This window comes from Vibrio sp. DNB22_10_4, assembly GCF_052879755.1.
This window is the reverse complement of record NZ_JBNNXW010000002.1, coordinates 517,481-575,151: the sequence shown is the minus strand read 5'-3', so window position 1 is coordinate 575,151 and position 57,671 is coordinate 517,481. Positions and strand designations below refer to the sequence as shown.

The following is a 57,671-nucleotide window of genomic DNA, read 5'->3' as shown; positions in this document are numbered from 1 at the left end:
CTGGTAGCAATCACAGCAGACCCACTGTCACCATCACCAGTTTACTCTGTAGCAATCGGTGCAGTAGGTGGCGCGCTAGTCGTATTCAGCATCATCGGTCTAGACAAGCTTAAGATTGACGATCCAGTAGGTGCTATCTCAGTTCACGGTGTGTGTGGTTTCTTCGGCCTAATGGTTGTTCCACTAAGCAACGGTGATGCAACGTTCGGTGCACAGCTTCTAGGTGCGGCAGTTATCTTCGGTTGGGTATTCGCAGCGAGCCTAGCGGTATGGGCGGTACTGAAAGCAACCATCGGTATCCGTGTAACGGAAGAAGAAGAGCTAGAAGGTATGGACATGCATGACTGTGGTGTAGGTGCTTACCCAGAGTTTGTTAGCATGAAGTAACGTTTAGTTACACTTTTATTAAAAACCTGCCATATTTGGCAGGTTTTTTTATATCAGATCATTGTTTTCCAAATCATTATGAATATAATAACGCAACTGATAAACGTTCTCATTATGAATTAAAGGAACTAAACAATGAAAAAACTGCTAACTCTTTCTGCAATCGCAGCAAGCTTTGCCGCTCCAGCGATGGCTGCGGAAGAAGTCAACGTTTACTCTTACCGTCAACCTTTCCTTGTTGAACCAATGTTCAATGAATTCACTAAAGAGACGGGCATCAAGGTAAACGTGAAGTTTGCTAAGAAAGGTTTGGCAGAGAAGCTTGCGCAAGAAGGCGAATACAGCCCTGCTGACGTTGTGCTAACAACGGACATCAGCCGCCTTGCAGAGCTGACTGATAAGGACGTTGTTCAAGCGGTAGATAGCGACGTGATTAACGCGAACGTTCCTGCTCAGTACCGTGATAAAGAGAATGAGTGGTTTGCACTGACTCTGCGTACTCGTAACGTTTACTCATCACGTGACCGTGTTGGTAAGCTAGGTGCAGAGTTCAACTATGCAGACCTTGCTAACCCAGAATACAAAGGCAAAATCTGTACTCGTAGCGGTAAGCACCCTTACAATGTATCTTTGGTTTCATCTATGATTGCTCACCACGGTGAAGCAGAAACGAAAGAGTGGCTAGAAGGCGTAAAAGCGAACCTAGCTCGTAAGCCACAAGGCAACGACCGCGCTCAAGTTAAAGCGATCAAAGAAGGTCTTTGTGATGTTTCTCTAGGTAACAGCTACTACCTAGGCAAAATGGTTAATGATAAAGAGCAAAAAGCGTGGGCTGATGCGGTTTACATCAACTTCCCTAATCAAGAAACCACTGGCACACACGTTAACGTGAGTGGCATGGCAATGGCGAAATATTCGCCAAACAAAGAAAATGCACTGAAGCTAATGGAGTTTCTAACAGGCGAAAAATCTCAGCAAATGTACGCAGAAGTGAACTACGAGTACCCAGTGAAAGAAGGCGTTAAGCGCTCTGAGCTTGTGGAATCTTGGGGTGACTTCAAAGCAGATACTATCTCGCTAGACGACATTGCTGGTTACCACAGCGCTGCGATCAAATTGTTAGATGAAGTTAAGTTCGACCTATAATCGAAAAAAGGGGGTATAATGCCCCCTTATTCAATCTGGTTTATGACTTCTCGACTTCGCGTCGCCTGATGTATGTTTAGGCAATGAAAGAAAAAAATGTTGTTTGGAAAACCAGTAGTGGAGTGCTTACTCTGCTACTGGTTTTGCCTATTTTAGCGATCTTCTATACCGCACTTGGTGAATCAAGTGATCTTTTCGCACACCTGATGTCGACGGTGATGCCCACCTATATCCTCAATACCATCAAACTGGTGGTTGGCGTTCTACTGCTTTCGCTTATTTTTGGTGTGCCAAGTGCTTGGCTGATGGCTATGTGCCGCCTGCCGACGGAGCGAGTATTGCAATGGGCGCTGGTGCTGCCTTTGGCGATGCCGGGCTATATTATTGGTTATATCTTCACCGATTGGTTTGATTTTGCCGGCCCTATTCAAGTGTGGCTGCGTGATGTGTTTGCCTGGCAAGCGGGCGATTACTGGTTCCCGGATATTCGCACGGTTGGTGGCGCCACGGTTGTGCTGTCTTTGGTGCTTTATCCTTACGTCTATCTGCTGTGCCGCGCGGCATTTATGGAGCAAAATGTCTCTTTACTGCAATCGGCAAGGCTGCTTAAGTGCTCGCCGTTGGAAAGCTTTTGGCGTATCTCATTGCCACTCGCTCGCCCATCAATTGCAGTGGGTTTGTCGCTGGTGGCGATGGAAACCATTGGTGACTTTGGTACGGTAAGCTACTTTGCAGTCAGCACCTTAACCACGGCGGTTTACGACACTTGGCTTGGCTATTCCAACTTGAGTGCGGCAGCCAAAATTTCCGCCATGATGATGGTGGTGATTGTACTCCTGCTAGGTGCAGAGCGTTACAGTCGCCGCAAGCAGAAACTGTTTCAAAGTCAGTACAATAGCCATGAAGATTTTCGTTATGAGTTACGTGGCTGGAAGAAGTGGGCGGCATTAACTTGGTGTTGGGGATTGGTATCGGCAGCGTTTATCTTCCCGCTTGGTCAGTTAGTGATTTATGCCTACAAATACTTTGAACAAAGCTGGACAGAAGAGTTCCAGACTTATGCTATCAACAGCTTGCAGGTCTCTATCATTGCCGCCATCATCGGTGTGATCGTTGCTTTGGTGGTTAACTTCTATCGCCGTTTGGATCCAAGTCGCAAAGGTATTGTTTTCATGCGTGCCTCGTCACTGGGTTATGCCGTACCCGGAACGGTATTGGCGATTGGTGTGATGGTTACCGTCCTGTTTATGGATCATTCGGTGAATGATTTCGCCAAAGCGATGGAGTGGCAGCGTCCTGGCCTGATTTTCTCTGGCTCCATGTTTGCGCTGATTTTTGCCATGGTGGTACGTTTTTCTGCGGTAGCGATTGGCAGTATTGAAACCAGTCTGAGTAAGGTTTCCCCTTCGCTTGATATGGCCTCGCGCACAATGGGCTGTAAAAAGAACCAGATGTTGGTTCGCGTGCATTTGCCACTGATTAAGCGTGGTGTTTTGATTGCTGGCTTGTTGGTCTTTATTGAGTCGATGAAAGAGCTCAATGCTGCGCTGCTGCTGCGTCCATTCAACTTTGAAACCTTGGCCACCTACGTATTTAACTTTGCCTCAGATGAGCATTTGGAGCTTGCAGCGATGCCGGCCGTCTTGTTGGTACTTGTTGGATTATTACCGCTCATTATTGTTAACCGTTCATTGGAGCAAAATCACTGATGACCACTGCACTGTCGATTGAAAATTTATCTTGTCAGTATGACGAGCAAACGATACTTGAGAACTTGTCTCTAGAGGTTAATCAAGGTGAAATTGTTTGTTTGCTGGGCGCTAGTGGCTGCGGTAAAACCACCTTGCTGAAGGCGATCGCCGGTCTATTGCCGCTCTCAGCAGGTAAGATGACGCTGGGTGAGCGTGAGATTGATAATGGTGAAACTTGGATGCCGCCAGAGCAGCGCAACATCGGTATGATCTTCCAAGACTACGCGCTGTTTCCTCACCTAACGGTGGCGCAGAACGTCGCATTTGGCCTCAAGGGCACTCCGAAGTCAGAGCAAGATGCCATCGTAATGGAAATGCTGTCACTGGTACACCTTGAGCAGTTCATTGACCGTTACCCGCATCAGCTATCGGGTGGTCAGCAGCAGCGCGTGGCGATTGCGCGCAGTTTGGCCTACAAGCCCGATCTACTGCTACTTGATGAACCGTTTTCCAACATTGATACCCAAGTACGTCATGAGCTGATCCGCGAGATCCGCAAAATCTTCAAAAAACAGGGTGTGACAGCGATTTTCGTGACTCACAGCCGAGAAGAAGCGTTCGCGTTTGCCGACAAAATGGCGGTGATGAACCAAGGTGTAATCGAGCAATATGGCTCGGCGTCGGAACTCTATTTCTGTCCATCGAGCAAGTTTGTTGCGGACTTCTTAGGTGGCGGCAGCTATTTGCAAGCTAAGCATGTTAATGACAAGACCTTTGAGACGGCTATCGGCCAGGTTGAAGCCCAATCCTGCGCTTTGATTGAACACGGTGCTGATTGTCAGCTCTTGGTGCGTCCACAGCACATTCAATTGACCCAGTCTGATAAGAGCACTATTACGGTCATCGAGCAGCAATTTATGGGTGATCATTGCCGCTATGTGGTGGATATTGAAGGTACTCGCGTATTGGCAACCTCATTACAAGCGCTTGATGTTGGCCAAAGTGTCGCGGTGAGTGTCGATGCCCAAGGCATCGTTGCTTTTGCTTAATGCGTGCTCTGGAAACTAGAGCTCGATGCGCTGACCATTATTAAGATAGGTGGTGCAGGCCACACGAAGCAGAGAGGTGAAGTTACCGATTTCGCCTCGCTTTTCGACTACTTCCCGATAAATCCGTGATAGAAACTCCGCCAGTGATATCCCAGCGTCCTCTGCAATCTCTTCAATGATCTTCCAAAACACCGCTTCCAGTCGAATGCTGGTGACGACTCCGTCAATGCGCACGCTACGCGACTTCAATTCAAACAAGTTGGTTTCGGCGCCAGAGTAGATTTCACACATTTGTGATAGCTCCAATTAACAGTGGGTTTGAATAGCATAGCGGCTACTGAGCGATTGTCAGTTGTGCTTTAGTCTTAGTTGAGTAGCTTGTTGAATTGAGCCAACCAAGCAGGGTGTGCAGGCCACGCTGGTGCGGTGACAAACTGACCATCAGTAACGGCCTCCGTGACCTCAATATCAGCGTAGCTGGCACCGGCGAGTTTTACCTCTGGGGCGCAGGCTGGATAGGCTGAGATAGTGCGCCCTTCAATGACGTTTGCAGCTGCAAGTAGTTGTGCGCCATGGCAAATTGCGGCAATCGGTTTTTGCGTTGCTGCGAACGCTTGTACCAATTCAATCACCTCTGGGTTCAGTCTTAAGTATTCTGGTGCACGTCCACCCGGGATAAGCAGGGCATCAAAGTCAGCGGCATCGATGCTGCTGAAGTCTGCATTGAGGGTAAACAGGTGTCCCGGCTTTTCGGTGTAGGTTTGGTCGCCTTCAAAATCATGAATAGCGGTTTTGATAGTGTCTCCTGCCTTTTTCTCAGGGCAGACTACCGAGACGTGGTGTTCCACCATCAGTAGTGCTTGGAAGGGCACCATAAGTTCATAATCTTCCACAAAATCGCCTGCAATAATAAGTACCTTAGCCATCGTGTTCTCTCCATGTTGCTTGTCTTTGTTGGGAAATGAATCGCCGAATTCTGACGTTAACAAATTTTTTACAATGCTTGGTAGTAGTGGATTACTACAAAAAAGCCCGGAGACAGTCGTTCCGGGCAAAGATGTTCTCCACCTATAGGGAGCTTTTTGCTAATGGGCGGTCAAGAAGGTGACTCGAGACCGCTTAGGGCAAAAAGAAAAGGAAACAGTGACTACAAAGACAAAAAGTCTTTCATCTGTTGAAGAACATATTCCGCTTGTTCCTTGTCTTCCATTTCACAGAAGATGCGCAGTAGTGGCTCGGTTCCGGAGAAGCGAGCAATTACCCAGCCGCCATTTTTAAAATACACTTTGGCGCCATCTGCATAACTGACTTTTTCAACGTCGTACTCAAACTCAGGGAGCAGTTTTTCGACATAGAGTTTGTGGTATAAGCTGTCTCTTTGTGATGGTTTAAAGGTGCAATCGCCTTCGGCGGTATAGGCGTAGCCATACTTGCCGTAGATCTCTGATAGCAGTTCCGAGAGCGTCTTCTGAGTAACACTGAGCATTTCGACCAGCAGGCTAGAGGCGAATACGCCATCCTTACCTTTGATGTGGCCGCGAATGGTTAAACCACCTGAACTCTCTCCGCCAATCAGTGAGTCGTCGGCTTCCATTTGGCTACTGATGTGCTTAAAGCCTACGGGAACCTCAAAGCTCTTTTCACCGTAGTCGGCTGCAACTTTATCCAGTAGGTGCGTGGTAGCGATATTGCGAACCACCGAGCCTTTCCAGCCTTTGTACTCAAGTAGGTAGTAGTAGAGCAGTAGTAAGACTTCATTAGGGTGAATGAAATTACCTTGCTCATCAATGATGCCAAGACGGTCAGCATCGCCATCGGTACCAATACCGATATCGTAGCCCTCTGCCGCCACTAGATGCTTAAGACGATATAGGGTTGCCGCACTTGGTGAAGGCATTAAGCCACCAAAGTCTGGGTTTTTGCCATCGTTGATGACGTCCACATCACAGCGTCCGTTGATAAGTACCGTTTGCAGTGCGTTTTTCGCCACCCCAAACATCGGGTCGATGAGCACTTTAAGATTGGCTTGTTTGATGGCATCGATATCGATAAGGTCGATGATCGAATCAACAAACTCGTTCATTGGGTTAATAACGGTGATAGCGCCGCGCTCGACGCACAGCTCGAAATCGCCAGAAATGACTTCTTGATGAGTCAGGGTAGCTATTTGTGCTTCGATTTTCTCGGTGATCACCTCATCAGCGTCACGACCACCTTCAATAAACACCTTGATGCCGTTGTAATCTGCCGGGTTATGAGACGCGGTGATGCACGCAGAATACGCACAGCCCATGCTTTTCGCCTTGTACATAACAATCGGGGTAGGTACGAACTTATCGATAAAGCTCACTGGGATACTGTTGGCAGCCAATACTTCTGCAAACCAACATCCCGCTTTGTCGGATAAAAAACGGCGGTCATAGCCAATCACGAACCCGCGATCGGCAACATTTTCAGCTTTAATAATGTTGGCGAGCGCCTGAGCGACGAGCTTCACGTTGTCCTTAGTGAACTCTTCGCCAATAAAGGCGCGCCAGCCGCCTGTTCCAAATTTGATCATCTCTCTCTCCTAAGAGGTTATCTGCTCATGCAGTGTGACCAATGATGAGCTCACACAAGAGCTCATCATTGCCGAGCGAATTAGCCCAATACCACATGAACTTGGTTCACGCTGCCTTCCGCTTGCGGTGGAATAGCACCCTCAATCGCTTCGCCGTTTAGGGTGATAGATTTCACGCCTTTGCTGACGTTGTTTGGGTTGTCGACTTTGATTTGATACGTCGCACCGCGCCATTGGCGAGTCACTTCAAATCCCGGCCACTCTGTTGGAATACATGGGTCAACCACGAGGCCATCAAAGCTCAGTCTCACACCGAGAATGTAGTTGGTCGCGGCGAAGTAAGCCCAGCCCGAGGTTCCCGTTAGCCAAGGGTGGTTAGCACGGCCATGGTCTTGGTGGTCACGACCCATGATGAACTGCACATATGAGTATGGTTCTGTAATGCGCGTTTCGATCATGTCGTTTTGGTTATACGGGTTGAGCGCGTCATAGTACTTCATCGCTTGATCGCCGCGCCCCAGTTTCGCTTCAGCGACCCATGCCCATGGGTTTGGATGCGAGAAGATCGCGCCGTTTTCTTTTACGCCCTGATAAACACGAGTGACAAAGCCGATATCATCGTTTGGTGTCGCGAATGATGGCGCATTAAGGTGTAGGCCGTAGTCTGAGTAGAGGTACTCATCAACCGCATCCATGGCTTTCTTGCCGCGCTCATCGCTCACTGCGCCAGACACCACCGCCCAGGTGTTGGACTCAAGGTGAACCTTACCTTCGGTTTGTTTACTGGTACCGACCTTGTCGCCGTTTTTGGTGATACCGCGGATATACCAGCCACCGTCTTCATCCCAAAGATGCGTTTCACAGGCGTCTTGAACTTTTTGCGCCATTTGTTGGTAGTAGGCGACATCATCAAGCTCACCACGGTTGCGTGCGAGGTCAACAAAGTCTTGCAGTGCCCAGTAATGCAGGAACGCCACCATGGATGACTCACCGCCGCCTAGGTTTAGACAGTCATTCCAGTCCGCGCGCAGACCTTTGGCGATACCTGTGGCACCCACGTGCTCATCGGTAAAGTTAAGTGCCGCTTTCATGTGCTCGTAAACGGTCGCATTGCCGCCGTCAGCGTAAGGGATCACCTCATCAAAGAAGTCTGTTTCGCCTGTTTCCATCACGTAGCGACAAATCGTTGGTACTAACCATAAATGGTCATCGGAACAGGTATCGGCAATGCCGTGGATCTTATCTTCATCACTTGGGGTTGGAACAACCGTTGGTGATTTAGAGGGCTCTACATCGGCTTTTTCAGGATCGAACCAATCTGGATCGAATAGGTGCAAACCATAACCCGCTTTCACCTGACCACGCAGTAGATCAACGATGCGTTTACGTGTCATTTCCGGTGCTGAGTGAGGGACAGCCATCGCATCTTGCGCGGTATCGCGATAACCCAAACCAGTACGACCGCCGACCTCAATGAAAGATGCAAAGCGTGACCAAACTACACAGGTTTCCGCTTGGTACAGCGTCCATGTGTTAAGCATGGCGTCCAGACCCTCGTTAGGCGACGTCACTTGGAACTTAGCACAGCGCTCATCCCAGTGTGCTTTAATCGCATCAAAGGCCGCATCGACTTCAGACAAGTCTTGGTACTTGGCACGCAGACGCTCGCCGTTGCCTTTACCAATACCCAGTACGTATGCGAAACGCACTTCTTCACCTGGGGCAATAGTAAATTGCTTATGCAAAGAGCCACAATGGTTGTAACAGGTTTGGGTATGGTTCGAGCATTGACCTTTTTCAACGGCAATCGGGTTTGATTCATCGCGGTACAAGCCAAGGAAGTTATCACGCTGACCATCGTAGCTGTCCGGAGTGAACGTAGACGCTAGGTAGTAGTAACCTTCAAAGTCATTGGTGTTGTAAAACAGATCGTACTCAATCACGCCATCTTGGTAGCTGGTGCCCGCAGAATAGAGCGACATCTGATGGTTTTGGTTGTCTGAGGCAATGTGGCTAAATGAGAACTCAACAAATGAGAACGCGCTGATAGTGCGCGGCTTGTCACCCGTGTTGCGGATAACCACATCCCATACTTCCGCATCTTCACCTTTTGGCACGAATAGCGTTTTGGTAGCTTCGATGTCGGAGTATTGGCATTTGAACTTAGAGTAAGATAGGCCGTGACGCACTTCGTAATCGGCTTCATCTAGGCTTTTTGCCACAGGCTGCCAAGAGATTGACCAGTAGTCGCCCGTCTCATCATCACGTAGGTACACATAGTGTCCAGGACGGTCAAACGTCGCGTTAGGACGGAATTTCGTCACGCGATTGTATTCTGGGGAGTTGTAGAACGAGTAACCGCCCGCGTTGTGCGAAATGACGGTACAGAATTTTTCTGTCCCTAGGTAGTTAGTCCAAGGAGCAGGGGCATCGGGACGGGTGATAACATATTCTCGGTTCTCGTTATCGAAGTAGCCGTATTGCATGATGATATCCTTATTGGGGAAATTAAAACCGGTTGTTTTGTTATTGGCGTTGCGTTTGGTATTGCGCGCCTTGTAATCCTTGCCCTGTTGGCCAAGGGTGTTTGTATTTCACGCGCTGCCTGTCGAGTAAACTAAGATGGCGTTTAAGCCGTGACAGAAAGGCGCGATAATCTTTGTGGTTACTGGTACTCCACGCTGTTTCTGCTAATGCAGTGAGGCGCGGAAACATCATATAGTCGAGTGTGTCTGGTGAGGTGATCCGCTCTGTCCAGACTGCCGCTTGCATACCCAAAATGCGTTTCTTTACGGGGTCATCTGGATGCAGCTGAGCCAGCGGCTCATAGTGATAGGCTTTCTCTAGCGTAATGGCGTTCGCGCTATGCACGCCGAGTTCGGTGATGTTGTCGTCTTGCGCCATGTCGAGATAGGTGCTTTGACCTGGCTGTAGAATGACGTCGTAGCCGAGCTTGGCGGAGTTAATCGCCGCTTCTTCGCTTAGCCAAGAGTAAACAATGGTGTCTTTACTGACTTTGTTGACTAGGTTGCCTTCTTCCCAACCCAACATACGCTTGCCGAGTGATTTCAGCTTATCTTCAACATGACGCAGTAGATGGCCTTGGAGATCTTTTGGATTGTGATAACCATGCTCTGCCATCAATGTATGGCAGCTTGGACTGTCACTCCATACTCCAACCGGAACTTGGTCGGCGCCAATATGAATGAAAGGTGAAGGAAACAGAGCCGCCACTTCTTCAAATACAGTATCAAGAAACTGATAGGTGCCTGGTAAGCCGGGAGAAAGCACGTTATCGCAGTAGTTCTGGGCACTGCGATAGCTAGAGCTGTCTTCTTTGTCGACAAGCAGATGTGGCAACGATTTGATCGCGGCACGGCTGTGACCCGGGACGTCAATTTCAGGTATGACTTGGATGTTGCGCGCTGCGGCGTACTCAATAATCTCAGCCACCTCTTGCTGGGTATAGTAACCACCATAGTCGCGCTGGATACTGTGCAGTTGAGGCTCTAAAACGCGCTCAGCACCGCGCCACGCACCCACATCAGTTAGTTCAGGAAAGGCGTGAATTTCTAGGCGCCACGCTTCATCGTCGGTAAGGTGCCAATGAAAGGTATTGATTTTGTAGTGAGCAAGAAGATTTAAAAGACGCTTGATTTCACTGACTGGCTGAAAGCTGCGAGCACTGTCGAGCATGACGCCGCGATAGCGAAAACGCGGAGCATCGTGAATTGAAACGTGAGGAACATACAAGGTGTGACGGTCTTTATCGAAGTCCATCAATTGCATCAGTGTTGCGCAGCCATAGACAAAACCGGCGTTGCCATTGGATTCAATTTCAATTCCGGTGTGATCAACACGCAGTTTATAGGCTTCATTATCCAGCACTGGTGAGTGTCGAAAACGAATATCTTGCTGACCGATGGACTTGGTCGTTATCGCGAACAAACGATCGATCTCATCTTTTAGCCAATTGGCGACCGATTGCATCGCTTGATCTTCGACGCAGATCTGGCTGTAACGCGTTAGCTCATACACGCTGTCGCCAAGTTCGATGGATTGTGGCTCTGGGATCAGAGCGTGTCTGCCTTCAAAGACATCGCCAATTGGATTAGATTTGTCTTCTCCTGAACCAAGTACAATAGGGGATGTGGTCACCGGATACTGGGTTAAGCTATCAGTATTGAGGTAGGCCTCTTGAATGCCATCATTGAGTGATTTTAAAGGTGCTGTGGCAATACAAAATTCTACGTATACATGGTTGTTAGCGTATAGAGGCGTCCCTTCAATGTTGAGGCTACAGAAGGTGCCGACCTGCGTAAGGTTGCCTTGAGATAAGCTGTCTGGCGTAATAAAACGCTCGAAAACAAAATGCAGCTGCCAATTGGTATGGCTTTTCTCAGACAAGTTATGCAAGGTTAAACCAAAGCGGCAGCCTTTTGGCAAGCGTTCTACAATGGCTAAATCGACACGAAAATCCATATCCGCCCCTTACTCGTACAGGTTGTGTTTCTCAGTGCCAGCCATCATCAAGGCACCATCCATCGCATCTCCTTGTGGAGCGACGATCCAGCGCTGTGCGGCAGGCGATAACCAATCGAAGATGCGTTCAGCGATGCTGCCCATCAGGCAGATCTTGTCAGCACCGCGCTGGTTTAGTGCGCAAAGGAACATTTCAATATCGTCTGCGGTCTGTTGTAGCAGCGATTTGGCTAAGCTGTCGTTGAGGTAGGCGTATTCAAAAATTGCCGGTGAAAACTGCCCGTAATCGCGCGGTAGTGCGCTCTTAGACCACTCAACAATTGCATCAATATCGTGGTTGAAATGGGTCATAACAATCTCAGCGAGAGGGGAAGGCGGCTTGATGCCATCTTGAATGAGTAGCACTTGCTGAATCAGTCTTAGTCCCATTACTGCGCCGCCGCCCTGGTCGGAAATTGGGAATTCTCGGCCACCAACGACATGCTGCGTATTACCTTGAATGCAAAGGCCAACAGAGCCGGTGCCAGCAATCATAATTGCGCCATCTTCGCCTTGGTGGGCACCTAAACAAGCGCCATAGCCATCAGTATTGAGCGTGACACTGGCAAACGGGTGTGTGGTATTCATAAAGGTGTGGTAACTGGCTTTGTGTTCGGCACCGGCAAGCGCAAGGCCAACGTCCATTTGTGAAAACGATGACGCGTCTAAGCCGCCTTGCGTTGCTGCTTGCTCGATGGAATCGATGATAGATTGCATCGCCAGTTCTGCGCCTAGCATGATGTTGGCACTGCCGCTTTTGGCTTCGCCAACGAGTTGGTTATTGTCATCGATAATTCGAGCGCGGCAGGAGGTTCCCCCACCGTCGATACCTACTTTATACCGAGCCATGATGATTCCCTTTATTTTTTATAGTGTTGTTGCCACAGCGCTAGAGCCAGCAGAAGCCAGCCTGCGTGAGGGATCCATTGCTCTCCCCAGCGCCAGTTCTGTAGCATGTCGTCTTTGTGTTTTTCGGGTTTGAAGGCGATATCGGATTCATCTTCAAATCCAGATGTGATGCCATTACACACCCCTCCTAAGGCGTTAAAAAAGCCAATCTCAGGTAGGTAATCTGGATTGTTATGACCATGCCCATCGAGCATGCACATGTCGTATGGGTTAGCGCCGAGGACCCAGTTGATACAGTCATTGGCGTAGTGTTCGAGCTGAGCTTTAAGCTCATCATTAACAAGATGTGGCTGAGCTAGTAGCGCCATGGATGCAAGGGAAGCGATGCGAGCATTTTCACCTTGCCACCAGTAACCAGATTCGTTGTTGTGGGGGACGAAAAATGCATTGTGTTTGTCTCCGTCTACCGCTTTTACATACTGTCTTGGATAACCAAATGGGTTGTAAACATCATCAGTGATGGACACTTCAAACTGGCAGGCTTGAGTCAGCAGTGATTGAACTTGCAATGCACGCTGGCGATCTGGCTCGATGGCGAGATATTCGGTCAGTGCTATCACGGGTAGCCCCGCCTCGGCGGCGTGGAAATAAGGGCGGCTACCATCTGAGTTCGCTGACCAGTAGAAGCTGTGCTGCTGGTCACTTTGAGCGCGTTGATTTAGTGCCTCTACCCAGTCGCGAACTTCGCTCAAGTATTGCTGCTCGCCGCTGGCTTGGAATAGGGCGATGCTGGCCATGAGTGCGCAGTATTCGTCGATAATGTTAGCTGTTTGGTCGTTCAAATAACGGTTGTTGTGCTCTTTGAGGTGCCAGTAGCCTTTTTTTGCTGCTTCCAAATAATCGTGTGATTGTTCGCGAGTCAGGCTCGCGACCTGACTGGTTTTCGCGAGCGCTGCGATGCTCATGCCGCCGCCTTGACGAAAGCCTGCCTCATAGTCATTTCTCTTATGACCAAGCTGTGTTTCGTAGGCACAGATTTCTCGCTGCGCGGTATCTTTGCTCCACTTATCAAATACGGTCATGTAGAAGAAGCCACTAGGGTGCTGCATGCGTTTAAGGAACTCTGCGCCATGCAACGCTTCTTCAAGTAGTCGTGAGGTGACGAAATTAGGTTCTGCTTCTTTGCCTATCAAGTCGTGGGCTTTGAGCATATTCCAAACCACCATAGGAATTTGCTGGGGGTTTAGGTAGTTGGCATAGGACAGGTGACTTAAGTACTTGCTCACATCACCAGACGCGTCATACCAGCCGCCGTGCACATCAACGCGTTGTGAGCTCCCCACAATGGGAGCGCTCTTGTCTGCGATATCAAATTCACCGCCACAGCGCTGCGATTTGAAGTAGTGAATAATGTCGGAGAAACTGCGGTTGTGGAGCGAGGTGTCGCCCACTTCAAACGTCTGTGATTTGATGTTTTGGTAACGTAAATAGTAGCGGCCTTGCTCTGTCCACTGACTAAAGTCGATGGTGAAGAAAACACCCATGTGCCAATTATCCACTTTGGAACCACCGATAGGATTAAGCTCAAGCACAATCTCATCACTTTGCGCATCGATTAAGAATGCGCTTGCGACTTCGTGTTGAGCGAGTGATGCCATCAAAATGGCACGCTTCTCGCTGTTCGCATGGTAGCCAATGTGGTTGGTCAGCAGCTGCATGTTTTCTTCCATTACTTCTCTCTCGGTATGGATGGGCTCCCAAAACGGGAGCCAAAAAGTTTAGTTTTCGTATAAATAACAACGGACAAAGTGGTTGTCAGACAGTTTAGTGACACCAGGCAGTGCTTCACGACATTTGCTGGTAGCGTGTGTACAGCGACCTGCGAATGGGCAGCCGACAGATTCTGGCGTCCAAAGCGGGATCTCACCTTTGTTACCAGCCAGTTTTTCATGAATAGACTTCGCTGGATCAGGTACCGCTGAAACCAAAAGCTGGGTATACGGGTGTTGTGGGTTAGCAATGACCTCATCGGTATCGCCCCATTCCACCATATGGCCGACGTACATCACCGAAATGTCTTCTGCGATGTAGCGAGCGGTTGCAATGTCGTGGGTGATGTAGAGCAGCGACATTTGCTTCTCAAACTTCATCTCCTCCATCAGATTGAGAACACCGGCACGAATCGATACGTCGAGCATCGATGTTGGCTCATCTGCTAGCACGACTTCCGCACCTACAGCGATGTTGCGGGCTAGGTTAACGCGCTGTCTCTGACCGCCAGAGAGTTGGTGCGGGTATTTCGCTGCGGTCTCTTTTGGCGGGATCAAGCCCACTTGTTCTAAAAGACTGTATACACGCTCTTCGAGTTCTTTTTTGTTGCCTTTGCTGACTTTGTTGTGGATCAGCAGCGGACGCGCGATGTGGTGGAAAATGGTATGGGTTGGGTTTAGCGAGCCAAACGGGTCTTGCCAAACCATTTGCACGCCTTCACGGTATTGCATCAGATCGCGGTTTGATTTGATCTCTTGAATGTCACGGCCGCGATATTTGATTTCGCCGCCGCTTGGAGCATACATCTTAGCGATCATCTTAGCGGTCGTTGATTTACCCGAGCCCGACTCACCAACCACGGCAAGGCCGCGGCTCTTGTACATTTTGAACGAGACATCGTTAATGGCTCGCATCATAGGTTGAGATAGGGCATTACTGTTGATAGGGAAGTCCTTAACAACATTGTTGCCTTCTATCAGTAGTTCACCAAAGTTGCTCATAATGGTTCTCCAGAAATCCTTGTTAGTACTTACTTATTTCGCTGGTGGTCGTTATGACAACTCTTGCGCAACGGCAATAGGTTCACCGTACAAGTGGCAGTTAGAAAAACGGTTGTGCTCGATTTGACGCAGCTTAGTGGGTACTCGCGTACACGCTTCGTGGACACGTTCGCAGCGAGCTTGGAATCGGCACCCTTGTGGTATTTCCAGAAGGTTCAGTGGGTTACCTGGAATACCCGCCAGCTTGGTTTTTGGGCCCGTCAAAGGTGGGAATGAGCTACCCAGACCTTTGGTGTAAGGGTGGTATGGTGACTCAAGGATCTGTTTTGACGGTGCCACTTCGATCAGCTCACCGGAATACATGATGCCAATGCGATCGGAGAACTCGACCATCAAAGAGATGTCGTGGGTTATGAACAAGATAGAGAAACCAAACTCTTCTTTCAGTGCGTAGATCTTTTGTAAGATCTCGCGCTGCACGACCACGTCGAGTGCTGTGGTTGGCTCATCCATGATGATCATCTTTGGATTCAGCGCTAAAGCAATCGCGATAACCAATCTCTGGCGCATACCACCAGAGAATTGGTGTGGGTAGTCGTTCAAACGACTTGGGTGAATATCGACGATTTCTAACAGACCTTGTGCGCGTTTTACCGCTTGCTGACGAGTTAAGTTAGTGTGACGCATAATCACATCGCAGAATTGCTCTTCCATGGTGAGTACTGGGTTTAGTGCGTTCATCGCACTTTGGAACACCATCGACATTTCACTCCAGCGGAACGACTGCATGCGTTCGTCACTGTATTGAAGAATGTCTTCACCATTGAACAGTACCTGACCACCGCTGATGTATGCAGGCGGCTTATGTAGGCGCATTAATGAGAAAGCAACGGTGGATTTACCACAGCCCGACTCACCAGCTAGGCCAAATACTTCGCCCTTGCCGATATCAAAGCTGACGTTGTTACAGGCACGGACATCGCCGGCATCAGTAATATAGTCAACACAAAGGTTACGGATTGAAATTAGTGGGTCTGACATGATTAACGATCTCCGCTCCATAGTGCATTTTGTGGCGCGACTTCAACCTCGCGTTCTTTTTTGTCTTGTGCTTGGATTTTCTTCCAGCGCTTCATGCCTTTGTGTGAACGAAGCTGAGGGTTAGCGATTTCGTCGACGGCAAAGTTAAGCAGTGCTAGGCCCGTTACCAAGAAGGTCAGTGCCAAACACGGTGCGATGACTTCCCACCAAGCGCCAATTAGCATTGCTGATGAGGTTTGCACGTTGTAGAGCATGATGCCCCAGCTGATAGTGTTTGGATCGCCCATACCTAGGAATGAGATAGTCGCTTCCATCAAGATGGCGTACATCACCGAACCGATGAAGCTCGCACCAACGATAGAGATAAGGTTTGGTAGTAGCTCTACAAAGATGATGCGAAGACGTGACTCACCCAGTACTTCAGCGGCTTTTACAAACTCTTTTTCACGTAATGAAAGGGTTTGTGCTCGGATAACCCTCGCGCCCCAGGCCCATGACATACAGCCAATCACCAGAGCGATGGTCAGGGGCCCTGCTTCACCAATGAAGGCTGCCACAACGAAGAGGAGTGGGAATGGCGGAATGACCAACATGATGTTCATCGCTGCGGTAAGTACTTCATCCACTCGGCCGCCAAAGTAACCCGCAGAGATGCCGATAACCGTTGCTAGAAAACACACCGTAAGACCTGCACCAAAGCCAACCATTAATGAAACACGTGCGCCATAAGCGACTTGTGACCAAACATCACGACCCATACGGGTTGTGCCCAGTGTGTGGTCGGCTTTTTTCGACATCAGTAGAGTGCGGCGATCATCGGCGAGATTGGTGGCAACCCAACCGTCAGGGTTAGACTGAGCCATTTTCACGATGACACTTGGGTACTCATGAGAATTACCAGTACGTTTATCTGGGGCATGTTTGGTAATCAGCGGTGCTGCAACCGCCACAAAGACGAACAAACCAATGATTGAGAGTCCAAGTCTGGCCGTTCCATTGCGCCATACTAGCTGTAAGAAACCTTTCATGGTTATTTGCCTCCCTTACGTAGACGAGGATCAAGCACGACATAAAGCATGTCTGCCGCTAAGTTAAAGAAGAGCATAAACAGAGTCATAATGAGTAGCTGCCCCTGAAGTACTTGGTAATCACGTGCGTGAATTGCGTTGAGTAGCACTGAGCCAAGGCCTGGGTAGTTAAAGATGATTTCGATAATCAATTGACCACCGATAGCCACGCCAAGAGACATAGAAAGCGCCGTGACACTTGGCAGTAGTGCGTTACGAGCGGCGTAGTTAAAGACCACGCGGTTTTCGCTCAGGCCTTTGCCTTTGGCCATGGTGATGTAGTCTTCGTTGAGCAGGTTAATCATGTTGTTACGCATGTTTACTAAGAAGCCGCCGATTTGAATCACGGTTGCACAGATAAGCGGTAGTACTGCGTGATACAACACATCTTTGATGAACTCCCAACTTGTCCAGTCAGGGATCTGGCCTGCAGTGTAGGCGTAGCCTGTTGGGAACCACTTTAGGCCAATCGCGAAGATGAACATGGCCATCATTGCGATAACCACTTGCGGCATCGCTTGAATAATCAGCATACCTGGAGTGATGAACGTATCGAACTTAGAACCACGTTTCCAAGCGGCGAAGATGCCAAGTACCGAACCAATAGAGAAAGAAAGAATAACCGCGGTACCGGCCAAGAATAGTGACCAGCCAAACGCGCTGCCTAGTAGGCTGTTTACGGATAGTGGGAAGTACTTAATAGACGTACCGAGCTCCCAGCTAAGAATATTCTTCATGTAGTGAAGATATTGAACGAAGTAGTTACCATCGACAAAACCAAGCAGCTCTTTCATGGCTGCAATACGCTCTGGGGTAACCTGTACTGTTGCGTTAGCGAACATCATCGTGACCGGATCGCCCGGCATTGCACGAGGAATAATAAAGTTGATGGTGGCTGCTACAATAAGTGCCACTAAATAAAAGGACAAACGTCTTAAAAAATAACCCATAACTCACACCTTAATTACCCAGCTTTTTCCTTGTGGCTGGTAGCCTCATCTCAAAATTTGAAACGAGTAACCCCCTGACGACGAGCGCCACGTATCTATAAATCACGTTTGGGGGAGGAAAGCGGTACGGACGTACCGCTTTTAGTTTGTGTTTACTTACTTAACTGGTTTTAGGTCCAGTACGTGAAGTAGACGCTCTGGGTAACCAGCCCAGATGTTTGGACGACCCTTAGGATTTTGCTCGTTCCACCAGCCCGCAAAGCGAGTTGTGTTGTATTGGTAGAACTCAGCACCTGACATTACAGGAATCGTTACCTGATCTTGAGCGATGATCTTCTGGATGCCGTGAGCAATTTCTAGCTGCTCGCCTTTATCCGCTGTTTTGTAGAAGCTGTTTAGAAGCTTGTCTAGCTCTGCATTTTGGTAGAAGTGCATTGCGAAACGTGGCATACCGTCACCAGACTGAAGTGCAGAGTTATAACCTGAGTTCCAGTATTTGTGTGGATCTGAACCGTGGAAGTAGTTGGTGTATGCTACGTCATAGTTTGCTTCAAGCATCGCTTGGTTGTACACAGAGAAGTCTGGCGTGCGCGCTTTCGCTTTGATACCGGCTTCGTTTAACTGCTCTACCGCTAGTTGAACTGTGTTATTAAAGTCAGTCCAGCCGTTCGGCGATTGAATCAACAGCTCAAAAGATTTACCAGATGGCGTGTCAACAAAGCCGTCGCCATCTACATCTTTAAAGCCTGCTGTAGCAAGTAGCTTCTTAGCGCCTTCAACGTCGTACGTGTTAAAGCCTTTGTACTTGTTGTGCGTTGCTTCGTCAGACCATGCTGAAAATGCATAACCTAGACCTGATGCGAAGTCATTGACTGTACCGCCACCGTAGAATGCGATGTCGATGATAGTTTGACGGTCAAGTGCCATAGAGAATGCGCGGCGGAAGTCGACATTGCTTAGCGCTTCAGCTTTTGCTGCATCTTTATGTTTGAAATTCACTACGAATCCAGCAGTACCTGCCGCAGGATACCAATACTGGTGACTTGGTGAAGCTGCTGCGTAAGTGCGGTCAATGTCTGGAATGAATGATGATGTCCAGTCCATTTCAGAGTTAACCACTTTACCAAGGAACTGGTCATTGTTCGCGATTTGTGGAACGCGCAGACAGTCAACTTCGAGATTATCGGCATCCCAGTAATTCGGGTTACGACACTGAACGTAAAGCTGAGGAGTAAATGTATCGATAACCGTGAATGGGCCAGAGCCTACTGGGTTCTCGTTCAGGAAAGTTGTTGGGTCCTTAACGTCTTTCCATACGTGCTCAGGAACAATTGGCACCTTAACGATTTCATATGGAATGTTTGAGTTCGCTTCTGTTGCGTAGAACTTCACTTGGTAGTCGTTGATTTTCTCAACTTTAGATACCCAAGAGTTAATACCGCTTTGGTCAAGTGCAGAGTTTTCTTGAACAAGGTTGAATGAGAAAACCACGTCGTCTGCACTAAATGTTTCACCGTCAGACCACTTCACGCCTTTACGAATATCAAACGTTACTGACATTAGATCATCAGCGATAGTGAAGTTTTCTGCCAAACGGAATACAGGCTTGTTGCCGTGCATTTCATTGAAGACAACAAGCGGCTCGTATAGGAAGTCGGTTGTTGTGTGCAAGTAGGTTGCACCCAAGTATGGGTTAAAGTTACGTACAAAGGTGTTGAACTCTTTAGGGTGGATAGTGAGTTCGCTGCGTTCTGCGGCTGTCGCTACAGAGCTAAAACCTGTAACTGCGGTTGCAATAATTGCTGTCGCTAGTGCTGTTTTTTTAATATGCGCAAGCATAGCTATTCCTTACTATTTGCTTTTGTTTCACAGAGAGACCAGTTGCTTCCCTCTCACATGGTTGCTAAAGCCTACCTCTTCAATCATTCCTAAAGAGTGGCCTGTAGGCCTTAGGCGTTACTAAGAAAACACCTTAAAGCACAATTTATCAATTACGCTCTCCGTTAAAAACGTCAAAATAATAACGAGCACTGTCAAAAACGTTAAAAACAGTGGCTTTTGACGGGTTTTTAATCAATTTAGGACGGTGACCTACGTCACTTTCTGAGCTTAACTTATTAGTGTGTGTAAGTGTTTACTATCAATGTGTTCCTTTTTTATTAATGGTTTTGGAGTTCTGTCGACAAATGTTGACAAGGATCACTTACCAGTTTGACTCGTTAATTTACTTTGAAAACTAGGATGGTCGATTTGTTGTGATGACTATCGCAAACTGGTGAAGTTTCATCGTAGATGGTACGTATATAGTAATAAATGATGATGTATTTTCTGCCATTACTTAACAATAGAAAGCTTATTTTACGCCGCTAAATTTTACGGTGAGGTATCGCTGTGCGCGTTTGTTTTCTCTTTTATGAAGGTGAGGAAAGGTGCGAGCAAAACGTCAATTGCCGTGGTTGCAAGTGAGTATATGAGAAAGCCAATGCAACCCGCACAATGTCGTTTGGAGCGTATAAAAAAGCCTGAGGTACTAAATGTACTCAGGCTTTGTCGTGATTTGTAGAGCCGTTACTTAGTGTGGAAAATCTGCTCAGTTTCCAGTGAAGTGAAGGCGCGGATTTGGCGCCATACATAGTAGAAAATACCCATCATCATAAGCATGCTAGGAATCGCGATAGCCGGATAGCTGTATAAGGTCAGCTTACCCAATTCTTCGTTAAATGCCGCTGTACCTGCTGGGCTAGTAACTATCCAGGTTGCAAGGAAGTAGTTCATCGCCGATGAAAATGCGAACGTGCTGGCGAATAAGTAGTTGGACGACATTAGACAGCGCTCAAATGCTTGCGTTTTACCGCTTTGCTCTAGGCGCTCATTGATCAGTGCCAGGTTGAGTACAGTATCGTTGAGAAGCAGTTTCTGCATCATTGGATAGCGCGTGAATGTAGAGGCCAGCACAGCTAGACCAATCAAACCCGGAATTAGCGCTTCTTTTAGTGCTAACCAGCGAGTATCTAACTCCAAAAGACCAATACCACCGGTTAAAAGCACGCTGACAAAGCCTAGAGCGGCAATAAAGTTAAACTTCTTATTACGGATCAGATCCATTGCGCCGTAGAGCACAGGAAACAGCAGAGCGACAACCAGTGCCATCGCAGTACCTAGATGCTCATCACCACTAAACTTCATCAGAATAAAAGAGGGGATAAATACGTTGAATAGGATCTCAAATAGGGGATTCGACTTTTTCGCCGTTGTGGTACTCATAATAGTGTGCTGACTCTAAGTTGTTACTGTTTTGTTTTCTACAGCGCAGTGTTCATCGCTTGATAACAGAAGTAAAGCATTAAACGCGTAAGATGTGTAACGACGTATAAAATGAGACATGGTTAATGCCGCAAGAACACGTGTTATTACGTTAGAGATGTAAAAAAGGCGCATAGATTACTCCATGCGCCTTTCTAGAATTTGGTGGCCCCTCGCAGACTTGAACTGCGGACCAATCGATTATGAGTCGACTGCTCTAACCACTGAGCTAAGGGGCCGATAGGTGGATGATTATAGGGGAAGGCTGCGCGGGTGTCTAGATGCAGTGTAGGGTAATTGCGCTTGCTTTTTAGTCACTTAAACCTTGCAGATACAAAAAAGGTGAGCTAGTGCTCACCTTTTTGTTAAAGCTTGATGCGATTACTCGTCAAGGAAGCTGCGCAGTGTTTCTGAGCGGCTTGGATGACGCAGCTTACGCAGTGCTTTTGCTTCGATCTGACGGATACGCTCACGCGTTACGTCGAACTGCTTACCAACCTCTTCTAGAGTGTGGTCAGTGTTCATATCGATACCAAAGCGCATGCGCAGTACTTTCGCTTCACGAGGTGTTAGGCCGGCTAGAACGTCTTTCGTTGCGACGCGTAGACTTGTCATTGTTGCTGAGTCTACAGGCAGTTCTAGCGTGGTATCCTCGATGAAATCACCTAGGTGCGAATCTTCGTCGTCACCGATTGGTGTCTCCATAGAGATTGGCTCTTTAGCGATTTTCAGTACCTTACGGATCTTATCTTCAGGCATTTGCATACGCTCTGCCAACTCTTCAGGAAGTGGCTCACGGCCCATTTCTTGAAGCATTTGACGAGAGATACGGTTTAGCTTGTTGATCGTCTCGATCATGTGCACAGGGATACGGATCGTACGAGCTTGGTCAGCGATTGAACGCGTGATAGCCTGACGGATCCACCATGTTGCGTAGGTCGAGAACTTGTAACCGCGACGGTATTCAAACTTATCTACCGCTTTCATCAGACCGATGTTACCTTCCTGGATCAGATCCAAGAACTGTAGACCACGGTTGGTGTACTTCTTCGCGATTGAGATTACCAGACGTAAGTTTGCTTCAACCATCTCTTTTTTCGCGCGGCGAGCTTTTGCTTCACCGATAGACATACGACGGCTGATGTCCTTGATGTTTTGAACCGAAAGCGACGTTTCTTCTTCGATGATGTCCAGCTTCTGGATAGAGCGGCGGATGTCATTTTCGTAGCGCTTGATCTTTTCTGCGTATGGCTTGTCTGATGCCAATACTTCGTCAAGCCATGCTTCGCTTGATTCGTTGCCCGTAAATAGGGCAATGAATGATTTCTTCGGCATTTTGCCGTACTCAACCGCTTGACGCATGATCAGGCGCTCTTGAGTACGTACGCGATCCATCGACGTGCGCAATTCGTTCACTAGGTAATCGAACTGTTTCGGCGTTAGACGGAACTCGCGGAATACTTCTTGAACAAGCTCATGAGACTTCGCTACTTGAGGACTATCGTAACCAAACTCGTTTACCGCAAGTTGCAGATCTTGGTAAGTATTGCGAAGCGCAGTGAATTTCTCTAGAGCAAGCTCAGGGTCGATACCTGTATCTTCTTCTTCCTCATCATCTGAGTCGTCATCACTTTCTGCATCTTCTTCGTCTTCGTCTTCAAGGTCGGATTCAGACAGTTCAGAACCGATGTGCGTAGCCGTAGGCGCCGCTGTTTCATCTTCGTTTGGATCTACGAAGCCATTGATAACGTCAGTTAGGCGAAGTTCTTCCGCTTGTACTTTGTCAAACTGTTCGAGAATATAAGGGATAGTACCCGGATACTCTGCCACTGAGCTTTGAACTTGGTTGATACCATCTTCAATGCGTTTTGCGATGTCAATCTCGCCTTCGCGAGTCAATAGCTCAACGGTACCCATTTCACGCATGTACATGCGGACGGGGTCAGTAGTACGACCGATTTCACTCTCAACGCTGGAAAGTGCAGCTGCAGCGGCTTCGGCTGCATCTTCATCAGTAATGTTGTTGTCATCATTCAGTGCAAGGTCATCAGCATCAGGAGCAGTCTCTACTACCTTAATACCCATGTCATTAATCATCTGAATAATATCTTCTACCTGTTCGGAATCGACGATTTCCTCAGGTAGGTGGTCATTTACTTCTGCGTAGGTCAGATAGCCTTGTTCCTTGCCCTTAATGACAAGTAGCTTCAGCTGTGACTGCGGATTTTGGTCCATAGACGATATCCAACTTAAGATCTGGTGAAGGAATTTTAGTATGCGAAATGCAAACCACTAATATTAACAAATTTATTCGTTGCTGACTAACTGAATTGGGTTACGCTTTTAAGTCTAGCATTAAGGCTAGCAGCTCCCGTTTTTCTTCGACTGATAAGCCGACACTTCTTTCTTTGGCCTGCAGGTTTTCAATTTGCTTTTCAATGCATTGAGACAGTATTTTGTCCAATGAATCGATAAATACGTCTTCTTGGTTGTCATCGTCAAGTGGAATTACCCAACTTGCGAGACGAGACAGAAGTGCCTCATTACTACTTCCACGCCATTGTTCTAATAGCTGGCCTGTAGTCATATGGGGATGTGCTTGACATTTATCAACCACTTCCACAAATAAATTAAGTCCAGGCAGTGATAAGTCTCTCACTGTGGACAAATCAGGTACCATTTCAGCATAGCTCGGATTTTGCAAAAGTAGAGCGATGACTTCACGCATTGGTGTGCGTTTGATTTCTTTATGAGGCTGAGCTCGCGTTTCTTGCCGACCTTGCTTGTCAATAAGCTGTTGAAGCTGCCTTTCATCAACCAAGCCCAACTTACGGCCGAGCAGCTCTCTCAAGTATAGTCGCAATGTACCACCAGGCACTTTGTCGATAAGTGGCACCGCTAACGTGCTGAGCTTTGCCATGCCCTCTTTGGTTCGGGTATCCACCTGCTGCATCAGTGAGGTGAACATAAACTCTGACAGAGGCATCGAGTTTTGCACTGCTGTTTCAAACGCGTCTTTGCCATGTTGGCGAATGAATGAGTCAGGATCCTCCCCATCCGGTAGGAACATGAACTTCAATTGCCTACCATCATTGAGGTAGGGCAATGCATTTTCCATTGCACGCCAAGCGGCATCACGACCCGCTCGGTCACCATCGTAACAACACACTACGGTGCTGGTTTGGCGAAACAGAACTTGAAGGTGATCGCCTGTGGTCGATGTACCGAGTGAGGCGACAGAATAATCAACGCCATACTGGGCTAGAGCGACTACATCCATATAGCCTTCGACAACTAAAACCTGAGGCGGCTCGCGATATGCTTGCAGTACCTCATAGAGTCCATAAAGCTCTTTGCCTTTATAAAAGATCGGTGTTTCTGGTGAGTTGAGGTACTTTGGTGTGCCGTCACCTAAAACGCGCCCACCAAATCCAATCACTCGTCCGCGTCGGTCACGGATTGGGAACATAATACGACCGCGAAAACGGTCATAACGATTCCCCTTGTCGTTTTCAATCAGCATGCCGCCGGACACTAGCATGTCTTGCGTCGCTTTTTGCTGACCAAAGTTTTTACGTACACTGTCCCATTCGTCAGCGACGTAGCCGATACCAAACTTTTGGACAATTTCTCCAGAGAGCCCGCGGCCTTTCAGATACTCTATAGCGACTTTGTTGGTGGAAACTTTAAGTTGATCGCGATAGTACTGACCGATCGTTCCCATTAGATCATACAAAGATCGTTTTTGTTCGCTATTGGCGGTAGGCCCTTTGGAGAAGTTGCCGGGTTGTCCACTTTGCTGCTCTCTTGGAACATCCAAACCCAACGATGATGCCAGCTCTTCAATAGCTTCAACGAACTCGAGACGTTCGTACTCCATGAGAAAGTCGATGGCGTTGCCATGCACACCACAGCCAAAGCAATGGTAGAACTGTTTCTCTTGGCTGACGCTGAAAGAAGGGGTCTTTTCGTTGTGGAAAGGACAGCAAGCACCGTAGTTCTTGCCTTGTTTTTTTAGTTTTACGCGCGTGTCAATGACGTCGACAATATCAAGTCGAGCGAGAAGGTCATCAATGAAGCTACGAGGGATTTTTCCTGCCATAAAACCTTTTTACAAGAGAGAGATACAAACAAGCCGTGCGTTCCAAAGGATAGCACGGCTTGCTGCAATTTGGTTGGGCGGTTAAGCGAGTTTAGCGCGAACTAGACCACTTACCTTACCCATATCTGCACGGCCTTGAATTTGAGGCTTAAGCACGCCCATTACCTTACCCATGTCTTGCATGCCCGCTGCACCAGATTCGGTAATGGCACTATCGATTAGTGCTGCAACTTCATCATCGGTCAGTGGTTGAGGCATAAAATCCTCAAGTACGGCAATTTCAGCTTGCTCAGCATCAGCAAGATCCTGACGACCTGCTGCTTCAAATTGCGTGACAGAATCGCGACGCTGTTTAACCATTTTAGTCAGCACAGCAAGAATGTCATCGTCGCCCAGAGTAATCTGTTCGTCGACTTCACGCTGCTTGACGGCTGCTAAGGCTAAACGAATAGTACCAAGGCGCAATTTGTCCTTGGCTTTCATCGCTAATTTTTGCTCGTCTTTGAGTTTATCAATCAGAGCCATAACTAAAATCCTATTGGGACCTAGTTATTAGTACAGGCGAACGCGACGAGCGTTTTCGCGAGCTAGCTTCTTAGCGTGACGCTTTTGAGCTGCTGCTTTAGCGCGTTTGCGAACTGTAGTTGGTTTTTCATAGTGCTCACGACGACGCACTTCAGAAAGGATACCTGCTTTTTCGCAAGAGCGCTTGAAACGACGTAGTGCAACGTCGAACGGTTCGTTTTCACGTACTTTAACTACTGGCATATGCCTTTCACCTCAGGGGTTAACTGTTCATTAATGCTGGCGCTTTTTGGTTAGTACTAAGAGTTCATGCTTGAGCCCTTTGTTCTAAGCGTAAAACCAGCTAGATCAAAAATGGTGCGGAATTTTAATCCGATCGCTAGGGCTTTGTAAAGTACTTTGTCGCCTATCTCTTGTACAAAATTTGTTTGCGAGCCCATGACGCGGTAATATTGCGCCAATTTCGAAATAAGTCGAGAACAATATGCGCATTCTAGGTATTGAAACCTCTTGTGATGAAACTGGCATCGCAATCTATGACGATGAGAAGGGACTGCTATCTCATCAACTTTACAGCCAGGTAAAACTGCACGCGGATTACGGCGGTGTGGTTCCTGAATTAGCATCACGCGATCACGTGAAAAAAACGATCCCGTTGATCAAAAAAGCACTTGCGGACGCGGATCTTACTCCTAAAGACATCGATGGCGTGGCGTATACCGCAGGTCCGGGTTTGGTTGGAGCATTATTAGTGGGTACGACAATCGGCCGCAGCATCGCTTACGCTTGGGGTGTGCCTGCTGTACCGGTTCACCATATGGAAGGCCACCTTTTAGCCCCTATGCTAGAAGACAATCCACCGCCATTCCCATTTGTAGCTCTATTAGTGTCTGGTGGTCACAGCATGATCGTTGAAGTGAAAGGCATCGGTGAGTATCAGATCCTTGGTGAGTCTATTGATGATGCGGCAGGTGAAGCGTTTGATAAAACGGCAAAACTGATGGGGCTGGATTACCCAGGAGGTCCGCTGCTGTCTAAGCTTGCGGACAAAGGCACACCTGGCCGATTTAAGTTCCCGCGCCCGATGACGGATCGTCCCGGCCTAGACATGAGCTTCTCCGGTCTTAAGACGTTTGCCGCAAATACCATTGCTGCCAACGATGATAGCGAGCAAACTCGTGCTGATATCGCTTATGCGTTCCAAGAAGCGGTATGTGAGACGTTAGCGATCAAGTGTAAGCGCGCACTTAAGCAAACCGGTATGAAACGCATCGTGATTGCTGGTGGCGTGAGTGCTAACCGTTTCTTGCGTAAAGAGCTAGAAGCGTTAGCCAACAAGATGGGCGGTGAAGTCTACTACCCACGTACCGAGTTTTGTACTGACAATGGCGCAATGATTGCCTATGCGGGTATGCAGCGTTTGAAAAATGGTGAAGCCGCTGAGCTTTCGGTAGAGGCGACACCACGCTGGCCGATTGATCAGCTAAGCCCGATCAAAGGCTAACCATAAAGGTCACGTAAGTGGCCTTTTTTAATGACATTTTTTCACAAAACTCCTAAAGTCTGTGACTGACAGACCGTGCTAGAGTCTGGGTTAGCAACGTATTGGTTATTATTGATTAGGGAATAGAGCGACATGAAGCAATTTACGATTGATGGACAAGTTATGGCGTATCAGGATGTCGGCGAAGGCCCGGTTATTCTGTTTGGTCACAGTTATTTGTGGGACAGCCAGATGTGGCAGCCGCAAATTGACGCGCTTAGCCAGCACTATCGCTGTATTGTTCCTGACCTGTGGGCACATGGACAATCTGAGGCTGCGCCGGTTTCAATGGCTAACCTTGCGGATTATGCTAAGCACTTACTGGCTTTGATGGATGAACTTGGCATTGAAACATTTTCAATTGTTGGCCTATCGGTTGGTGGTATGTGGGGCTCAGAGCTCACAACATTAGCACCGGCACGAGTCAAAAGTTTGGTGCTGATGGATACGTTTGTTGGTCTAGAGCCAGAAGTAGCGCACGCCAAATACTTCTCAATGCTGGCCACGATTGCTGAGCTTAAAATGGTACCCGCTCCAATTGTAGAGGCGGTCGTTCCTCTGTTCTTCGCCAGTAATGCTACGCAGGATAATCCGGAACTTGTCGCGAGCTTTGAAGCTAAGCTGGCAGCTCTGTCTGGTGAGCAGGCAGAACAAGTGGCACGAATCGGTCGCATGGTATTCGGTCGCCGCGATTTGTGTGATGACATTGAAAAGTTCGCACTACCGACATTGATCGCAGTAGGCGCTGAGGATAAACCTCGTCCAGTGCTTGAGTCATACTTGATGAATGATCTGATCACAGGCAGTTCGATCAACGTGATTCCGTCAGCAGGGCACATCAGTAATCTAGAGCAATCAGAATACGTGACAGCTATGTTGAGTGAGTTTTTATCGCAACATGCCTAGTGGCTATCTACGAAAACTAAAAGAGCAGCCACTGGCTGCTCTTTTTTTGGAAAATGAAACGCTATGAGGTTTTCTTCTTACCCAGTTTAGGCTCTGTGCCTTCAACCAACCTGCGAATATTCTGATGGTGCCTGAGCAGAATAAGACAACTCAACATCGCAACAGGTAGAGTAAATAAAGGGCGTGCCATCCAAGTGTAAACTGGCGCCATAAGTACCGTTACGATGGCCGCGAGAGAGGAGTAGCGAAATAAAACCGCAACCAACAGCCAGGTTCCGGTAATTAGGCCGGTGAGATCCCAACCTATCGGAGCAATAGCGCCAAGTGCTGTCGCTACCCCTTTGCCACCTTTGAAGTGGAAAAACAGTGGGTACATATGCCCAAGACAAGCGGCAATGGCAATCACGCCAAGTACTACTGCATCGATTCCTAAGTAGTAACCTGCCCAAACAGGAATGGTGCCTTTGAGCATGTCACACAGCAAAACGGAGAGTGCTGCGCCTTTGCCGCCGGTGCGCAGGACATTGGTCGCGCCCGGGTTATTAGAACCGACCGTTCTTGGATCAGGAAGGCGCAGTAGACGACAGATCAACACGGCGCTCGACACAGAGCCGAGTAAGTATGCTGTGATGATCATAGCAAGTGCTATTAGTGTCATGGGTGTCCTTTTCGCAAGAAATTATCCATAGGGACTGATATCATAACGAAAATAGTACGTTTTTTCCCGACAAATGGGTATCCGACCTCTAATCAAAGGACAAATCATGGCATTGGATAAAGTATTCATTGAGCAGCTCGAAGTGATCACTACCATTGGGGTGTATGACTGGGAACAAGAGATTAAACAAAAGCTTATTCTTGATATTGAGATGGCACACGACAATGCGCCAGCAGGCAAAAGCGATGACGTTGCCGATGCTTTAGATTACTCCAAAGTGAGCGAAGCGGTGTTGAATCACATTGAAAATGGCCGCTTTTTGCTGGTTGAGCGTGTAGCGGAAGAAGTCGCTGCCATTATCCAAAAGCAATTCAATGTGCCATGGGTCAAAATCCGCTTGGCGAAACCTGGTGCAGTGCCACAAGCGAAAAGCGTTGGCGTAGTGATTGAACGAGGTCAGGCATGATCACTACCTACATTGGCATTGGCACCAATGTGGAGCGCGAGAAACACATCAAAGCGGCATACCAAGAGTTAAATACTATTGGCGTTAACTTAGCGTTGTCGCCTGTGTACGCGTGTGAGTCGTTTGGTTTTGAGGGCAATGAGTTTTTCAATATGGTCGCGAGGCTCGATACCGAGCTTGCCCTTGATGAATTGTCTTCAGCGCTAAAAGATATTGAAGTGAAGTGGGGGCGCGCTGCTGATGCGGCAAAGTTTCAAGATCGAACGCTCGATCTGGATATATTGTTGTATGGAAAAGAAATCTCACAAAAAAAACCGCTGTTACCTCGCGAAGACATATTTAAATATTCCTTTGTCACACAGCCGCTGTATGATCTCGACCCGCAGTTGGTGATTCCTCAAGACGGACGAACCATAAAACAGATCTTAGAGACCATGTCTGATGTGGACTCGCTGAAAAGAATCGATTTTCAATTTTAGTTGGTAGTAGTTAAACATGAGTTATTTTGAAGCCTTTATTTTGGCACTGGTGCAAGGGTTTACCGAATTCTTGCCTATCTCTAGCTCGGCTCACTTGATTTTGCCTTCCGCCATTTTGGGCTGGGAAGATCAAGGGTTAGCCTTTGATGTCGCCGTACACGTGGGAACGTTGGCCGCAGTGGTGATCTATTTCCGTAAGGAAGTAGTGACCTTATTCAGCGCCCTGTTTGGTTCGATTTTCAAGGGTGAGCGCAGCAAAGAAGCTAAGTTGGCGTGGATGATCGTACTAGCGACGATTCCCGCCTGTATCTTTGGTTTACTGATGAAAGACATCATTGAGCTTTATCTGCGCAGTGCCTATGTCATTGCGACCACGACGATCGTATTTGGTTTACTGCTTTGGTGGGTGGATAAAAACGCCAAGCTAGCGGATGACGAGTATCAAGCGGGCTGGAAAAAAGCCTTGTTTATTGGTCTAGCACAAGCGATGGCGATTATTCCAGGCACGTCACGCTCTGGCGCAACCATTACTGCAGCGCTTTATCTTGGCTTTACGCGTGAAGCCGCAGCGCGTTTCTCATTCTTGATGTCAATCCCAATCATTACATTGGCGGGCGCGTACCTAGGCCTTAAGCTGGCGACTGGCACTGAGCCTATCCATGTTGGCTTCTTGCTTACTGGCATTGCGGTGTCATTTGTGAGTGCCTACATCTGCATTCACTTCTTCCTGAAGCTGATTTCACGCATGGGCATGACACCGTTTGTGATCTATCGATTGATTCTAGGTTTCGGTCTATTTGCCTTCTTGCTGATGAGTTAGAACCTGTTCTATTGCTTGAGCTCGGCGTTTGTCGAGCTCTTCTTTTATCGCCTTACCTTTAAAGCCATCGCCAATGATGGATTGTACATCCACATTAATGGCGGCTTGGTAGGCAAGCCTGAAGCGCGCCGCTTGCGGGTAGGCTTCATTCTCGAGTCCTTTTCTTCCCTGATGATCCGCTTGGCAGCACAGTAGAACTTGCTCTAGCTTTTCTGGCTTTCGCCACACATCCAGCTTGGCGAAAATCTTCACGAACGTGCTTGGCTTGAGTTCAAAGGCACGGTGGACATTGGAGTGCTGGGCACAGACCGCTAGCGCCAAGTCGCGATAGTCATTCGGAACTCGCACTCGCGCGCACAGCGCTTTAATCACTTTCTGGCCAGTGTGGGTATGCAGTTTGTGGCTTGGCCATTCCTCTTTTGGGGTTAGCGCTTTACCTAAATCATGCACCTGAGCGGCGAATCGAACCGTTGTTTGTTCACTCAACTTGGCGGCTTGCTTAGCCACCATGAGGGTGTGAATGCCGGTGTCGATTTCTGGATGCCATTGTTCTGGTTGTGGGACGCCAAATAGTGCGTCTAGTTCTGGAAGCACCACCTTGAGCGCGCCACATTGATGCAGAATGTCGAGAAAAACCTCCGGAGACGAGGTCGTGAGAGATTTATGCCATTCTTGCCACACGCGCTCGGCGGTCAGATACGTCAGTTCACCTTGTTCAACCATTTCTTGCATCAGCGCCATAGTCTCAGGTGCGACGTAAAAGCCGAGGTGCGCCAGTTTGGCTGCGAATCGTGCCACTCGCAATACACGCAGCGGATCTTCACTAAATGCAGGAGAGACATGCCTTAGCACGCGTTGTTCTAAATCGGCTTGGCCATGATAGGGGTCGATAAGATTACCCTGATCGTCTTGAGCGATGGCGTTGATGGTGAGGTCGCGGCGCATCAGATCTTGCTCTAGCGTCACATCGGGTGATGAAAAGCATTCAAAACCAGTGTAACCATTGCCAGACTTACGCTCGGTGCGGGCTAGTGCGTGTTCTTGTTTGGTTTTTGGGTGAAGAAAAACCGGAAACTCTTTGCCAACCGCTTGGTAGCCTTGTGTCAACATTTGCTCAGGTGTGGCACCAACCACGACCCAATCTTTGTCATAGACTTCAATGTTAAGCAACTGGTCGCGTACTGCGCCCCCAACAAGATAGACTTGCAAATTGGCTCCCCTTTTTACTACTTAGCCGTTGGCATTCCTGTGTGCCAATGGTACTTTGCTTTGACTGATATTGTAAGGTTAACCCATGTATAAGGATTATTTTGGTTTTCGAGAAGTGCCGTTCTCGATTGTACCTAGCTCACGCTACTTGTTTTTGAGTCAGCGCCATCGTGAAGCGATGCAGCATCTGCAAGCCGGACTTGGGCAAGGCGGCGGTTTTGCTATGCTCACAGGCGAAGTCGGTACCGGAAAAACCACAGTGGCGAAAGCCATGCTGGCGTCGTTAGATGATAAAACCGCGTCGGGACTGATCCTTAATCCCACTTTTTCTAGCCAAGATCTCCTTGAGGCCATTTGCGATGAGTTTTCCATCGACTATCCGCCGCAAGCCTCCCTAAAGCAGTTGAGCCAAGCTATCTACCACTACTTGCAGCACAATGAGCTGCTGGGCATCAACACATTGGTGGTCATTGATGAAGCGCAGCATCTATCGGCAGAAGTGCTTGAGCAGCTTCGTCTACTTACGAATTTAGAAACGGATGACCGTAAGCTGCTTAAGGTACTTCTTATCGGTCAGCCAGAGTTGCAACAGAAACTGCGAACTACGCAGCTTCGTCAGCTCGCGCAGCGTATTACCGGGCGTTACCATCTCTTGCCACTATCTGAAGGTGAGACGCGCCAATATATTGAATTTCGCTTATCTACCGCAGGTGGCGACGCATCGCTGTTCAGTAAATCTGCAGTGGCGGTGATCAATAAAGCGAGTCAAGGTATCCCTCGATTGATTAACCTCATTAGTGATAAGGCGCTGCAATACGCCTACCACTCGGGTGAAAAGCGCGTCTCGAAATCGACGGCTCAAAAAGCGTGTGAGGATATTCTGTCGTTTCAAGCGCCAGGGGTAGGCAACAGCGCGCAAGAATCTGAGCTGCGACAAGCTATTAGTCGCTATGCACTTCCCGCACTGCTGGGTGTTAGCGTTGCTGCCGGGCTCTATTGGAAGGGCGCCGATGCACTGTCATGGGCTCAACAAACTCTGTTACCAACCAAAACGCAGCAAGTTGCCAGCGAGAGTGCAGTTTCTCAGCCAGCAGCAATCACCGAGCCTGTTCCCGCGTCCGTAGTTCAGAACCTTCGTACTCAAACTGACTATCCAGTAGAGTTGCTACAATCGCTGTTTGCGCGTGATGACAAGATTGCGGCTATCCAAGAGCTTTACGCGGTATGGGGCTACCAAGCAGGTGTGCTAGATGGCATGTGTGAGTCAGGTGCAAACAGTTTATTCCAATGTCAGAAATACCTTGGCACTTTAGGACAAATCATAGAGCAGAATTTGCCTGTGGTAATGCCGCTGTATCACTTGGGCGATGAAAGCTATGTGGTGCTTTATCGTGTCAGAGGCGATGAGGTGGAAGTCCTCAATGGTCGCGAACGTATTGTGATGTCAAAGAGTTGGTTAGAAGCTTTGTGGACAGGTGAGTACTACTCAATTTGGCAGCGTGATATCTACACCACATTGCGTTTGAACCAACGGGGAGAGCAGGTCGCTATATTGGACAGCAAGCTATCTCAAGTCTTAGGTGAGCCTGCGTCCGGAAGCGATGTGTTTGATAAAGCCCTAGAGCGAAAAGTGGAGTTGTTCCAACGTTGGCAAAAGATGGATGTAGACGGCATTGCAGGCCGCAATACACTGAAAAAGCTTGAATTGATGACACAAACTGATGCGCCAACATTAAGCGCATCCACGTTAAAGGAACCAAGATTAAACATTGATGAGCCGCAGGAGGCCTTACAATGAGTCGTATCCAGCCCCTAAGCCTGCTCGTCGCCACACTTGTTTCGCACTCTTTGATGGCGCAGCCAGAGGTTGAGAATAGCTATAGCGTATTACCATACCCAGAGCTAAGCGAATTAAAGCCATTACCAAAACGCAGTCAATCATCGACGGTAGTGAGTTTGCCAGTGCCATCCGCAGTCACTGTGGCATCCGATTCGGACTTAAATGAACCATTAGGGCAGCAGGTTGTGGTACCGGCCTCCACACAAAGTCGCCAAGCTACAGCTCAAAATGTTACAGCGCAAAATAGTAGTGACGAGCCGTTTGGGCTCGACGACCTAGACCTATCGGGGTTGGATCCGGAAATCGCTCGTAAGGTCGCAGCAGCGATGAATAATGAGCCGAGCGATCCGCGATTACGTAACGCCGACCACATTGCTCTTGAGAGCAGTGAAGCGCGTTATCGTGGGCGGTTACCCGCGCTCAACTTTCAAACTCATATGTATTCTTCCGATGTTAATCGCCGATGGATAAAGGTGAACGGTCAAGAGCTTCAAGAGGGTGACCGTCTAAACTCTATTCAACTCCTGGCGATTGAACCTCAGTCGGTGACTATTCGTTTTGACAACGACATCATAGATATTCCCGCACTCTATGAGTGGGGCGGATAAAAAAACGCTCGCTAGATTTATCTAGCGAGCGTTTTTGGTGTCTCTATCTGTTCGGCTACTTATTCTGAGACTCGGCTTGAGATTGCGTCTCTTGAGCATGGCTAACAGGTTTTACCGTAACCAATCCAAAGCTTTGCTGCGGGAAAAGATATTCAGCCTCAGCAAGGACTTGCTGCGCTTTATTTATCTCGCCGCTGCCTTGATAGGCTAAAATTAAATTGCGATAAAAAGCAGGTCTTGGCTTGCTCTTAATGACCTCTACAGACCAATCAATGTAAGGCTGTATGTACTCAGGGTTGTTGGTGGATAAGCCAAGTTTGAGGTAGGTGCTGTAGAGATCCCAGTGATAGCGATCTTTCCATACTACTGGATTCGAAACCTTTTCTAACAGACTCGCATTCACTGGCTGTGACTTTTCAAACTGCGTGAGTACATAGTTAGTGTGTAAGGCCGCGACCATATAGACACTGACCAGGATTGGTATAAGTAATGAAAATACTCGGCAGGTGGTTTTAGTAATACTGCTGAAAGAGACGCTTTTAAGCCTTGGTGTGCGTTGGTCGACCCAGTAAATCAATATCACGAAAGAGATCCAGTGGATCAGCGAGTGATAAAATGGGTACTCCAATTGACTGTGCAGAAAGATAGGCACAAATAGAGCAAAAATCGCCAGTCGAGTACCGGGTTTAGCAGTATAGATACGACTCAATACGAACAGCGCGGCCAGTAAGATCCCTAGAATCGGCAGCAATCCACCTTCGATACCCCATAGCAGAAGCTCGTTGTGAGGGTGATCAAGTGCAGGTATCCCAGGGGCAAAGCTATCATTGAGTTGATGCTGCCTCGCGGTATAAATCAAGTATTCAGATTCGAACTTTCCTAGACCGTAACCCGTAAACGGTTTTTCAATCAGCATATCCAGTGACTGGCCGTAGATGGTTGAGCGGATATCTTCTAGTTGAGCCTTTTTGGTGATCAGGCTCTGACTGCCTGAATTGGCAAAACCCATCAGTAGGCCTAAAGCTAGTCCGGCTAGAGCTGCCAGTGTCCAGCCTCTAAAGCGCTTCCGTGTGGAGTGGCGATAGAGGTAAGGTACCAGCAAGATGAAGCCAACCATTGCTCCGATCCAACCGGTACGAGAGCCGAGAACGACAACTAGAGGTAATACTATGATTGGCATTAAATACAAAATAGAGACATCACTGATGTGCCAGTTGTATTTGTGTTTTTGTCTTGCGAGCAAGTAGCCGGACAGCACAAAACTGGTCGCTAGAAAGCTCGCCATCACATTAGGCTGCTGGAAAATTCCATACGGGCGATTGCTTAGTACGTCGTACCCTAATGGATTGTTAGCGCTAAGAAGGAAATACTGAACATAGCCGAACAGCGCTTGGATACCGGCAGCGAGTACCACCAACCACAGTAAGCGCTGCTTTTGCTTATTGGTAAACTGAAACTGCTGCAATAACACAAACAGTAAAAATCCACTCCATAAGCCGATAAATCGTGGCATTACCGATTCAATATCAGGGTGGCTGTAGAGTAGTGGAGCGCTCATTAATAGACAGGCAAGCCCAAGACCTACAGTCAGTTTGCTGTACTTAAGGGCTTGGTTAGTACCAAGCTGATACAGGCCAATCCCTAACGCGAATGCGAAGGCTATCCAAGCTGTGTTATTGAATGACAGCGCTAGCCCAGTTCCGCCTGGATTAGGCCAAAAGAAATGCGTCGCAACGAGAAATAGCACCGCCATAGCGGTCATAAACTTGCGATTGAGTGGCGGGCGAACCTTAATCGGCTCTAGTTCAGTGCCATTGGTATGAATGATAGCCATAGTTGTGACGAGTAAAATCCAAGAAAATAACGGGGGCCAACATTGGCCTCCCGTGATAATGCTCTAATTTACCCTTTTAGCATAGGTTTTAGGAAGCGTGCGGTATGCGAACCTTCGACTTGGGACACAGTTTCTGGTGTCCCTTCTGCAATGATTTGGCCGCCACCCTGACCGCCTTCTGGGCCTAAATCAATCACCCAATCTGACGTTTTAACGACATCAAGGTTATGCTCAATGACGACAACGGTATTGCCGTGGTCGCGCAAACGGTGCAGTACCGAAAGCAATAACTCAATATCATGGAAGTGAAGACCAGTGGTTGGCTCATCCAAAATGTAGAGGGTTTTACCTGTGTCACGCTTAGAAAGTTCGCGTGCTAGTTTGACACGTTGTGCCTCACCGCCTGATAGGGTAGTCGCAGCTTGACCAAGTCGAATGTACGACAGACCCACATCCATTAGGGTTTGCAGTTTTCGGGCAATCACAGGCACTGGGTCGAAGAACTCACGCGCATCCTCTACCGTCATCTGCAGCACTTCATCAATGGTTTTGCCTTTATAGCGTACTTCCAAGGTTTCACGGTTGTAGCGCTTACCTTTACATACATCACAAGGCACATACACGTCTGGGAGGAAGTGCATTTCTACCTTGATTACGCCATCACCCTGACATGCTTCACAGCGCCCGCCGCGAACATTAAAACTGAAGCGCCCCGGTTTGTAGCCGCGAGAGCGTGCTTCTTGAGTACCAGCAAACAGCTCACGGATTGGAGTAAAGATGCCGGTATAAGTCGCTGGGTTGGAGCGTGGTGTTCGACCAATAGGGCTCTGGTCGATATCAATTACTTTGTCAAAATGCTCTAGACCTTCAATCTTCTTATATGGTGAAGGCTCGGCAGTCGTTGCCCCGTTAAGCCGAGTGTGGGCGATCTTAAAGAAGGTGTCGTTTATTAATGTTGATTTACCTGAGCCAGAAACGCCGGTAATACAGCTAAACAAGCCTACAGGAATAGTGAGGTCAACACTCTTCAGATTGTTGCCAGTCGCACCTTGTAGGGTGACCACTTTTTTCGGATCCATTGGTGTGCGATGCTCTGGAATCGCAATTTCACGCTTACCGCTGAGGTACTGACCAGTTAATGATTGTTCAGAAGCAACGATATCGTCGATAGTGCCTTCGGCAACCACAGAACCGCCATGTACACCGGCTCCAGGGCCAATATCAATGACGTGATCAGCGGTGCGAATAGCATCTTCATCGTGTTCGACCACCAATACGGTGTTACCCAAATCACGCAGGTGGGTTAGGGTGTTGAGTAAGCGTTCATTGTCACGCTGGTGGAGACCGATGGACGGCTCATCCAGTACATACATCACCCCGACGAGACCAGCACCAATTTGACTTGCTAAACGGATACGCTGAGCTTCACCACCTGAAAGTGTTTCTGCGCTGCGTGATAGGTTGAGGTAATTCAGTCCAACGTTGACCAAGAAGTGCAATCGGTCGTTGATCTCTTTCATGACCTTCTCGGCAATCTGAGCACGCTGTCCTTCTAGCTGCAAAGACTTGAAAAAGTCCATCGCTTCGCTGATGCTCATCTCAACGATTTCTGGCAGCGTGGTATCGTCGACAAACACATTGCGCGCTTCTTCACGTAAGCGAGTACCGCCACAAGTGCCGCAAGACTTGGTCGAGATGTACTTAGCGAGATCTTCTCTTACTGAGTTGGATTCGGTGTCACGATAACGACGCTCTAAGGTATTGAGGATCCCTTCAAATGGGTGGCGTTTCACACGAATATCACCACGATCATTGACGTAGTTGAACTCAATTTCAGTGCGGCCAGAACCGGTCAAAACCACGTCTTTGATCTTTTTAGGCAGCGAGTTAAATGGCGCGAACAAATCAAAGTCATAATGTTTGGCGAGCGAGGTCAGCATTTGGAAGTAGTAGTAGTTCTTCTGATCCCAGCCACGAATCGCACCATCCGCAATACTTAAACTGTCATCAACGATCACACGCTCTGGGTCGAAATACTGCTGTACACCCAAGCCGTCACAGGTGTGACAAGCGCCCGCTGGGTTGTTGAAAGAAAACAGTCTCGGTTCCAGCTCTTGCAGGCTGTAGCCACAATATGGACATGCAAAGTTCGCTGAGAAGATAATGTCTTCTTTCTCGGGTTCATCCATCCAACCTACGCCGACAATACCGCCAGAGAGTTCCAGTGCCGTCTCAAATGACTCAGCAAGACGTTGCTGTAAATTGTCGCGCACTTTAAAGCGGTCAACGACCACTTCAATGGTGTGTTTTTTATGCAATTCTAGGGTGGGTGGATCGGAAAGATCGCAAGTTTCACCGTCGATACGAGCGCGAATGAAGCCTTGTGCGGCAAGGTTTTCTAATGTTTTGACGTGCTCACCTTTGCGCTCTTTGACGATTGGCGCCAGTAGCATCATCTTTGAGCCTTCCGGCAGCTCGAGCACCTTGTCGACCATTTGGCTGACCGTCTGGGCTGCAAGTGGCACTTTGTGAGTAGGACAGCGCGGCTCACCGACACGCGCATAAAGCAGTCTTAAATAGTCATAGACTTCGGTGATTGTACCTACCGTGGAACGTGGGTTATGAGATGTCGATTTTTGCTCAATTGAGATCGCTGGTGATAGGCCTTCAATATGGTCAACATCAGGCTTTTCCATTAAGGATAGAAATTGTCTTGCATAAGCGGACAGAGATTCCACATAGCGACGTTGCCCCTCGGCATAAAGAGTGTCGAAGGCGAGTGATGACTTGCCAGAGCCTGATAGGCCAGTGATCACTGTGAGTTTGTCGCGAGGAATTGTCAGGTTGACGTTTTTCAGGTTATGGGTACGAGCACCCCTAACTTCGATATTGTCCATTATTGCCACTCATGTAAAACGTAGTGTGACAAGTATTACATAGTGTGAAGTTTGTGCAAAGAAATACTGGATAAAAAAACAGGTCAAAAACAAAAGCGCGACGTAGTGAAATTACGTCGCGCTCTATTCAATGATTATAGACTTGAAATTCGCTTATGCTTTTTTTGTCGCATGCTTACCGAGCTCAGCGGCTTTCTCATCTTTTAGGTATAGGTTTTCAAAGCAGTAGTTTGTCGCTTCGATGTAGCCTTCTACGCTACCACAGTCAAAACGTTGACCTTTGAACTTGTACGCCAATACGCAGCCCGCTTTCGCTTGCTTAAGAAGAGCGTCGGTAATTTGGATTTCGCCACCTTTACCTGGCTCAGTCTGCTCGATCAGCTCGAAGATATCTGGAGTCAGGATATAACGACCAATGATGGCAAGGTTGCTTGGCGCAGTACCTTGTTCTGGTTTTTCTACCATGTCATCAACACGGAACAGGTCATCTTTGATCATCTCGCCAGAGATCACGCCGTATTTGTGGGTTTCATCTTCCGGTACTTCTTGTACAGCAACGATTGAGCAGCGGAACTGCTTGTATAGCGCTACCATTTGCGCCAATACGCCTTGGTCTTCGTTGACGCAAAGGTCATCAGCTAATACAACGGCAAAAGGTTCGTCACCGACGAGCTCACGACCTGTCAGGATCGCGTGGCCAAGACCTTTCATCTCGCGCTGGCGAATGTAGGTAAATTGTGCAGAGTCGATGATATCGCGAATATCAACCAGTAGCTCTTCTTTGTTGGTGCCGCTGATTTGGTGCTCAAGTTCGTAGTTTTTATCAAAGTGATCCATGATGGAGTGTTTGCCACGACCCGTTACGATGCACATGCCGTCCATACCAGCCTGAATAGCTTCTTCTACACCATATTCAATCAGTGGTTTGTTCACCACTGGCATCATCTCTTTTGGCATCGATTTCGTTGCCGGAAGAAAACGAGTTCCATAACCCGCTGCCGGGAATAGGCACTTCTTAATCATGATAAGACCCTTTATCTTTATACGTTTGAATTCATTGCCAACTGTGGCGAATGGGATTAAGTCTACAGACTAACGAGCGGTTATGACAGTAGAAATGTTGTGAAGTTCGGTTCACATACAGACAAAGAGATCGAGTGCAAAAAAGCGAGTTATTTGTGAATCGAGAGCCTATACGGTGACAAGCTTATAAGGCAGTAGTCGATGAAGACAAAAGCCATTCAAGACAATAGGTGCTGATTGGCCCAGGCGATGGCCTGCAGTCTATTTTTTACCGATAGCTTGCGAAATATCTGATACAAGTGTGACTTGACCGTTGACTCGGTAATGTAGAGGTCTCCAGATATCTCTAGGTTACTGGCACCTGACTGCAAGCAACGCAGAATCTCAATTTCACGAGAGGTTAAGTCGACCACGGTCGTGCACGTGTTAGCAGAAACCACGTATCGATAGTGGTGCAGTAATTGACTGGCGACATCTCTTGGCAGCCAGTTCTTACCATTAATTATCTCACCGAAGCCAAAAGTAATCTTATTGCCATCTTCATGGCTGTAGAACACCCCTTTTAAATGGCCGTACTTGAGGATCTCTTCAGTGGTTAAGCGGTGAGGTACATTGATCAAAATGGTCTCAAAGTTTTTGCTGGCAAGGGGGAGGTTCAATACCTGCTTAAATAGATCTAGCGATTCTTCGTAGTCAAACAGTAAGATTCGATTTCTAGGTCCTGTCGCTGCGTTCAATAGATCTTGGGGTTCAATGGTCTCGATAGGATTAATGCAAAGATTGGAGAGCGCCTCAATTCGTTCGGTAACTTCGAGATCTTGACCGAGGCTGACGTGTTGTATGGTGCGTTTGTAACTGTTTCTTCTCATCGTCACTAATAATTTTTATCGCTGAATTAATGTGCATGTTGGTGTATATATGGGTGAGCGGCTAGTGTTGGCAGCACGAAATGAGAGAGACTTAAACTATTTTAAGTAATTGATATGTGTATAAGGTGGGCGGTGTGCCTAGATGGGTTGAAATTTCGGCGCTAGACTTATATTCAAACACCGAGTTGGGATTGTAGGATAGTTCACATAAGCGCTGTTGCTGTCTTGTGGGTTCATGGTATCCTACTGGGCTATTTTAAAACACACTGTGGTTACGGAGCAAAACATGGCAAGCCGTGGAGTAAACAAAGTCATTCTAGTGGGTAACTTAGGTAACGACCCAGAAATTCGTTACATGCCAAACGGCAGTGCCGTGGCGAATATTACAATCGCGACCTCGGAATCGTGGCGTGACAAAGCGACTGGTGAACAGCGCGAGAAAACTGAGTGGCACCGTGTTGCGTTATTCGGCAAGCTAGCGGAAGTGGCTGGTGAGTACCTAAGAAAGGGTTCTCAGGTATACATTGAAGGTCAACTACAGACTCGTAAATGGCAAGATCAAAATGGTCAAGACCGCTACACAACTGAAGTTGTAGTACAAGGCTTCAACGGTGTGATGCAAATGCTAGGTGGCCGTCAAGGTGGTGGTGCTCCTATGCAAGGTGGCATGAACCAAGGTGGCATGCAGCAGCAAGCGCCGCAACAGCAAGGTTGGGGTCAGCCACAACAACCAGTTCAACAGCCAGCTCAACAACCCGCTCAACAAAAGCCTGCTCAACAGCAGCCACAATACAATGAGCCACCAATGGACTTCGATGACGACATTCCGTTCTAAATCGAACAGCCTTGTGCGCAGTGAAGCCTATTCACAGTACAGATGCTGAAAGGCCGCGACATTTGTCGCGGTTTTTTTTGTTTCTTAGAACCCTGCCATGGCTTGTGACTTAACGGTTTTGGCTAAATTTGATATAACAAACAATCAGCTGCCTGGCTGTTTTACTCTTGATAATTGGCAGGCGATAGCGACACTTCGTTCAAAAAGGACTTTGGCAAACTATGAGGCAAACCCCCACTCTAAAACTGAGCACGCGCTTGGTCGCTTTTGTTACAGTCATTGTAATGAGTGCGGTTTTTATTCTATTCGTGGGTGGTACCTTGTCCATCAAGCGTATGGGACAAGAGTATCTCAATCATCATCTTACAGGGATCGTAAAGGTCATCGATAAAGAGCTTGAGGATCCCGATGCCGCCTACATGATGCAGCGCTGGATGCCCAAAATGCTGCAAGCCAGCAATATTATTGAAATGCAGCTGAAGTCTTCAGCTGGCGTCGTTTATCGTTATAAAAATACCTCGCCGATGCTCGACAGAACCATAGTGTACGAGCAAAGCTTCGATCTCGAGCGAAACGAAGGCTATCGTGTCGAGTTTGTTGCATTGCCTCCTTATCTTGATGTGCGCTACTCCCTTGAAGCGATGTGGTCGGTGACACTCGCGTTTGGCCTCATCGTATTTTGTTTGATGCAAGGGGTAAAATGGCTTCGCCAGCAGCTCGTTGGCTCAGAGCTTTTGGAAGAGCGAGGAAGGATGATCCTCGGCGGCCGAGTTGAACAATACGCGAAAGGCGATGAGCGTGAATGGCCGTACACCGCCAGTGAGGCGTTAGATATTCTGATTGAAGAGCTGCAAGATGCGCGTCAAGAACGTAGCCGTTTTGACACCTTTATCCGCACCCAGACGTTCTTAGATCCTCTTACAGGCAGTGCCAACCGAATTCTGTTTGATAGTAAGTTAGAGTCTGCTCTGCAAGAGAGTGGTGCGCAAGGTGGCGTGATCTTGTTCCGTATCGAAGATTGGGATCAAGCACAAGAGAAGCTTGGAAAATCTGAGGCAGACGATTTTCTCATTGAAGTTGGGGAAGTGCTGTCTCAAGCGGTACAAAAATACCCCGATGCGATTTTCTCTCGCTATTACGATGCAGACTTCGCCATATTTATTCCCCATCAAAGCTCTAAAGATGTCGCCGCCTTGGCAAGTCAGTGCATCCGTCAAATGGAGAAAGCGCCGCCGCCGGTTCCTTTGGATGAAGACAACTGGTGCCACATTGGCGTGAGTATGTACTCAGAAGGTGAGCGTCGCGGTCGCATTATGGAAGAGGCGGAAACGGCGCTTAAGAGTGCGCAGCTGCAAAAAGTGAATAACTGGAGCCGCTTCCAAAAACAAGTTCAGAAGTTTGACGAGCGCGGTAGTGTTCGTTGGCGTACGTTATTTGACCGTGCACTGCTGCCTGAAAATCTGCTGATTTATGCTCAGCCCTGTTACTTGTATGAAAAGGGCAAAGAGCTCGCTCCGCTGCACAAAGAACTGTTTGCACGTATCGATGATCCAGAGCGAGGCACCGTCAAAGCCTCTCGCTTCCACTCAGCTTTATTGCAAGTGGGCTATGAGTCTAATTTCGATCGCGCTGTGTTAGGTAAAGTATTCAGAAGCATTAAGCAGGGTAAGATTACTCTGCCAGTGTCGATTAACGTATATGTGGTGCCCTTTGCTAACAAAAGCTACTTCAAGTGGTTCAGGGACGAGCTACTGCAGTTGCCTGTCAGTGTCCGCAGTCAGCTTAGTTTTGAGTTTTCTGAGGCGCGCTTAGTGCAGCATTTGGACTACATCCGTCCGGTAGTGAAAATGCTGTCTGGTTTGGGATGTACCGTCATCGTTGGTCAGGCGGGTCGCTCGATCGTCAGTACTCACTACATTAAAGATCTGAAAGTGGATTACCTGAAACTGCATCGCAGCTTGGTTAAGCGTATCGATCAGCGCGACGAGAACCAATTGTTCGTGCGCAGTATGGTGGGGGCGTGTGGTGATGCACCTACCAAAGTGATAGCCGTTGGTGTTGAGACCAAGAAAGAGTGGCATACGTTAATCGACCTTGGTGTTAAAGGTGGTCAGGGTCGCTACTTTGCAGCTGAGACCCATTTACTGCCAGAGGCGCAGGCCAAAACAACATCGATTAAACCAGGGCGCCGTAATCGCTGGAAGCGAACCTAACGGTGAGTCAAAAAATAAGCGCCTTAAAGGCGCTTATTTTTTTATCAAGCAACTTACGAACGACTAGTTGATACGCGGTCGGTACTCAGTCCAAGACTGGTCATCGAAGCTATAGAATTGAGTGTCATTCACTTCGAGCATAGTCGTACCTGAGTTCTGCGAGATAACCGGCGTCGTCGGTAAGCCCTGGGTCAGTGACGTCAGAGACGTTGCGTTGCCCTCATACATGTTGCTAGCTAAGATATTGGCAAGCAGATCGCTTAGCGCTAAGAAGCTTACTGGCTGCTCTACATCGATTTGACTGCGGTTTTGAATCGCTACGTCACCAAAGAACTTTATGCCAACCGGTACATTAGTAATGGCTTTGGTTGGGATTTCACGCATTCCAGAGATTTGCATGCGATCGCCTCGCACCGCCGCACCGTGCTCGGGCAGTAGCACGACAACGACATTGCGTTTACTCGTCTTTAAAGCTTGGAAGAAGGCATACAGCTCATCTAGCAAGATTTTTTGTTGGCGTTTGTAGGTTACTAAACGTGAACCAGATTGACCCACCACTCGGTTACCATCGTGAATACTAATGGTGTTATATAGACTGACTGTAGGCTTGGTATGGTTGATTTGCTCCCACTGAGAGAGGATTTGCCCATCACTATAAATCCGAGTGCCATCGAACGCATATTGCGACGGTGTCATGGTCTCAATATCAACGGCTGGCGAAAAGTTGCCGATGTTATTGGCAATGTGTTTGTTGAAACCATCGAATTTACCGTCATGGTTCATAAACACTTCTTTCTCATAGCCAAGGCGTGCAAGCTGATCAAACAAAGAACATTGCGCAGTCAGATTGTCATTGAATAAGTCGGCGTGAGACTGCTGACCACAGTTAGCTCGCAAAATACGCAGTACCGCAGGTCCGCTGTAAGACGTTGCTGAGTTAAAGTGCTTAAACAGGATATCGAATTCTTTAAAGATCGGGTGATCGATGTTGCCCGAATACTCCAAGTCATCCCAAGCCAATGAGCAGACACTCAGAAACAGAATGTCAAAGTTAGGCTGCGTTGTTAGTGCGTCTATGTTCGACAGACTCGATGTCTTAGAGGCTTGGTCGCGAAAGAATTGTCCTACATACGTGGTGAGACCTTCTGATGAAGTATCCACGGCAACTTGAGTAGGTGCCGTTGTAGTTGGTGTAATATTGCTTGCGTTATTGGCTGTCGTCTCTACGGCTTGGCTGGTGGTTAATGACATCTGCCAAAATGAGCTTGGAATAGACGCGATCACCATACCTATGACGACAAACGCGGATAAACGTAGGATCTGGCTCAAATAGAGATAGCCAACGATGAGTACAAAGCCAAGTAATAGGAAGTCTAGGGAAATAAAATCTTTAGCCAGTGACAACAGATAGACGGTGTCGAATTGGCTGACTAAATCCCACTGGCTAAATAGCCGCTCCAGTGGTGGCAAATAGGAATCATGGTGTAGCAGTAGCAGTGCTAGACCAATCGCAATCATATGTCGGGCAATGTTGAGCCAGCGACTGTGCAGTGGGATCACGACAAAGCAGAGCAAACTGAAATTGTAGAGCGGTGAAAAGCTCAGAGTATCGCTGGCGTACAGTGCCAATTTCAGGGCAAAGTAGAGTGTCCACCAACCGAGTGAAATGTGAGCTGAGGGTTTGGTTCTATCCATGATTAAAACTTGGTTTCTCGTAAATGCTTAGGACGTTTTTTGAGTTTTATAATTAGCCTTGATAAGAGACGCACGATACTTGGTGCGACGATACCGAGTGCTAGGCCAACAGCGGTAAATACGCCTGCGACCGTTAAAAAGTCTTCAATATTCATAGTTGATCCCAATCTACACGGGAAGCAAAACGACTGGCCGGTGTCGCATTGTCAGGTTCTGCTTCTGTGATGCTTGGTTGTTCTGGGTAGTTGATACCTTGTATGTTGGAAAGTCGCGCTACGATCTCACCAGCATCCGTGTATTGTGACTGTTCGATAAACAGTTCATTCGGCGCCACCGCGAACACGTTCAATAACGCTTGATGGATCTCATAACGTCTTAATGAGCTAAAAAATATCAAAATGCGACCATCAATTTGACAGGCAATATCCCCTCGGCGCTTCATTTGACTATAGGACATCGCCTCACTAAGTGGTACTGAAGAGAAAGGGGTTAACTCGACCAACGCATACTCAATCTGCGTATTACGACAAACCTCGATGGCATTTAGCGTGAGTGATTTAAATGAGTCGTAGCTAATAAAGCCACTTTCATTGATAGGGCTTTCAAACTGTCGAAACAGCGACGTTTCTGACAGGTAATTTGCCTCCATTTTTGTCATCGATGCCAAGCGTATTTGGTCGTAAAGCACCGCATCGCTTTTCGTGTGATCGACAATGCTTTGAGCACCTGCGGTGATGAGCATGTGGAAATCATTGTAGCGAATACAAGGGGTTAGCTCTTTAACGACAAAGTGCACACTGTTCCCATAACGCTTCTTGTTATGGAGAATTGTTTTAGCGATACGTTTGATGTCATCAAAACCGCCGCAAGGGAGTACAACAACAGTGGCTACACTGGTTTCGAGCACCGCATTAGGGATGTCAAATTGCTCAAATAGCTGGAATCCATGCTCATCGACAAAGTCACGACTTGCTGCTTGAGAGGAAACCAGTACGGGCAAAACCTGCTTGTTAACTTGATCGCTCTCATTATCTGATAATAAAAATAGCTTATTGGCCAATTGAGTTTGACCATCTTGATAATGGATAGCCTTGATAAAAGTTTGTTGATTATGCTGTTTTAATTCACCAAGAAATATCCTTTCCCCCCGTAATGATTGTTTATATTCCTCAGGATTAATCGAATTATTAATATCTAGTAACAGAATTGTAATATTTATAAAATCAATTGTTGTTTGTTCGATCGCAAAATTAACATCTAGTTTTGAACTCTGCTCTAAGTCGAGCAATATACAGATATGAACATTGTTATTAATAGGCAATCTTGATAGGTCATCCAAAAACTCAGCCATTGATATAGCTGGGCTGGATAGGAATATCCGCGAGAAGTTTTGATTGATTAGCTCGGTAGATTTAACACTGAGCTTGTCAGATTGTGTAAGAAAATCCTTACCAGATGGAGAGGTAAATAGGTCAGCTTTAGTCTCAAAAAGTGGGGCTTTTTCGTGGTGGAATAACAGATTTTCCAAAGCCTGCCAAGAGTTAATGTGCATGATTTGCTGAATCATTAGCCTAATTACCATAAGTAATAGTGATATTAGTTGGAGCGTAGTGTACTATGCGTACAAATTTAGAACAAACTTATCTTAAGCTGAGTAGTAGAAGGTAATGCAAAACCATACCACCGATGTCGAACAAATTTATAAATCGTACGGCATTCCTATTTCTGGGTATCAGAATCTGGAACGTAGCGACGAAATAAGGTTATCGCAAAGTAAATGGAATTTTTTGCAATCAGAAAATACAGCGCAGAGTGAATCGCCAGAGCCAGCATTTGCTACGCTTAATAATAAGACGACGCCATCTCTGGCATCGTTAAAAGAGGAATAAGTTTTTCATGTCCATATTGTTGGTAAAAGGTATTCATGCGGGAGTGGGGGCAAGCACTGTCGCCGCGAACCTTGCGGCTGCCTATACCGTACTTGGACATAAAGTACTTTTGGTTGACCTTGACCCTAAGAATCTTAAGGGACCCTGGTTTGGCCATCCAACGGATAAAGCTTCTGGATGGACAGATGCTGTGCGCTGTGATGAAAGCTGGAAGCAAGCATTGCTAAGAGATCCGATTGGCAGTTACTTCTTGCCTCACGGCAGTACAATGCTGACCTCGAGTGAGTACGCCAGCTACTTAGATGAAATGCTAGCGGCTGCGCAGGATAAATTTGAGATCATCATTGTTTCTGCGCCGCATGATATTGAGCTGTCACCAACACATGCTAGCGCGTTGCTGAGACTGCGAGTTGTCAATCCAACTCCGATGTGCGTAACAATGTTAAACCGTCAAATTGCGCAGAACCCTCCCGACGACAAAACCCTATTTGTTCTTAACCAGTGCCGTCATGACATTGCCTTGCTGCGAGATATGACCTTGGTGCTGGAAGAGGCGCTCGGTACCCGACTTATTTCTGCACATCTCTATTATGACATTGCGATTCAAGAAGCTTTTGCCATGCTTGGTAATGTGATGACTGCTGCAACACGCTCCAATGCGGCGGTTGAATTTAGACAGTTGGCAACCGTTGTGTTGTCTCAGGTAGAAAAGAACCAGCTTCGCTCATAATCATGTTTGTCGCCCGATTTGTTTCACCAGACCTGCTTCGTCAGTTTAGCGGTTCGATTCAGTTACCCGAGTTAGCGTTAAAGAATCGACACACGCTGCTGTTGCTATGCTTTCTGATTTTGCTGGCAGGCACACGGGTGATGCCAACACGCTCAGACTGGGAGCGCGCGTTCCCACAGATTGACTTGAATCACTTCCGATTTAGTGACAACTTCCGCCTGCTCATTCAGTTGTGTTGGTTAGCATTAATTAAGCAAAACTTTACGTGGCAGCAGTGGCATTTAACGCGTCATCTCCGCGCTATCAATCAGGTGATTTCGCGTTTCTTCACCGTTTGTCGACGCTTTTCGGCGACTGCCGTGACAGCCATTGATGACCAACTTGAAGGGCAGGGTGTAAAGCGCACAGCAAACCATTTCATCCCTGATAGCTTGCTCTATATCGTACTTATTGTGTTGACGATACTGTGTTTGACCGTACCATTTTCCATTACTGCGCAAATTGTGTTTGTGGTGGTGCTAGCTGCAGTTGCTGCTTCTGTCCGCGGGGTAAAAGGTCGCTTGCCGAACATGCTGCTGATCATTCTCTCTCTTATCGCTTCCTGTCGGTATTTGTGGTGGCGATATTCGTCGACCATCAATTGGGACAAAGATCTGGATATGATGCTTGGCTTGGTGCTGCTGATGGCAGAAACCTATTCTTGGATGGTGTTGATTTTAAGTTACTTCCAGACCATTTGGCCGTTGAATCGCACCCCGGAAACCTTGCCCGACGATCCAAAAACTTGGCCGAGTATCGATCTTTTCATTCCCACCTACAATGAAGAATTGGATGTGGTTAGAGCCACGGTACTGGCGGCAACCGCGATCGATTGGCCAAAAGACAAGCTCAATATCTATATCTTGGATGATGGTAAACGTGATTTATTTCAGGCGTTTGCTGAACAAGCCGGGGTTGGCTACATTCGTAGGCCTACCAATGAGCACGCTAAGGCCGGTAACCTTAACCACGCACTAAAACAAACTCGCGGTGACTATGTCGCCATCTTCGACTGTGACCATATTCCCACTCGAGCGTTCTTTCAGGTGACGATGGGCGCGTTTGTAAAAGATCCCAACTTGGCACTGGTACAAACGCCACACCACTTTTTCTCGCCGGATCCGTTTGAACGTAACTTGTCGCGTTTTCGCCAACTTCCGAACGAGGGCAACTTGTTCTATGGTTTGATTCAAGATGGTAATGACATGTGGGATGCGACGTTTTTCTGTGGCTCGTGTGCGATTTTGCGTCGAGGTCCGTTGGAAGAAGTGGGCGGCGTTGCAGTAGAAACCGTGACGGAAGATGCTCACACCGCACTAAAAATGCATCGATTAGGCTATCGCAGTGCCTATCTCAAAGAGCCGATATCGGCTGGCCTTGCTACGGATAGTTTGTCGGCACACGTCGGTCAGCGTATTCGCTGGGCGCGCGGCATGGCGCAAATTTTTCGAACCGATAACCCGTTACTTGGGAAAGGATTATCTTGGCAGCAGAGATTGTGTTACCTCAACGGCATGATGCACTTCTTAAGTGGTATTCCACGGCTGATTTTTATGATCGCGCCTCTGGCGTTTTTGATTTTGGATGCCTACATCATCTATGCCCCAGCAATTGCCATCGTACTGTTTGTACTGCCGCACATGTTTCACGCCAACGTGGCTAACTCACGGATACAGGGTCAGTACCGCCACTCGTTTTGGGGGGAGGTGTATGAAACGGTATTGGCTTGGTATATCGCGATTCCAACCACCGTGGCTTTATTCGCACCGGGACGCGGCCGATTTAACGTGACGGCGAAAGGTGGATTGATTGACAAGCGTTTCTTCGATTGGGACATCAGTAAACCTATTATCAGTTTGCTACTACTCAATCTCCTCGGGTTTGCAGTGGGTGTTTATCGTTTGTTTGATTACCAGTTTACCGACACGACTACCGTACTGGTGAATTTGTTCTGGGTCATCTACAACTTAATTGTGCTCGGAGTTGCATTAGCGGTTGCTGCCGAAGAAAAACAAGTGCGTATGGCGCACCGTATTGACGTCAATTATCCAGTGTCGTTTATGACCACATCGGGACACCATTACCCAGCGACACTTAAAGATTTTTCGTTTAGTGGCCTTGGTATGCAGATAGATCCAGCCATTGAAATTCAACTTGGTGACGAGATCCTAGTAGCGCTAGAGCGCTATGGCATTAAAGAGTCGTTTCGCTGCGTCGTACGCTTTAGTCGTGATGGAGTGGTCGGCACCCAGCTCTTGCCTATGACAATGGAAAAAGAAAAACGTTTTGTTCAGTGTACGTTTGCCCGCTCAGACACATGGTCTAAGTGGCAGCAAGCCTATGAACACGACAAGCCGCTAGAGAGTTTGAAAAGTATGCTCTATGCCAGCGCGGTTGGAATAAGAAAAATGATTGAGTTTAGCCCCTCGGTAATCAGAGTGGCAGTTTTTAAGTGGGTCGATATGATGAGGAACCTTGCCTCCTATCGTCCTCGCTGGATTGTATAGGATATTAGAATGAAACTGATTCACGCGTTAACGCGAGTGATGCTCGGGGCGAGCTGTTTGCTGTCTGCCTCTGCTTTGGCCGATTTTGTTGATACGTCTCCCAAGCAAGTAAGCTATACCTTCAGCGAGATTGCTGGTCCTTCGTCGATCACTATTCGTGGTAGCGGTGGCACTGCTTTTCTTGGATTTGGCTCTCGCCTTGATCAGATCATAACGGGTGGCGAGCTAGACTTGTACTTTTCGCCTTCTCCAGCATTGCGCGCACGCGTGTCACATCTTCGTGTCTATCTCAATGAAGAGCTGATGGATGTCGTCGACTTCCAGCAAGATGGTGCCCACAAGCTTGAGAAAACCATCCGTCTCGATGGTCGTTTCTTCAAAAACTACAATCAGATCAAGTTCGAGCTCATTGGTCGCATCGACCAAGAGTGTAGCGATGCCAGCGATCCGGCATTATGGTGGGAGCTAGGTTCAGCGAGTCGCATTACCCTTGATGTGCGTAATATTGATGTGGCTAACGAACTTAGTTTACTTCCCGCGCCGTTTTTTGATGCACGTGACCTAAAAAACGTCACTATTCCAGTGGTATTGCCGAGCGATTTTGGTACTCAAAATCTGCATTCTGCTTCAGTAGTGGCGTCTTATTTTGCTAGCCAAGCAAAATGGCGAGAGGTGAGTTTCCCGGTTTACCAGCAAGATGCGCCGAGCCAGCATGCTATTGTGCTTGCGACCAATGATCATCGACCAGACCTAGTTAAAGATCTACCAGAGATCACTCAACCAACGATCCAGATGGTCACACACCCGACGGTTCCGGGAAAGAAGCTGCTGTTGGTATTGGGTAAAGATGAGCAGCAACTGGAATTAGCGGCACGCGGTTTAGTGGCTGGCAGTCAGTTGATGTCGGGCGAAGTTGCGTACATCAACAGCGTGACGAATGTTGCTCCGCGTAAACCTTACGATGCGCCCAACTGGTTGCCGACAGACAGAGCCGTTAAGTTCTCTGAGCTTATTGAGGGGAGTTACCAGCTTGAGTCGCAAGGGGTCGAGCTAAACCCTATTCGTGTTGATTTTACTCTGCCACCGGATCTGTTTACTTGGAACGCGAACAGCGTTCCAATGAAACTCAGCTATCGCTATTCGCCACCACTAAAAGGCACCAAAACCTCGCGTTTGAATATTTCCGTTAACGATCGCTTTGTACGTGCGTTTCCGCTCGATGAAAACAGAAGTGAAGGTGAGCAAGACACTTGGCGAGTGCCTATTTTAGGTACCGAGTCGTTTACCGGCAAGTCCTCAACTCAACTGCCAGGGTTTAAGATCTCCCAAAACAACACGCTGGCGTTCAATTTTCAAATAGCCAATGTATCAACCGGTGTTTGTGAAGGGATTGGACCAACAATCAATTATGCGGCGATTGATGGCGCGTCGACACTCGATTTCTCTGGTTTCCCACATTACATCCGTATGCCGGATGCACAGTCGTTTGTTAGCTCGGGTTTCCCATATTCACGAATGGCCGACTTGTCTGAAACTGCTGTAGTCATCCCCCCTAAGCCAAGCGCAAAAGAAGTCGAGCTACTGCTAAATACGGTGGGCTTTATCGCTAAGAAAACCGGTTTACCTGCTTATCAGTTCAGTTTGTCTGAGCAATGGGATGAGTCGGCTTTAATTGACAAAGATATTTTGGTACTGGGCGTGCAGGCGGCGACTAAGCTCGATCTCACATCGACGGCGTTAACGCATGTTAGCTCTAGCGAGGCCGGTCGCTTTATTGAGGCGACAACCGTGTCTGAAAAGCCACAAACACAAGGGCTGGCAAAGCTATCGGGTCGCCAAGCAACGGTGAGCGCCAACGTGCGAGCTCGTGGCGAGTTTGCGTCTATTGCCAGCTTTGAATCGCCGTTTTCTAAACAGCGCACAGTAACCGTGTTGTCTGCTCGTAATGATGGTTCCGTTCCTCTTTTGTATGGTGCAATGAACGATCGAGCCAATAACGTTAGTGGCTCAGCGGTGGCGATCACCCTAAGTGACATCGTGAGTCATCAAGTTGGTGACTACTATTATGTCGGTTCACTGCCGCTCTATGACCTGGTTTGGTACCACTTCTCCGATAGACCTATGTTGATGGTCGCTATCGCACTGCTATTGGTTGTGGCCTTTACTATGGTGATGTGGCGTATGCTTTCACGCTATGCAAGACGCCGCTTGGCGAGTCAGGTTAGCACTCACAAAGGAGCCTAATGATGAGAACATGGTTGTTCGCATTTGCCATGATGCTAAGTACTGTTGCACCCGTGAGCCAAGCCGAGACTTGGCAGCAGTGGCAGGAGTTTAAATCTGTCTACATGACCGCTGAGGGGCGCATTGTCGATGGCTCTGACGCCAGACTTATCACCACATCGGAAGGGCAGTCTTATGCGATGTTTTTTGCCCTTGTCGCTAATGATAAAGCCGCGTTCGATACGCTATATAACTGGACTCAACAGCACCTTGCTGGTGGCGATCTTACTGCTCGCCTGCCTGCTTGGTTATGGGGTAAAACGTCGCAAGGTTACGGCATTATCGACAGCAATTCGGCGTCAGATTCGGATCTGTGGATAGCGTATACCTTGATTGAAGCGGGACGCTTATGGGGCAGTGATTACTATCAAAACGTTGGATACCTATTAGCCAAGCGCATCCTCAAAGAAGAAACGGTCTCTTTTGGTGCGGGTAATAGACAGCTTCTGCCCGGCAAACAAGGCTTTGAGCAAGGTGACAAGGTCAAACTTAACCCAAGTTATGTACCGTTACCTGTTTTAGCTGCCTTCGCCCATCACGATACTGCGGGACCGTGGCGCGAACTGTACTCCGGCTCTCTCGCATTGCTTCTCGACAGTCAGCTCAAGGGCGTGAGTCCGGACTGGTTGCTCTATGATGGTAAGACAATTAGTTATGACGCAAAGACCACGGATATTGGCAACTACAATGCGATCCGTAGTTACCTTTGGGCTGGGATGATGCCAAGTGACATGGAAGGCGCACTGCCAATTGTTGACTCGTTTAAGCCTTTTGTCTCACTGGCCATTGAGCAGCAGTACACACCGCTTAATACTTATGCGCAGAGCGGAAAAATGGAGCAGAGTGCTCCTATTGGCTTTGATGCAGCGCTATTACCTCTGATCGGCTTAAACGCAGACGAAGAGGTGACATCAAACTGGGCAGAACGAGTGCGTGAAAACCTCGTCACCGATCGCAATAACGAGTATTACAACAATGTGTTAGCGTTATTTGGATTAGGCTGGTACGACAATCAATATCGATTCAATGGCCAAGGAGAGTTGTTAGTGCCGTGGGCGGAGAGTGGTCAGCCGTGAAGGTAACGAGAGCATCGAGCCAAATTTCTGCTGCGCTTTTGAGTGTACTTTGCTCCTCTGCGTGGGGCAGCGATGTACCTTCGGTGTTTTACCGCTCAGCACCAGACTGGCTTGAAAATCAGATAGTGATCGGTGAGCTCAAACAGGACGAGACCTTAGTTGAAGCGGCAGTAGAGCGTTGGCTAGCGATCACTCCAGAGAGTCCCGAAGCCTTGTTCGCGAAGGCGCGCTGGTTGGTAAGAAACAATCGATATGATGAAGCAAGTGTTCTTTTTAAGCAATTGAATAATCAGGCCGATCCAGCTTTGGTTTCAGCCTTTGGCAATTATCTTGAATTACATACCACAGAGCGCGATCAATACAATCAAGCCTTGTTGTTGCAGCGCGGCGGTCAAAACGAAGCTGCGTTAAAACTGTTTGAGGAGCTTTATGGTTCCGAGCGTCCAGATATTATTAGTGAGCTTGATTATCTTGGACTCAAATCGACATTTCCACAGTACCAAGAGCAGGTACTTGAAGCGTATCAGCAGTTGGATCGCGCGTTTCCCAATGTGGGTGAAATTCGCTTAGGTCTTGCTCGGCACCTCTCGCGCTATGGGCGAGAGCCAGAAGCGTTAGCGATTTATCGTGACTTAGCGAATGACTCTCGTCTTGGCGTGTTCGCCAGTACTCTTTGGATGACTGAGCTACAAACTGAGCCTATGTCTCAACAGTGGATGGATACTCATGAGCTGATAGCCAGTTATCATCCAGAGAACTTAGGTATTCAACAGCAATACGAAACAGCTAAGCAGCGCTGGGATCGAGAAAAGATGCTGCGCAAAGACCCCGTATACCGTGGCAAGCTCGCTGCGTTTGCGCGCATTGAAAATCGTCAGTATGACGCCACCACATTCAAGGCACTGCAAGCGGCCAACCGCAAGTACCCTAACGATCCGGAAATCTTAGTTGCACTTGGCCGCTACCATTACCATAACAATAATTATCGAGCTTCAGTGAATGCGTTTAAGCAAGCGCAGCAGCTTGATGATTCGCCAGACCTCATCGATTTTTACCAATCTGAGATCAATTCGATTCGCTTTTGGCAAGCACTCGATGCTTCGAGGCGTGCTCTGAGTGCTGAGCAATACGATAAGGCAATGCAGCAAGCGGACTTAGCATTGTCTCTCGACAATAGTGAGCCTTTTGCTTATATCATCAAAGGGCAGGTTTATCTGGCGCAGCAAGAGTATTCCCAAGCGCATCAGGCTGCCAACAAAGCACTGACCTTGGCGCCAGACAACAGTTCTGCGCTGCAACTTTGGGTGCAAACTTATGCGCCAAATAAAGGGCATGCGGGGGAGTATGCTGCATTGCAGACGCTCAAACCGGCACAAATAGAGCAAATCGCAGCGTATGCAGCCGAGGTCGAGCACCTTGTGGTTTATGATAAGCTGCTTAAAAGCCAGTCTCTGCCAGAAAATGATCCGCTATTTCGCGCGCAGTTTAAACACGTACTCGACAGTGATGCTTACCTACCTTGGTTAAACAAAGACATTGCTGAACAGTTGCTGCGTTTAAACCAGCGCCGCTTGGCAGATACTGTGATGAGCCGTGCTTATCAACAGCACCAAGATAATGAACATACTCACGCTTATACCTTGTATTTGTCGGGTCAAGGGCGCTGGGATGAAGCGTTCGCGGTTGTGAATCAATCGCCCGCTCAGCAGCTTACGTCTGCGGAGCTTTCTACCTATTCTCGTGTAAAACTTGAATACTACCGCCAACAAATCGCTGAGCAGCAGCTTAGAGGTGATGAGCTGATCGCCTTTATTGAGAATGTTGCCCGTCATGATCGTCCAACTGCGATTGTATTGTGGTCAGAGACACCATTTGATGAGCGCGCTCAAGCAGAAATGGACGCAGTGGATATCGCGTCGCTTAGTACGCCAGAGCTTGAGCTGATGTCGCAAGCGGCGTTTGATATCGACAGTGCTAATTTTCACCGCGCTATCTATCAAGAAGCAGAGCAACGCAAAGTACTGTCAGACATTATTGAGCAGCGCCAGAGCTTGTTTGATGCCGATAGACTGCTGGCTGAAAACGAGGTTGAAGCAGCGTCAGAGATTTATTTGGCAAGTCTTAACGATGGTGTTGTACTTTCTCAACAGCGGCTGAGCACTTGGCTCAGCGCTGCGCCACAATACATCGACCCTGTGTTGGATATTCAAGCGCAGCGCGTGTTTGAGCTTAGCAACGAGCAAATCGTTAGCAGCTTATCTTTGGCGCTGGAAACCGACAATCAGCCCTACATCAACTTTTTCAACAACCATTTGCCATTAAAACCTCTGAACGCTTTCAATTATTGGCAGTTGCAAGAAGCGTCGTTGTCTCAATCTAGCGATGCGTTGACTCAGCAGTATTCGCGTCAAGCTTTGCTTTTGGATGATAAAGAGCGTTTGGGGCTGACCCGAGTCCGAGATATTGGTAGCGCGTATCGCGATGCCGATGATAACTGGATGACCAACGACATTATTGCCACACTCGATAGAATTGATGAGCGTCATCAGTCCTATTTCATTGTGGGCGGTGAGTTTAATAATGTGCCGGGTGGCTCCAAATACCTCACTGTTCCTTTTGAGCTTGGCATTGCTATCCCTGAGTGGGACGGTCGCCTTAAGCTTCGTACTGACAGCGTTTACCTCAATAGCGGCTCGTTAACGTATTACGATACCAATATTGAGTTTGAGCGTGACCGAGTGGGACAAGCCTTCTCTGTTGGTTGGGAAGCTGAAAACTGGCAAGCGGATCTTGGCACCACCCCTGTTGGCTTTCGATATACCGATTGGGTAGGCGGCATTGAAGGGATCACCGAGTGGGGCGATGTGACTTTGCGAGGTAATGTCTCTAAGCGCCCTGTTACCGCGAGCTTTATCTCTTATTCTGGATTATCAGTGACGGATCGCACAGGCGTTACCACCGAGTTTGGCGGTGTGACTCGTAGTGGCGCCACGGTGAGCGCGTCTTGGAATGACGGACGCCCATATGGCGTTTGGGGTTATCTTGAGTACCATCAGCTAACTGGCAACAATGTCACTGATAACGATAGAACCTCTGGCATGTTGGGTAGTTACTACAACTTTATTAGTAGCGATGATGAGGTGTTCTCTTTAGGTGGGGCTGTGTTTTACATGGGCTACGAGAAGAACGTCAATGAGGTAATTATCGGTCATGGTAAATACTACAGTCCGCAAAACTACACATCGTTGTCTTTGCCTGTCTCATATTATCGTCGCCACAGCTTTGATTGG

The 57,671-nt window shown here is 48.0% G+C and carries 45 protein-coding genes and 1 tRNA gene (2 of these 46 running past the window's edge); 19 read left to right on the top strand and 27 right to left on the bottom strand.

Annotation, left to right across the window (positions count from 1 at the left end):
- The 4 genes from ACVA6Q_RS10630 to ACVA6Q_RS10615 form a co-directional block, all read left to right on the top strand.
- A protein-coding gene (locus ACVA6Q_RS10630) for an ammonium transporter (RefSeq protein ID WP_353497126.1) crosses the window boundary here: on the top strand, positions 1-387 show its 3' portion. The gene continues 843 nt to the left of window position 1, outside the view; 387 of the gene's 1,230 nt are visible here — the last part of the coding sequence; its start codon lies off the left edge, out of view; the stop codon is at positions 385-387.
- A gap of 135 nt (positions 388-522) precedes the next feature.
- A complete protein-coding gene (locus ACVA6Q_RS10625) occupies positions 523-1,533 on the top strand; it encodes a Fe(3+) ABC transporter substrate-binding protein (RefSeq protein WP_446647460.1) in 1,011 nt (336 codons plus the stop codon).
- Between the two features lie 83 nt (positions 1,534-1,616).
- Complete coding sequence (locus tag ACVA6Q_RS10620; protein ID WP_446647459.1) at positions 1,617-3,242, top strand: ABC transporter permease; 1,626 nt, start codon at positions 1,617-1,619, stop codon at positions 3,240-3,242.
- Positions 3,242-4,273, top strand: a complete 1,032-nt coding sequence (locus ACVA6Q_RS10615) for an ABC transporter ATP-binding protein (RefSeq protein WP_446647458.1) — start codon at positions 3,242-3,244, stop codon at positions 4,271-4,273. Before ACVA6Q_RS10620 ends, ACVA6Q_RS10615 begins: the two co-directional genes overlap by 1 nt.
- A 15-nt stretch (positions 4,274-4,288) precedes the next feature.
- Here the strand turns inward: ACVA6Q_RS10615 and ACVA6Q_RS10610 are convergent, their stop codons facing one another.
- The 18 genes from ACVA6Q_RS10610 to rpsU all read right to left on the bottom strand — a co-directional run bounded on the left by ACVA6Q_RS10610 (position 4,289) and on the right by rpsU (position 26,205).
- Positions 4,289-4,564 carry a ribbon-helix-helix domain-containing protein gene (locus ACVA6Q_RS10610; RefSeq protein ID WP_446647457.1) on the bottom strand — a complete coding sequence of 92 codons (276 nt, stop codon included), beginning with the start codon at positions 4,562-4,564 and terminating at the stop codon, positions 4,289-4,291.
- Positions 4,565-4,638: 74 nt separating this feature from the next.
- The gene (locus ACVA6Q_RS10605) at positions 4,639-5,199 is read right to left on the bottom strand and encodes a DJ-1/PfpI family protein (RefSeq protein WP_446647456.1); all 561 of its coding nucleotides are present in this window, start codon (positions 5,197-5,199) and stop codon (positions 4,639-4,641) included.
- 221 nt (positions 5,200-5,420) lie between these two features.
- A complete protein-coding gene (locus ACVA6Q_RS10600) occupies positions 5,421-6,833 on the bottom strand; it encodes a phosphoglucomutase/phosphomannomutase family protein (protein WP_446647455.1) in 1,413 nt (470 codons plus the stop codon).
- 80 nt (positions 6,834-6,913) lie between these two features.
- Positions 6,914-9,319, bottom strand: a complete 2,406-nt coding sequence (locus ACVA6Q_RS10595; protein ID WP_446647454.1) for a GH36-type glycosyl hydrolase domain-containing protein — start codon at positions 9,317-9,319, stop codon at positions 6,914-6,916.
- A 40-nt stretch (positions 9,320-9,359) separates the two neighbouring features.
- Positions 9,360-11,315 (bottom strand): beta-N-acetylhexosaminidase, encoded by a 1,956-nt coding sequence (locus ACVA6Q_RS10590; protein ID WP_446647453.1) that lies wholly within the window; start codon positions 11,313-11,315, stop codon positions 9,360-9,362.
- Positions 11,316-11,324: 9 nt separating this feature from the next.
- The gene (locus ACVA6Q_RS10585) at positions 11,325-12,203 is read right to left on the bottom strand and encodes a BadF/BadG/BcrA/BcrD ATPase family protein (protein WP_446647452.1); all 879 of its coding nucleotides are present in this window, start codon (positions 12,201-12,203) and stop codon (positions 11,325-11,327) included.
- An 11-nt stretch (positions 12,204-12,214) separates the two neighbouring features.
- Entirely contained in the window at positions 12,215-13,921 is a 1,707-nt protein-coding gene (locus ACVA6Q_RS10580) for a glycoside hydrolase family 9 protein (RefSeq protein WP_446647502.1), read from the bottom strand.
- Positions 13,922-13,981: 60 nt separating this feature from the next.
- A complete protein-coding gene (locus ACVA6Q_RS10575) occupies positions 13,982-14,974 on the bottom strand; it encodes an ABC transporter ATP-binding protein (protein WP_446647451.1) in 993 nt (330 codons plus the stop codon).
- A gap of 51 nt (positions 14,975-15,025) precedes the next feature.
- Positions 15,026-16,015 (bottom strand): ABC transporter ATP-binding protein, encoded by a 990-nt coding sequence (locus ACVA6Q_RS10570; protein WP_446647450.1) that lies wholly within the window; start codon positions 16,013-16,015, stop codon positions 15,026-15,028.
- A gap of 2 nt (positions 16,016-16,017) precedes the next feature.
- Positions 16,018-17,043, bottom strand: coding sequence for an ABC transporter permease (locus ACVA6Q_RS10565; RefSeq protein WP_353497115.1), 1,026 nt, complete (start codon positions 17,041-17,043; stop codon positions 16,018-16,020).
- 2 nt (positions 17,044-17,045) lie between these two features.
- Positions 17,046-18,032: an ABC transporter permease gene (locus ACVA6Q_RS10560; protein WP_446647449.1), complete on the bottom strand. Its 987-nt coding sequence runs from the start codon at positions 18,030-18,032 to the stop codon at positions 17,046-17,048.
- Between the two features lie 156 nt (positions 18,033-18,188).
- On the bottom strand, positions 18,189-19,871 hold the full coding sequence (locus ACVA6Q_RS10555) for an ABC transporter substrate-binding protein (RefSeq protein ID WP_446647448.1): 1,683 nt from the start codon (positions 19,869-19,871) through the stop codon (positions 18,189-18,191).
- Between the two features lie 729 nt (positions 19,872-20,600).
- Complete coding sequence (locus ACVA6Q_RS10550) at positions 20,601-21,296, bottom strand: VC0807 family protein (protein ID WP_353497112.1); 696 nt, start codon at positions 21,294-21,296, stop codon at positions 20,601-20,603.
- Positions 21,297-21,498: 202 nt separating this feature from the next.
- A tRNA-Ile gene (locus tag ACVA6Q_RS10545) sits at positions 21,499-21,574 on the bottom strand.
- Positions 21,575-21,716: 142 nt separating this feature from the next.
- Positions 21,717-23,570 carry an RNA polymerase sigma factor RpoD gene (gene rpoD, locus ACVA6Q_RS10540; RefSeq protein WP_353497111.1) on the bottom strand — a complete coding sequence of 618 codons (1,854 nt, stop codon included), beginning with the start codon at positions 23,568-23,570 and terminating at the stop codon, positions 21,717-21,719.
- A gap of 100 nt (positions 23,571-23,670) precedes the next feature.
- Complete coding sequence (gene dnaG / locus ACVA6Q_RS10535) at positions 23,671-25,437, bottom strand: DNA primase (protein WP_446647447.1); 1,767 nt, start codon at positions 25,435-25,437, stop codon at positions 23,671-23,673.
- Between the two features lie 81 nt (positions 25,438-25,518).
- Positions 25,519-25,962 (bottom strand): GatB/YqeY domain-containing protein, encoded by a 444-nt coding sequence (locus ACVA6Q_RS10530; RefSeq protein WP_353497109.1) that lies wholly within the window; start codon positions 25,960-25,962, stop codon positions 25,519-25,521.
- A gap of 27 nt (positions 25,963-25,989) precedes the next feature.
- Positions 25,990-26,205 carry a 30S ribosomal protein S21 gene (gene rpsU, locus ACVA6Q_RS10525; protein ID WP_001145625.1) on the bottom strand — a complete coding sequence of 72 codons (216 nt, stop codon included), beginning with the start codon at positions 26,203-26,205 and terminating at the stop codon, positions 25,990-25,992.
- Positions 26,206-26,446: 241 nt separating this feature from the next.
- Here rpsU and tsaD point away from each other — a divergent pair, with 241 nt between their 5' ends.
- Both tsaD and ACVA6Q_RS10515 read left to right on the top strand, forming a co-directional pair.
- Positions 26,447-27,466 (top strand): tRNA (adenosine(37)-N6)-threonylcarbamoyltransferase complex transferase subunit TsaD, encoded by a 1,020-nt coding sequence (gene tsaD / locus ACVA6Q_RS10520; RefSeq protein WP_338165347.1) that lies wholly within the window; start codon positions 26,447-26,449, stop codon positions 27,464-27,466.
- A gap of 132 nt (positions 27,467-27,598) precedes the next feature.
- Positions 27,599-28,411 (top strand): alpha/beta fold hydrolase, encoded by an 813-nt coding sequence (locus ACVA6Q_RS10515; protein WP_446647446.1) that lies wholly within the window; start codon positions 27,599-27,601, stop codon positions 28,409-28,411.
- A 61-nt stretch (positions 28,412-28,472) separates the two neighbouring features.
- Here the strand turns inward: ACVA6Q_RS10515 and plsY are convergent, their stop codons facing one another.
- Complete coding sequence (gene plsY, locus ACVA6Q_RS10510; protein ID WP_446647445.1) at positions 28,473-29,069, bottom strand: glycerol-3-phosphate 1-O-acyltransferase PlsY; 597 nt, start codon at positions 29,067-29,069, stop codon at positions 28,473-28,475.
- 106 nt (positions 29,070-29,175) lie between these two features.
- Here plsY and folB point away from each other — a divergent pair, with 106 nt between their 5' ends.
- The 3 genes from folB to ACVA6Q_RS10495 are packed head-to-tail and all read left to right on the top strand — an operon-like array spanning position 29,176 to position 30,834.
- Positions 29,176-29,535 (top strand): dihydroneopterin aldolase, encoded by a 360-nt coding sequence (folB, locus tag ACVA6Q_RS10505; protein ID WP_446647444.1) that lies wholly within the window; start codon positions 29,176-29,178, stop codon positions 29,533-29,535.
- Positions 29,532-30,014, top strand: a complete 483-nt coding sequence (gene folK / locus ACVA6Q_RS10500) for a 2-amino-4-hydroxy-6-hydroxymethyldihydropteridine diphosphokinase (protein ID WP_353497105.1) — start codon at positions 29,532-29,534, stop codon at positions 30,012-30,014. The genes folB and folK overlap by 4 nt, the downstream gene beginning before the upstream one ends.
- Before the next feature lie 16 nt (positions 30,015-30,030).
- Positions 30,031-30,834 carry an undecaprenyl-diphosphate phosphatase gene (locus ACVA6Q_RS10495; protein ID WP_353497104.1) on the top strand — a complete coding sequence of 268 codons (804 nt, stop codon included), beginning with the start codon at positions 30,031-30,033 and terminating at the stop codon, positions 30,832-30,834.
- On the opposite strand, the gene ACVA6Q_RS10490 is transcribed toward ACVA6Q_RS10495, so the two are convergent.
- Positions 30,808-32,043 (bottom strand): multifunctional CCA addition/repair protein, encoded by a 1,236-nt coding sequence (locus ACVA6Q_RS10490; RefSeq protein ID WP_446647443.1) that lies wholly within the window; start codon positions 32,041-32,043, stop codon positions 30,808-30,810. The two genes, ACVA6Q_RS10495 and ACVA6Q_RS10490, sit on opposite strands and share 27 nt — an antisense overlap.
- Before the next feature lie 85 nt (positions 32,044-32,128).
- On the opposite strand from ACVA6Q_RS10490, the gene ACVA6Q_RS10485 reads away from it, so the two are divergent.
- Positions 32,129-33,841 (top strand): AAA family ATPase, encoded by a 1,713-nt coding sequence (locus ACVA6Q_RS10485; protein ID WP_446647442.1) that lies wholly within the window; start codon positions 32,129-32,131, stop codon positions 33,839-33,841.
- Positions 33,838-34,491, top strand: a complete 654-nt coding sequence (locus ACVA6Q_RS10480) for a general secretion pathway protein GspB (protein WP_446647441.1) — start codon at positions 33,838-33,840, stop codon at positions 34,489-34,491. Before ACVA6Q_RS10485 ends, ACVA6Q_RS10480 begins: the two co-directional genes overlap by 4 nt.
- Positions 34,492-34,546: 55 nt before the next feature.
- Here the strand turns inward: ACVA6Q_RS10480 and ACVA6Q_RS10475 are convergent, their stop codons facing one another.
- The 4 genes from ACVA6Q_RS10475 to ACVA6Q_RS10460 all read right to left on the bottom strand — a co-directional run bounded on the left by ACVA6Q_RS10475 (position 34,547) and on the right by ACVA6Q_RS10460 (position 41,114).
- Entirely contained in the window at positions 34,547-36,325 is a 1,779-nt protein-coding gene (locus ACVA6Q_RS10475) for a PglL family O-oligosaccharyltransferase (RefSeq protein ID WP_446647440.1), read from the bottom strand.
- Between the two features lie 68 nt (positions 36,326-36,393).
- Positions 36,394-39,222, bottom strand: coding sequence for an excinuclease ABC subunit UvrA (gene uvrA, locus ACVA6Q_RS10470; RefSeq protein ID WP_418641953.1), 2,829 nt, complete (start codon positions 39,220-39,222; stop codon positions 36,394-36,396).
- A 153-nt stretch (positions 39,223-39,375) separates the two neighbouring features.
- On the bottom strand, positions 39,376-40,245 hold the full coding sequence (galU, locus tag ACVA6Q_RS10465) for a UTP--glucose-1-phosphate uridylyltransferase GalU (RefSeq protein WP_353497098.1): 870 nt from the start codon (positions 40,243-40,245) through the stop codon (positions 39,376-39,378).
- Positions 40,246-40,463: 218 nt separating this feature from the next.
- The gene (locus ACVA6Q_RS10460) at positions 40,464-41,114 is read right to left on the bottom strand and encodes a LuxR C-terminal-related transcriptional regulator (RefSeq protein WP_446647439.1); all 651 of its coding nucleotides are present in this window, start codon (positions 41,112-41,114) and stop codon (positions 40,464-40,466) included.
- 286 nt (positions 41,115-41,400) lie between these two features.
- Between ACVA6Q_RS10460 and ACVA6Q_RS10455 the strand changes: the two genes are divergently transcribed.
- Together ACVA6Q_RS10455 and csrD are read left to right on the top strand one after the other, a co-directional pair.
- Positions 41,401-41,949 (top strand): single-stranded DNA-binding protein, encoded by a 549-nt coding sequence (locus tag ACVA6Q_RS10455; protein WP_112459523.1) that lies wholly within the window; start codon positions 41,401-41,403, stop codon positions 41,947-41,949.
- Between the two features lie 221 nt (positions 41,950-42,170).
- Complete coding sequence (gene csrD, locus ACVA6Q_RS10450; protein ID WP_446647438.1) at positions 42,171-44,162, top strand: RNase E specificity factor CsrD; 1,992 nt, start codon at positions 42,171-42,173, stop codon at positions 44,160-44,162.
- 63 nt (positions 44,163-44,225) lie between these two features.
- Here the strand turns inward: csrD and bcsG are convergent, their stop codons facing one another.
- Genes bcsG through ACVA6Q_RS10435 form a run of 3 tightly spaced genes read right to left on the bottom strand, consistent with a single transcriptional unit; the run spans position 44,226 to position 47,196 of the window.
- Positions 44,226-45,857 (bottom strand): cellulose biosynthesis protein BcsG, encoded by a 1,632-nt coding sequence (gene bcsG, locus ACVA6Q_RS10445; protein WP_446647437.1) that lies wholly within the window; start codon positions 45,855-45,857, stop codon positions 44,226-44,228.
- 2 nt (positions 45,858-45,859) lie between these two features.
- Positions 45,860-46,012, bottom strand: a complete 153-nt coding sequence (locus ACVA6Q_RS10440; protein ID WP_353497094.1) for a hypothetical protein — start codon at positions 46,010-46,012, stop codon at positions 45,860-45,862.
- Positions 46,009-47,196: a BcsE family c-di-GMP-binding protein gene (locus tag ACVA6Q_RS10435; protein ID WP_446647436.1), complete on the bottom strand. Its 1,188-nt coding sequence runs from the start codon at positions 47,194-47,196 to the stop codon at positions 46,009-46,011. The genes ACVA6Q_RS10440 and ACVA6Q_RS10435 overlap by 4 nt, the downstream gene beginning before the upstream one ends.
- A 328-nt stretch (positions 47,197-47,524) precedes the next feature.
- Between ACVA6Q_RS10435 and ACVA6Q_RS10430 the strand changes: the two genes are divergently transcribed.
- The 6 genes in view from ACVA6Q_RS10430 to ACVA6Q_RS10405 are tightly spaced (at most 9 nt apart) and all read left to right on the top strand, a layout consistent with a single transcriptional unit that may run on beyond the window.
- Positions 47,525-47,746: a hypothetical protein gene (locus ACVA6Q_RS10430; protein WP_353497092.1), complete on the top strand. Its 222-nt coding sequence runs from the start codon at positions 47,525-47,527 to the stop codon at positions 47,744-47,746.
- A gap of 7 nt (positions 47,747-47,753) precedes the next feature.
- Complete coding sequence (locus ACVA6Q_RS10425) at positions 47,754-48,476, top strand: cellulose synthase operon protein YhjQ/BcsQ (protein WP_353497091.1); 723 nt, start codon at positions 47,754-47,756, stop codon at positions 48,474-48,476.
- Positions 48,477-48,478: 2 nt separating this feature from the next.
- On the top strand, positions 48,479-51,022 hold the full coding sequence (gene bcsA / locus ACVA6Q_RS10420) for a UDP-forming cellulose synthase catalytic subunit (protein ID WP_446647435.1): 2,544 nt from the start codon (positions 48,479-48,481) through the stop codon (positions 51,020-51,022).
- A 9-nt stretch (positions 51,023-51,031) separates the two neighbouring features.
- Positions 51,032-53,266 carry a cellulose biosynthesis cyclic di-GMP-binding regulatory protein BcsB gene (gene bcsB / locus ACVA6Q_RS10415; protein WP_446647434.1) on the top strand — a complete coding sequence of 745 codons (2,235 nt, stop codon included), beginning with the start codon at positions 51,032-51,034 and terminating at the stop codon, positions 53,264-53,266.
- Positions 53,266-54,381 carry a cellulose synthase complex periplasmic endoglucanase BcsZ gene (bcsZ, locus tag ACVA6Q_RS10410; RefSeq protein ID WP_446647433.1) on the top strand — a complete coding sequence of 372 codons (1,116 nt, stop codon included), beginning with the start codon at positions 53,266-53,268 and terminating at the stop codon, positions 54,379-54,381. Before bcsB ends, bcsZ begins: the two co-directional genes overlap by 1 nt.
- A protein-coding gene (locus ACVA6Q_RS10405; RefSeq protein ID WP_446647432.1) for a cellulose synthase subunit BcsC-related outer membrane protein crosses the window boundary here: on the top strand, positions 54,378-57,671 show its 5' portion. It continues 291 nt past the right edge of the window; the window shows 3,294 of its 3,585 coding nt (coding positions 1-3,294); its start codon is at positions 54,378-54,380; its stop codon lies off the right edge, out of view. Before bcsZ ends, ACVA6Q_RS10405 begins: the two co-directional genes overlap by 4 nt.

Excerpts from the sequence above, each read along its gene's own strand:
- rpoD (WP_353497111.1), bottom strand. The coding sequence starts at position 23,570 with ATGGACCAAAATCCGCAGTCACAGCTGAAGCTACTTGTCATTAAGGGC.
- ACVA6Q_RS10485 (WP_446647442.1), top strand. The coding sequence starts at position 32,129 with ATGTATAAGGATTATTTTGGTTTTCGAGAAGTGCCGTTCTCGATTGTA.
- ACVA6Q_RS10605 (WP_446647456.1), bottom strand. The coding sequence starts at position 5,199 with ATGGCTAAGGTACTTATTATTGCAGGCGATTTTGTGGAAGATTATGAA.
- bcsG (WP_446647437.1), bottom strand. The coding sequence starts at position 45,857 with ATGGATAGAACCAAACCCTCAGCTCACATTTCACTCGGTTGGTGGACA.
- ACVA6Q_RS10620 (WP_446647459.1), top strand. The coding sequence starts at position 1,617 with ATGAAAGAAAAAAATGTTGTTTGGAAAACCAGTAGTGGAGTGCTTACT.
- ACVA6Q_RS10585 (WP_446647452.1), bottom strand. The coding sequence starts at position 12,203 with ATGGCTCGGTATAAAGTAGGTATCGACGGTGGGGGAACCTCCTGCCGC.
- ACVA6Q_RS10615 (WP_446647458.1), top strand. The coding sequence starts at position 3,242 with ATGACCACTGCACTGTCGATTGAAAATTTATCTTGTCAGTATGACGAG.
- bcsA (WP_446647435.1), top strand. The coding sequence starts at position 48,479 with ATGTTTGTCGCCCGATTTGTTTCACCAGACCTGCTTCGTCAGTTTAGC.
- bcsZ (WP_446647433.1), top strand. The coding sequence starts at position 53,266 with ATGATGAGAACATGGTTGTTCGCATTTGCCATGATGCTAAGTACTGTT.
- ACVA6Q_RS10610 (WP_446647457.1), bottom strand. The coding sequence starts at position 4,564 with ATGTGTGAAATCTACTCTGGCGCCGAAACCAACTTGTTTGAATTGAAG.
- galU (WP_353497098.1), bottom strand. The coding sequence starts at position 40,245 with ATGATTAAGAAGTGCCTATTCCCGGCAGCGGGTTATGGAACTCGTTTT.
- ACVA6Q_RS10560 (WP_446647449.1), bottom strand. The coding sequence starts at position 18,032 with ATGGGTTATTTTTTAAGACGTTTGTCCTTTTATTTAGTGGCACTTATT.
- ACVA6Q_RS10455 (WP_112459523.1), top strand. The coding sequence starts at position 41,401 with ATGGCAAGCCGTGGAGTAAACAAAGTCATTCTAGTGGGTAACTTAGGT.
- bcsB (WP_446647434.1), top strand. The coding sequence starts at position 51,032 with ATGAAACTGATTCACGCGTTAACGCGAGTGATGCTCGGGGCGAGCTGT.
- ACVA6Q_RS10460 (WP_446647439.1), bottom strand. The coding sequence starts at position 41,114 with ATGAGAAGAAACAGTTACAAACGCACCATACAACACGTCAGCCTCGGT.
- ACVA6Q_RS10600 (WP_446647455.1), bottom strand. The coding sequence starts at position 6,833 with ATGATCAAATTTGGAACAGGCGGCTGGCGCGCCTTTATTGGCGAAGAG.
- ACVA6Q_RS10515 (WP_446647446.1), top strand. The coding sequence starts at position 27,599 with ATGAAGCAATTTACGATTGATGGACAAGTTATGGCGTATCAGGATGTC.
- rpsU (WP_001145625.1), bottom strand. The coding sequence starts at position 26,205 with ATGCCAGTAGTTAAAGTACGTGAAAACGAACCGTTCGACGTTGCACTA.
- ACVA6Q_RS10555 (WP_446647448.1), bottom strand. The coding sequence starts at position 19,871 with ATGCTTGCGCATATTAAAAAAACAGCACTAGCGACAGCAATTATTGCA.
- ACVA6Q_RS10425 (WP_353497091.1), top strand. The coding sequence starts at position 47,754 with ATGTCCATATTGTTGGTAAAAGGTATTCATGCGGGAGTGGGGGCAAGC.
- ACVA6Q_RS10430 (WP_353497092.1), top strand. The coding sequence starts at position 47,525 with ATGCAAAACCATACCACCGATGTCGAACAAATTTATAAATCGTACGGC.
- ACVA6Q_RS10580 (WP_446647502.1), bottom strand. The coding sequence starts at position 13,921 with ATGCAGCTGCTGACCAACCACATTGGCTACCATGCGAACAGCGAGAAG.
- ACVA6Q_RS10480 (WP_446647441.1), top strand. The coding sequence starts at position 33,838 with ATGAGTCGTATCCAGCCCCTAAGCCTGCTCGTCGCCACACTTGTTTCG.
- ACVA6Q_RS10530 (WP_353497109.1), bottom strand. The coding sequence starts at position 25,962 with ATGGCTCTGATTGATAAACTCAAAGACGAGCAAAAATTAGCGATGAAA.
- ACVA6Q_RS10565 (WP_353497115.1), bottom strand. The coding sequence starts at position 17,043 with ATGAAAGGTTTCTTACAGCTAGTATGGCGCAATGGAACGGCCAGACTT.
- ACVA6Q_RS10475 (WP_446647440.1), bottom strand. The coding sequence starts at position 36,325 with ATGGCTATCATTCATACCAATGGCACTGAACTAGAGCCGATTAAGGTT.
- folK (WP_353497105.1), top strand. The coding sequence starts at position 29,532 with ATGATCACTACCTACATTGGCATTGGCACCAATGTGGAGCGCGAGAAA.
- ACVA6Q_RS10575 (WP_446647451.1), bottom strand. The coding sequence starts at position 14,974 with ATGAGCAACTTTGGTGAACTACTGATAGAAGGCAACAATGTTGTTAAG.
- ACVA6Q_RS10595 (WP_446647454.1), bottom strand. The coding sequence starts at position 9,319 with ATGCAATACGGCTACTTCGATAACGAGAACCGAGAATATGTTATCACC.
- ACVA6Q_RS10570 (WP_446647450.1), bottom strand. The coding sequence starts at position 16,015 with ATGTCAGACCCACTAATTTCAATCCGTAACCTTTGTGTTGACTATATT.
- plsY (WP_446647445.1), bottom strand. The coding sequence starts at position 29,069 with ATGACACTAATAGCACTTGCTATGATCATCACAGCATACTTACTCGGC.
- ACVA6Q_RS10440 (WP_353497094.1), bottom strand. The coding sequence starts at position 46,012 with ATGAATATTGAAGACTTTTTAACGGTCGCAGGCGTATTTACCGCTGTT.
- ACVA6Q_RS10625 (WP_446647460.1), top strand. The coding sequence starts at position 523 with ATGAAAAAACTGCTAACTCTTTCTGCAATCGCAGCAAGCTTTGCCGCT.
- folB (WP_446647444.1), top strand. The coding sequence starts at position 29,176 with ATGGCATTGGATAAAGTATTCATTGAGCAGCTCGAAGTGATCACTACC.
- csrD (WP_446647438.1), top strand. The coding sequence starts at position 42,171 with ATGAGGCAAACCCCCACTCTAAAACTGAGCACGCGCTTGGTCGCTTTT.
- dnaG (WP_446647447.1), bottom strand. The coding sequence starts at position 25,437 with ATGGCAGGAAAAATCCCTCGTAGCTTCATTGATGACCTTCTCGCTCGA.
- ACVA6Q_RS10590 (WP_446647453.1), bottom strand. The coding sequence starts at position 11,315 with ATGGATTTTCGTGTCGATTTAGCCATTGTAGAACGCTTGCCAAAAGGC.
- ACVA6Q_RS10550 (WP_353497112.1), bottom strand. The coding sequence starts at position 21,296 with ATGAGTACCACAACGGCGAAAAAGTCGAATCCCCTATTTGAGATCCTA.
- ACVA6Q_RS10495 (WP_353497104.1), top strand. The coding sequence starts at position 30,031 with ATGAGTTATTTTGAAGCCTTTATTTTGGCACTGGTGCAAGGGTTTACC.
- tsaD (WP_338165347.1), top strand. The coding sequence starts at position 26,447 with ATGCGCATTCTAGGTATTGAAACCTCTTGTGATGAAACTGGCATCGCA.
- uvrA (WP_418641953.1), bottom strand. The coding sequence starts at position 39,222 with ATGGACAATATCGAAGTTAGGGGTGCTCGTACCCATAACCTGAAAAAC.